52 protein-coding genes and 2 pseudogenes (1 of these 54 cut by a window edge) are annotated in these 54178 nt (G+C 70.5%); 20 read left to right on the top strand and 34 right to left on the bottom strand.

Features of this window, described 5'->3' with window-relative positions; all coding sequences use genetic code 11:
- Positions 1-227: 227 nt before the first annotated feature.
- Positions 228-767, bottom strand: coding sequence for a DUF892 family protein (locus ACFLIM_RS24240; RefSeq protein WP_393169046.1), 540 nt, complete (start codon positions 765-767; stop codon positions 228-230).
- Positions 768-909: 142 nt separating this feature from the next.
- Here ACFLIM_RS24240 and ACFLIM_RS24235 point away from each other — a divergent pair, with 142 nt between their 5' ends.
- Entirely contained in the window at positions 910-1437 is a 528-nt protein-coding gene (locus ACFLIM_RS24235; protein ID WP_449291482.1) for an RNA 2'-phosphotransferase, read from the top strand.
- Here ACFLIM_RS24235 and ACFLIM_RS24230 read toward each other — a convergent pair.
- Positions 1416-1577: pseudogene (locus tag ACFLIM_RS24230) on the bottom strand (NADAR domain-containing protein); the annotation flags it as partial. The gene ACFLIM_RS24235 and the pseudogene ACFLIM_RS24230 sit on opposite strands and share 22 nt — an antisense overlap.
- A gap of 148 nt (positions 1578-1725) precedes the next feature.
- Between ACFLIM_RS24230 and ACFLIM_RS24225 the strand changes: the two are divergent.
- A complete protein-coding gene (locus ACFLIM_RS24225) occupies positions 1726-2169 on the top strand; it encodes a CBS domain-containing protein (protein WP_393169042.1) in 444 nt (147 codons plus the stop codon).
- Between the two features lie 5 nt (positions 2170-2174).
- Here ACFLIM_RS24225 and ACFLIM_RS24220 read toward each other — a convergent pair whose 3' ends face one another.
- On the bottom strand, positions 2175-2918 hold the full coding sequence (locus ACFLIM_RS24220; protein WP_393169040.1) for a MerR family transcriptional regulator: 744 nt from the start codon (positions 2916-2918) through the stop codon (positions 2175-2177).
- A 72-nt stretch (positions 2919-2990) separates the two neighbouring features.
- Between ACFLIM_RS24220 and ACFLIM_RS24215 the strand changes: the two genes are divergently transcribed.
- Entirely contained in the window at positions 2991-3587 is a 597-nt protein-coding gene (locus ACFLIM_RS24215; RefSeq protein ID WP_393169038.1) for a TetR/AcrR family transcriptional regulator, read from the top strand.
- A gap of 95 nt (positions 3588-3682) precedes the next feature.
- Here ACFLIM_RS24215 and ACFLIM_RS24210 read toward each other — a convergent pair whose 3' ends face one another.
- Positions 3683-4582 carry a CPBP family intramembrane glutamic endopeptidase gene (locus ACFLIM_RS24210; protein WP_393169036.1) on the bottom strand — a complete coding sequence of 300 codons (900 nt, stop codon included), beginning with the start codon at positions 4580-4582 and terminating at the stop codon, positions 3683-3685.
- 484 nt (positions 4583-5066) lie between these two features.
- Positions 5067-5690 carry a TetR/AcrR family transcriptional regulator gene (locus ACFLIM_RS24205; RefSeq protein ID WP_393169034.1) on the bottom strand — a complete coding sequence of 208 codons (624 nt, stop codon included), beginning with the start codon at positions 5688-5690 and terminating at the stop codon, positions 5067-5069.
- Positions 5691-5782: 92 nt separating this feature from the next.
- Between ACFLIM_RS24205 and ACFLIM_RS24200 the strand changes: the two genes are divergently transcribed.
- On the top strand, positions 5783-6604 hold the full coding sequence (locus tag ACFLIM_RS24200; protein WP_393169032.1) for an alpha/beta hydrolase: 822 nt from the start codon (positions 5783-5785) through the stop codon (positions 6602-6604).
- An 82-nt stretch (positions 6605-6686) separates the two neighbouring features.
- Here ACFLIM_RS24200 and ACFLIM_RS24195 read toward each other — a convergent pair whose 3' ends face one another.
- Entirely contained in the window at positions 6687-7097 is a 411-nt protein-coding gene (locus ACFLIM_RS24195) for a YkvA family protein (RefSeq protein WP_393169030.1), read from the bottom strand.
- The gene (locus ACFLIM_RS24190) at positions 7094-7678 is read right to left on the bottom strand and encodes a Chromate resistance protein ChrB (protein ID WP_393169029.1); all 585 of its coding nucleotides are present in this window, start codon (positions 7676-7678) and stop codon (positions 7094-7096) included. The genes ACFLIM_RS24195 and ACFLIM_RS24190 overlap by 4 nt, the downstream gene beginning before the upstream one ends.
- Positions 7679-7838: 160 nt before the next feature.
- Between ACFLIM_RS24190 and ACFLIM_RS24185 the strand changes: the two genes are divergently transcribed.
- Both ACFLIM_RS24185 and ACFLIM_RS24180 read left to right on the top strand, forming a co-directional pair.
- Positions 7839-9650: a glycosyltransferase gene (locus ACFLIM_RS24185; protein WP_393169027.1), complete on the top strand. Its 1812-nt coding sequence runs from the start codon at positions 7839-7841 to the stop codon at positions 9648-9650.
- 99 nt (positions 9651-9749) lie between these two features.
- The gene (locus tag ACFLIM_RS24180; protein WP_393169025.1) at positions 9750-11051 is read left to right on the top strand and encodes a sensor histidine kinase; all 1302 of its coding nucleotides are present in this window, start codon (positions 9750-9752) and stop codon (positions 11049-11051) included.
- On the opposite strand, the gene ACFLIM_RS24175 is transcribed toward ACFLIM_RS24180, so the two are convergent.
- A complete protein-coding gene (locus tag ACFLIM_RS24175; protein WP_393169023.1) occupies positions 11039-11716 on the bottom strand; it encodes a response regulator transcription factor in 678 nt (225 codons plus the stop codon). The genes ACFLIM_RS24180 and ACFLIM_RS24175 overlap by 13 nt on opposite strands.
- Before the next feature lie 328 nt (positions 11717-12044).
- On the opposite strand from ACFLIM_RS24175, the gene ACFLIM_RS24170 reads away from it, so the two are divergent.
- From ACFLIM_RS24170 to ACFLIM_RS24160, 3 genes are all read left to right on the top strand, one after another.
- On the top strand, positions 12045-12662 hold the full coding sequence (locus ACFLIM_RS24170) for a helix-turn-helix domain-containing protein (RefSeq protein ID WP_393169021.1): 618 nt from the start codon (positions 12045-12047) through the stop codon (positions 12660-12662).
- Positions 12663-12801: 139 nt separating this feature from the next.
- Positions 12802-13614, top strand: coding sequence for an alpha/beta fold hydrolase (locus tag ACFLIM_RS24165; RefSeq protein WP_393169019.1), 813 nt, complete (start codon positions 12802-12804; stop codon positions 13612-13614).
- 153 nt (positions 13615-13767) lie between these two features.
- On the top strand, positions 13768-14592 hold the full coding sequence (locus ACFLIM_RS24160; RefSeq protein WP_393169018.1) for a glycerophosphodiester phosphodiesterase: 825 nt from the start codon (positions 13768-13770) through the stop codon (positions 14590-14592).
- A gap of 15 nt (positions 14593-14607) precedes the next feature.
- Here ACFLIM_RS24160 and ACFLIM_RS24155 read toward each other — a convergent pair whose 3' ends face one another.
- The 8 genes and pseudogenes from ACFLIM_RS24155 to ACFLIM_RS24120 form a co-directional block, all read right to left on the bottom strand.
- Positions 14608-15810, bottom strand: a complete 1203-nt coding sequence (locus ACFLIM_RS24155; protein WP_393169016.1) for an acyltransferase family protein — start codon at positions 15808-15810, stop codon at positions 14608-14610.
- Between the two features lie 216 nt (positions 15811-16026).
- Complete coding sequence (locus ACFLIM_RS24150; protein ID WP_393169014.1) at positions 16027-18102, bottom strand: SpoIIE family protein phosphatase; 2076 nt, start codon at positions 18100-18102, stop codon at positions 16027-16029.
- 293 nt (positions 18103-18395) lie between these two features.
- On the bottom strand, positions 18396-18698 hold the full coding sequence (locus ACFLIM_RS24145; RefSeq protein ID WP_393169012.1) for a hypothetical protein: 303 nt from the start codon (positions 18696-18698) through the stop codon (positions 18396-18398).
- A 148-nt stretch (positions 18699-18846) separates the two neighbouring features.
- Positions 18847-19053, bottom strand: a pseudogene (locus tag ACFLIM_RS24140) (hypothetical protein); the annotation flags it as partial.
- 83 nt (positions 19054-19136) lie between these two features.
- Complete coding sequence (locus ACFLIM_RS24135; protein WP_393169010.1) at positions 19137-20507, bottom strand: glycoside hydrolase family 5 protein; 1371 nt, start codon at positions 20505-20507, stop codon at positions 19137-19139.
- Positions 20508-20526: 19 nt separating this feature from the next.
- Positions 20527-21315: a carbohydrate ABC transporter permease gene (locus ACFLIM_RS24130; RefSeq protein WP_393169008.1), complete on the bottom strand. Its 789-nt coding sequence runs from the start codon at positions 21313-21315 to the stop codon at positions 20527-20529.
- Positions 21308-22258, bottom strand: a complete 951-nt coding sequence (locus ACFLIM_RS24125; protein ID WP_393169006.1) for a carbohydrate ABC transporter permease — start codon at positions 22256-22258, stop codon at positions 21308-21310. Before ACFLIM_RS24125 ends, ACFLIM_RS24130 begins: the two co-directional genes overlap by 8 nt.
- Positions 22259-22274: 16 nt before the next feature.
- Positions 22275-23651 carry an ABC transporter substrate-binding protein gene (locus ACFLIM_RS24120; protein ID WP_393169004.1) on the bottom strand — a complete coding sequence of 459 codons (1377 nt, stop codon included), beginning with the start codon at positions 23649-23651 and terminating at the stop codon, positions 22275-22277.
- 415 nt (positions 23652-24066) lie between these two features.
- Here ACFLIM_RS24120 and ACFLIM_RS24115 point away from each other — a divergent pair, with 415 nt between their 5' ends.
- Complete coding sequence (locus ACFLIM_RS24115; protein ID WP_393169002.1) at positions 24067-25155, top strand: LacI family DNA-binding transcriptional regulator; 1089 nt, start codon at positions 24067-24069, stop codon at positions 25153-25155.
- Between the two features lie 21 nt (positions 25156-25176).
- Here ACFLIM_RS24115 and ACFLIM_RS24110 read toward each other — a convergent pair whose 3' ends face one another.
- A complete protein-coding gene (locus ACFLIM_RS24110; protein WP_393169000.1) occupies positions 25177-26061 on the bottom strand; it encodes an NAD-dependent epimerase/dehydratase family protein in 885 nt (294 codons plus the stop codon).
- A 269-nt stretch (positions 26062-26330) separates the two neighbouring features.
- On the opposite strand from ACFLIM_RS24110, the gene ACFLIM_RS24105 reads away from it, so the two are divergent.
- Positions 26331-27350 carry an NAD-dependent epimerase/dehydratase family protein gene (locus ACFLIM_RS24105; protein ID WP_393168998.1) on the top strand — a complete coding sequence of 340 codons (1020 nt, stop codon included), beginning with the start codon at positions 26331-26333 and terminating at the stop codon, positions 27348-27350.
- Positions 27238-27573: a fibronectin type III-like domain-contianing protein gene (locus ACFLIM_RS24100; RefSeq protein ID WP_393168996.1), complete on the top strand. Its 336-nt coding sequence runs from the start codon at positions 27238-27240 to the stop codon at positions 27571-27573. The genes ACFLIM_RS24105 and ACFLIM_RS24100 overlap by 113 nt, the downstream gene beginning before the upstream one ends.
- 10 nt (positions 27574-27583) lie before the next feature.
- Here the strand turns inward: ACFLIM_RS24100 and ACFLIM_RS24095 are convergent, their stop codons facing one another.
- Genes ACFLIM_RS24095 through ACFLIM_RS24080 form a run of 4 tightly spaced genes read right to left on the bottom strand, consistent with a single transcriptional unit; the run spans position 27584 to position 31501 of the window.
- Positions 27584-28585 (bottom strand): Gfo/Idh/MocA family protein, encoded by a 1002-nt coding sequence (locus ACFLIM_RS24095; protein WP_393168994.1) that lies wholly within the window; start codon positions 28583-28585, stop codon positions 27584-27586.
- Complete coding sequence (locus ACFLIM_RS24090; RefSeq protein ID WP_393168992.1) at positions 28582-29520, bottom strand: aldo/keto reductase; 939 nt, start codon at positions 29518-29520, stop codon at positions 28582-28584. Before ACFLIM_RS24090 ends, ACFLIM_RS24095 begins: the two co-directional genes overlap by 4 nt.
- A 45-nt stretch (positions 29521-29565) precedes the next feature.
- Positions 29566-30723: a mandelate racemase/muconate lactonizing enzyme family protein gene (locus ACFLIM_RS24085; protein ID WP_393168990.1), complete on the bottom strand. Its 1158-nt coding sequence runs from the start codon at positions 30721-30723 to the stop codon at positions 29566-29568.
- A 28-nt stretch (positions 30724-30751) separates the two neighbouring features.
- A complete protein-coding gene (locus ACFLIM_RS24080; RefSeq protein WP_393168988.1) occupies positions 30752-31501 on the bottom strand; it encodes a ribonuclease activity regulator RraA in 750 nt (249 codons plus the stop codon).
- 332 nt (positions 31502-31833) lie between these two features.
- Between ACFLIM_RS24080 and ACFLIM_RS24075 the strand changes: the two genes are divergently transcribed.
- Genes ACFLIM_RS24075 through ACFLIM_RS24060 form a run of 4 tightly spaced genes read left to right on the top strand, consistent with a single transcriptional unit; the run spans position 31834 to position 37268 of the window.
- Entirely contained in the window at positions 31834-33429 is a 1596-nt protein-coding gene (locus ACFLIM_RS24075; RefSeq protein ID WP_393168986.1) for an ABC transporter substrate-binding protein, read from the top strand.
- Positions 33430-33434: 5 nt separating this feature from the next.
- Positions 33435-34433, top strand: a complete 999-nt coding sequence (locus tag ACFLIM_RS24070) for an ABC transporter permease (RefSeq protein WP_393168984.1) — start codon at positions 33435-33437, stop codon at positions 34431-34433.
- A gap of 1 nt (position 34434) precedes the next feature.
- Positions 34435-36324 carry a dipeptide/oligopeptide/nickel ABC transporter permease/ATP-binding protein gene (locus ACFLIM_RS24065; protein WP_393168983.1) on the top strand — a complete coding sequence of 630 codons (1890 nt, stop codon included), beginning with the start codon at positions 34435-34437 and terminating at the stop codon, positions 36322-36324.
- The gene (locus ACFLIM_RS24060; protein WP_393168982.1) at positions 36324-37268 is read left to right on the top strand and encodes an ABC transporter ATP-binding protein; all 945 of its coding nucleotides are present in this window, start codon (positions 36324-36326) and stop codon (positions 37266-37268) included. The genes ACFLIM_RS24065 and ACFLIM_RS24060 overlap by 1 nt, the downstream gene beginning before the upstream one ends.
- Before the next feature lies 1 nt (position 37269).
- Here the strand turns inward: ACFLIM_RS24060 and ACFLIM_RS24055 are convergent, their stop codons facing one another.
- The 11 genes from ACFLIM_RS24055 to ACFLIM_RS24005 all read right to left on the bottom strand — a co-directional run bounded on the left by ACFLIM_RS24055 (position 37270) and on the right by ACFLIM_RS24005 (position 49242).
- On the bottom strand, positions 37270-38307 hold the full coding sequence (locus tag ACFLIM_RS24055) for a LacI family DNA-binding transcriptional regulator (RefSeq protein ID WP_393168980.1): 1038 nt from the start codon (positions 38305-38307) through the stop codon (positions 37270-37272).
- A gap of 125 nt (positions 38308-38432) precedes the next feature.
- Positions 38433-39221, bottom strand: a complete 789-nt coding sequence (locus tag ACFLIM_RS24050; protein ID WP_393168978.1) for an SDR family NAD(P)-dependent oxidoreductase — start codon at positions 39219-39221, stop codon at positions 38433-38435.
- Positions 39218-40324, bottom strand: a complete 1107-nt coding sequence (locus tag ACFLIM_RS24045) for an alcohol dehydrogenase catalytic domain-containing protein (protein WP_393168977.1) — start codon at positions 40322-40324, stop codon at positions 39218-39220. Before ACFLIM_RS24045 ends, ACFLIM_RS24050 begins: the two co-directional genes overlap by 4 nt.
- 361 nt (positions 40325-40685) lie before the next feature.
- The gene (locus ACFLIM_RS24040) at positions 40686-43238 is read right to left on the bottom strand and encodes a CHAT domain-containing protein (RefSeq protein WP_393168975.1); all 2553 of its coding nucleotides are present in this window, start codon (positions 43236-43238) and stop codon (positions 40686-40688) included.
- 16 nt (positions 43239-43254) lie between these two features.
- The gene (locus tag ACFLIM_RS24035) at positions 43255-43737 is read right to left on the bottom strand and encodes a hypothetical protein (RefSeq protein ID WP_393168973.1); all 483 of its coding nucleotides are present in this window, start codon (positions 43735-43737) and stop codon (positions 43255-43257) included.
- Positions 43737-44336, bottom strand: coding sequence for an RNA polymerase sigma factor (locus tag ACFLIM_RS24030; protein WP_393168971.1), 600 nt, complete (start codon positions 44334-44336; stop codon positions 43737-43739). Before ACFLIM_RS24030 ends, ACFLIM_RS24035 begins: the two co-directional genes overlap by 1 nt.
- Complete coding sequence (locus ACFLIM_RS24025; RefSeq protein WP_393168969.1) at positions 44336-45928, bottom strand: S8 family peptidase; 1593 nt, start codon at positions 45926-45928, stop codon at positions 44336-44338. Before ACFLIM_RS24025 ends, ACFLIM_RS24030 begins: the two co-directional genes overlap by 1 nt.
- A 79-nt stretch (positions 45929-46007) precedes the next feature.
- Positions 46008-46748: a phytanoyl-CoA dioxygenase family protein gene (locus ACFLIM_RS24020; RefSeq protein ID WP_393168968.1), complete on the bottom strand. Its 741-nt coding sequence runs from the start codon at positions 46746-46748 to the stop codon at positions 46008-46010.
- A gap of 37 nt (positions 46749-46785) precedes the next feature.
- Positions 46786-47952: an MFS transporter gene (locus ACFLIM_RS24015; RefSeq protein WP_393168966.1), complete on the bottom strand. Its 1167-nt coding sequence runs from the start codon at positions 47950-47952 to the stop codon at positions 46786-46788.
- A 70-nt stretch (positions 47953-48022) separates the two neighbouring features.
- The gene (locus ACFLIM_RS24010) at positions 48023-48601 is read right to left on the bottom strand and encodes a TetR/AcrR family transcriptional regulator (RefSeq protein WP_393168964.1); all 579 of its coding nucleotides are present in this window, start codon (positions 48599-48601) and stop codon (positions 48023-48025) included.
- 41 nt (positions 48602-48642) lie between these two features.
- Positions 48643-49242: a TetR/AcrR family transcriptional regulator gene (locus tag ACFLIM_RS24005; RefSeq protein WP_393168963.1), complete on the bottom strand. Its 600-nt coding sequence runs from the start codon at positions 49240-49242 to the stop codon at positions 48643-48645.
- A gap of 40 nt (positions 49243-49282) precedes the next feature.
- Between ACFLIM_RS24005 and ACFLIM_RS24000 the strand changes: the two genes are divergently transcribed.
- From ACFLIM_RS24000 to ACFLIM_RS23990, 3 genes are all read left to right on the top strand, one after another.
- Positions 49283-50458 (top strand): macrolide family glycosyltransferase, encoded by a 1176-nt coding sequence (locus ACFLIM_RS24000; RefSeq protein ID WP_393168961.1) that lies wholly within the window; start codon positions 49283-49285, stop codon positions 50456-50458.
- 29 nt (positions 50459-50487) lie between these two features.
- Positions 50488-51462 carry an aldo/keto reductase gene (locus ACFLIM_RS23995; RefSeq protein ID WP_393168959.1) on the top strand — a complete coding sequence of 325 codons (975 nt, stop codon included), beginning with the start codon at positions 50488-50490 and terminating at the stop codon, positions 51460-51462.
- A 123-nt stretch (positions 51463-51585) separates the two neighbouring features.
- Entirely contained in the window at positions 51586-52602 is a 1017-nt protein-coding gene (locus tag ACFLIM_RS23990; RefSeq protein ID WP_393168957.1) for an ABC transporter permease, read from the top strand.
- Positions 52603-52681: 79 nt separating this feature from the next.
- Here ACFLIM_RS23990 and ACFLIM_RS23985 read toward each other — a convergent pair whose 3' ends face one another.
- Both ACFLIM_RS23985 and ACFLIM_RS23980 read right to left on the bottom strand, forming a co-directional pair.
- A complete protein-coding gene (locus tag ACFLIM_RS23985; RefSeq protein WP_393168955.1) occupies positions 52682-52900 on the bottom strand; it encodes a hypothetical protein in 219 nt (72 codons plus the stop codon).
- A gap of 55 nt (positions 52901-52955) precedes the next feature.
- Positions 52956-53927, bottom strand: a complete 972-nt coding sequence (locus ACFLIM_RS23980) for a CapA family protein (RefSeq protein WP_393168953.1) — start codon at positions 53925-53927, stop codon at positions 52956-52958.
- A 69-nt stretch (positions 53928-53996) separates the two neighbouring features.
- On the opposite strand from ACFLIM_RS23980, the gene ACFLIM_RS23975 reads away from it, so the two are divergent.
- Positions 53997-54178 carry the 5' end (the start) of an aconitate hydratase gene (locus tag ACFLIM_RS23975; protein ID WP_449291481.1) on the top strand. It continues 1717 nt past the right edge of the window, so 182 of the gene's 1899 nt are visible here — the first part of the coding sequence; the start codon lies at positions 53997-53999; the stop codon falls past the right edge of the window.

Below are 54178 nucleotides of genomic sequence, written 5' to 3'. Positions count from 1 at the left end.
GCGCCTACCACCACGCCATCGACGACCTCAGCCGCCGCGCTGGAACCGCTGCCTGACCAGCGATCCCAGCTCAACATCCACAAACTTGACTCGATCTTCCCGGCTTCGCCGAATCAAGCCGGGCTAGGCGGGGCGCGCGACACCGTCACCGGCGTGCTCGATCACGACGGCCGCGTTGCCGCACTGCCCGGCCAGGCTGGTGCCGCCGCCCCGCGCCAAGCTCCGCCCTACACTCCGAGCAGGTCGGTGAGGTCGTCCGCGTGTTCCTCCTCCTCTTCCAGGATCGACTCCATGAGCCGCCGCGTCGTCGGGTCGCCCTCGCCGAGCCAGCGGATGATCTCCTGGTAGGTGGAGATGACGATGCGCTCGGCCCAGAGGTTGGCCTCCAGCAGGGCGCGCAGGTCCGTGTCCGCGGGGGCCTGGTAGTCGGTGTGCGAGCGCTGTACGAGCTTGGCGGGGTCGAAGTCCGGATCCCCGCCGAGCTGGCTGACCCGCTCGGCCGCCCGCAGCGCGTGGTTGAGCTCCTCCTTGGCGTGCTCGGTGAACTCCTCGGACACCTGCGCCCGGTCGATCCCCTTGGCCGAGATGGCGTGCCTGGTGTACCTGAGCCAGCACACCACCTCGGTCGCGATCACGTCGTTGAGCACCTTGATGACCTTCTGCGGGTCGTGCCCGAACGTCTCCGTGACCGGTCCTTCGTCCATCTTCTGCCGGACCTGGTCACGGATTCTGGTGACGTCCAGCACGAAGTCGTCGGTCTGAGTCATGTGTGTCCCCATCCTTCCCCCGGTGAGGAGTTCCCCTGGTCAAAGGTAACTTTGAGCGGCCTTCCGCGCGGGTTGCGACACCCCGGGCGGGCTCGGGGCGTACCGGGGCGCGGGAGAATGGCGGGTGATGGACGAGCGGCGCATGATACGGATCTCGAAATACCTGGCCCGGCATCTGCGGCACGATCCGCAGCGCATCGGCCTCACCCTCGACGCCGGCGGCTGGGTGCCGGTGGACGAGCTGTTGCGGGCCGCGGCCGAGCACGGGTTCGCGTTCACGGCCGCGGAGTTGTGGCAGGTCGTCGAGTCCAACGACAAGCGGCGGTACGCGATCGAGGACGGCCGGATCCGGGCCAGCCAGGGGCATTCGGTGCCGGTGGACCTCGACCTGCCCGTCGCCGAGCCGCCCGGAATGCTCTATCACGGCACCGTCGGGCGGTTCCTGGCGGCGATCAAGGAGGAGGGGCTGCGGCCGATGAACCGGCAGCACGTGCACCTGTCGCCCGACCGGGAGACGGCGACGCGGGTGGGGGCCCGGCGGGGCGTTCCCGTGGTGCTGGTGGTGGCGGCGGGGGCGATGCACGCCGACGGGCACGCGTTCCGGCTCAGCGCCAACGGGGTCTGGCTGGTCGATCACGTGCCGCCGGGCTACCTGCGCTTTCCCTCCTGAGCACCCAGCGCGTCGCGGGCGGCCATCAGGGCGAAGCCGAGCAGGTTCAGTCCCTGCCACGTCGCGGGCGAGGCGGCCCGCTCGTCGCCGGCCGCCAGCCCGATGCCCCACACCCGGTCCACCGGGCTCGCCTCCACCAGGTCGGAGTTCGACCACGGGGGGGCACTTCGCCGCGCTGGAGACGCCCGAGGTGATGATCACGGAGCTGCGCGAGTTCTTCCGCTCCCTCTCCTGAGGGTCCCCGGCGGGCTTCGTCTCATTGGCTAGGCTTTCTTCCGGAGGCCACTGATGCGCGCACGCGATCTCGCCGTCGAGTTCCCGACGGTCACCCTGGACACCCCGGCCCTGGAGGCGGCCAGGCTGCTGGCCGAGCGGGATCTGCCCGGGCTCATCCTGGTCGACGCGGCGGGGCGGCCGCTCAGCATCCTGCCCGGCACCCAGGTGCTGCGGCTGGCGGTGCCCGCGTACTGCCAGGACGATCCCGCGCTGGCCCGGGTGGTGGACGAGGCGCACGCGGACCTGTTCCTGCGCCGATTGGGGGGCCGGACCGTGCGCGAGTGCCTGCCCGAGCAGCCCCGTGAGCTGCCGGTGGCCGACACGAAGGCGACCGTGCTGGAGCTGGCGGCGCTGATGGCCCGGACGCGTAGCCCACTGGTGGCCGTGGTCGACGAGGAGCGGCTGGTGGGGGCGGTCACGTTGCAGTCTCTGCTGGACCACGCGCTCGAGATCTGACCTGATCACTGGTCGCTCGCGTAGCCGACGGCGAAGGCGCGCTTGAGGTAGTCCCACGCGGGCGCGGTGAGGAGGCCCTTCGTCGCGGACTCCGCGCCCTCGGCGTCGATCTTGCCGTAGAGGGCCGACACGACGGTCCTGTCGCCGCCCGCCAGCCCGGACACGGCCTCGGTCCAGCGGCGCGCGAGCTCCTGAACGGCCGGATCCGCCGGGTCCGTGCCATGCCCGGCATGAGCATCCGCCTCGGCGGCCAGGCCGGTGAGCTGCCGCAGCCGGCCGCCGAATCCCTCCTGTCCGAGCTCCTGGTGCCGTTCCTCGAACCGGGCGAGTTGTTCGGGTGTGAAGTGCTTGGCCTGCATCATCGCCTCCATCGTCGCTATGAGCTGGTCGATCGACGGCTCCCTGGCGGAGCCCAGCGCCTCGGCGATGCCGAGCAGCCGGCGGTGCAAGGCGCGTTGCCCGGCCAGCTGCCGTTCGACCTGTTCGAGCTGCCGCCGGATGGTCGCGTGGAGATCGGCGCCGTCCAGCGAGTCCGCGATCTCGCCGAGCGGCAGCCGCAGCTCCCGCAGCGCCAGGATCCGGTACAGGCGTCGTACGTCGTCGCCGGTGTACAGGCGATGGCCGGCCGCCGAACGCTCGGCCGGGCACAGCAGTCCGATCTGGTGGAAGTGGCGCAGGGTCCGCACGGTCACGCCCGTGGCGGCCGCGAGTTCGCCGATCTTCCAGCGCCGTTCGTTCACATCGATCACCTGCCGACGACGGTAGGACCTGACGCCGCGTCATGCGCAAGCTCGGGCGTACCCGCGTCGTAGGGTGGTCGTATGGTGAGGACCGCGGCACGACAGCCCGTACCCACTCGGCGCGCGGACGCCGAGCGCAACATCGCCGCGATCCTAGAAGCCGGGACCCGGCTGCTCAGCGCCGATCCCACCGCCAGCGTGGCCGACATCGCCAAGGCCGCCGGGGTGGGCCGGGTCACGCTCTACGGCCACTTCCCGTCGCGGGAGGCGCTGGTGGACGCGGTGCTCGACCACACGGTCGACATGGCCGACGCGGCGCTGGGGGACGGGGAGATCGACACGGCGCCCGCGCCGGAGGCCATGGCCGGGCTGCTGCGGTCGTCCTGGGAGATCCTCGACCGGCATCGCCGGCTGTTCGTGGCCGCCGACCGGGTCCTGGCCACGGAGCGGATCAGAGAGCACCATGACCGGCCGCTGCGGCGGGTCGAGCGGCTCATCGCGCGGGGGCAGGATGACGGCGACTTCCGTACCGACCTGCCGTTGCCGTGGCTGGTGACGACGTTCTTCTCGATCATCCACAGCGCCGCGCAGGAGCGGGAGGCGGGACGGCTCTCGCCGGAGGAGGTCGAGCAGGTGCTGACCAAGACGATGTTGTCGCTCCTCGCCCCGAAACCCTGAGCGCGCGTAGTGATGCGGGCCGAGCCGCCGGCGTACGGGAAGCAGAACAGGCGCGGTGCCGCGCCGGAGGGCGGGTGAGCGATCATGTGGCGAAACTACCGAGCCGATGAGACTCCAGCCCTCCGTCCCAGCCACACGGCGGCCGCGATGCCCGCCACGAGCACGGCCACCGCCGGCACCAGCTCCCACCCCGACCCGGCCAGCGCGGGGAAGTGGGACTCCACCATTCCGGCGGAATTCTGCGCCGCGTGGAAGATCAGCACGGGGATCAGCGAGCCCGCCGTGCTGTTGAACAACCAGGTGAAGACGCAGGCCAGGGCAAGCACCGAGATCAGGAACAACCCGATCTCGACCGCGCTCCGGCCCAGCAGCGCGGGCAGATGCCAGGGACCCCACAACACCCCGATGACCAGGCTGGCCCGCAACGGCGTCGTGTGCTCCAGCAGCCTCGGCAACGCGAACCCGCGCAGCCCCGGCTCCTCCCCCATCGCTCCGCGAAGCAGCAGGAAGACGATGAAACCATGGTCGAGCCCGATCAGAGAGGCCGCCACGAGGTCCGTACTCACCTGGAACGACGGCAACCCGCCCGCGGCGGCCACACCCAGGGCGTACCAGCCCAGCGGCAGGAACGCGACCAGATACCAGTACCACCGGACCCGCCACCGCACGAGCCTGCGCCCCAGCTCGGCCAGCCCGGCCCGCCCCCGCACCGCCACGATGACCGCCACCCCGGCGAGGCTGAAGGCGAAGTCCTGCACCCGCGTGATCCCGTAAACCACCCATTCGGGAACGGCCAGCCGCGTCCCGTCGAAGTCGAAGACCTCGCCCATCGCATGCAGCCGCCGCCAGTCCGGCAACCCCGACCGCCGCGCGATCACGTCCAGCACCGGGATGAGCCCCCAGGTGATCGTGTACGCCAGCACGAAGAACACGACCAGCGGCCAGTCGATCCGCCGGACGTAACTTCGGATCCTGCGGTGCGTACTTTTGATCATGCTGTTCACCTGACGGCCCGACTCCAGAGGAACGGGAAAGCGGATCGAGGAGACCACCGCGTCCCGGACGCCTCCCCCATTGCTACCGCACGAGGCACCAGCGCGCTTCCCGGGCCGGCTCGGCCGGGGGATCGCCCGCGGGCTCGCTGCCCCGCCCTCCGCCACCGGCCGCCGGTCCGGCTTCGTCCTCAGATGCCTCTCCTACCGCCCAGGCACGTCCACCGGACCTGGCCGAGGCGCCGACGGGGCCGCACTCGGACTCGGTCCGCCCGCCCGGCCGATTCCCCTGGATGAGCTGGGCGCCATCCTGTTGCACGCTCGCCAGGTGTGTATGGGGCCGCTGCGCCCACATCGACCTTGCCTGATGAGCAGGGTGAGCAACGGTTAATGGGCAATCTCGCTCAGAAGGACCCCTTCACGACGGTGGACCGGCGCGTGAGCGTGGCGCCGTCACCGTCGATCCACCTTGAGCAGCGCCGGGCTGTCAGGGGCGCCAGGTTTCTCGCGAGTCTGGACTCGGGGCCGGCTCGGGCGGGGCTTGGAGTATCGCGGGGATGATGATGGAGTCGACGATCTCGGTGATCACTTCCTCGCCGGGTGGCTGGCCGTACAGCACGACCTCGTTGCGGATCAGGTCGAGCGGGAGCCTTGCCACTCGTCCGGGTAGGCGGACGGCGGGGATTTCGCCTCGCTCGACCGCCCGCTGGACGATGGTCGCCACGGTCTGTCCCTGAGTCGTGGCAGCCAATCGGGCGCGCAGTGCGTGAGCGGCGTCCGGGTCACGAGCGGTCTCGGCAGCCATTCCGGCCAGGATCTCGCCATGGACGGTGCCGACTCGGCGCACGACCTGCCTCATCAGGGCGCGTAGATCGGTTCGCAGGGTGCCGGTCTCCAGCGGCTCGGTCTCGGTGGGCGCCGCGTGGTCCAGGGCGGCAAGGGCCAATTGGGCTCGGGTGGGCCAGCGACGGTGGATCACTGGCCGGCTGGTTCCCGCCTTGGCGGCTACGGCCTCCATGGTCAGCTTGGCGTAGCCCACCTCGCGCAGCAGGTCCCAGGCCGCGTCGAGGATGGCCTGCTCCAACCGTTCTCCGCGCCGCCGGTTCATCATCCATCCTCTTAGATGCATTGCGCATCTTATTTGGTACGCCTAGATTAGATGCAGTCAGCATCTTATCTGGCGTACTTGAAGGAGAGAACACTATGACTGCTCGACAAAGCCACATGCTGGACGTGACCGGCGCGCGCCTCTACTACGAGGTGCGCGGTTCGGGACCCACGCTCTTGCTGATCCCTGGAAGCAATGGCGACGCCGGGCTCTACGACGCCATGGCAGACCTGCTCGCCGACCACCACACGGTCATCAGCTACGACCGCCGAGGTTTCTCCCGCAGCCCCATCCAGCAGGAACGGCAGGCGGGATGGATCGAGACGCACACCGAAGACGCGCGTCGCCTGCTCCACGCCGTCGCCGGGGGACCATCCCACGTGTTCGGCAGCAGCGCGGGAGCCGTCATCGGGCTGGCCCTCATCAGCCGGCACCCGCAGCAGATCACCAGGCTCGTCGCCCACGAACCGCCACTGGCCGAGCTGCTGCCGGACGCCATGCAGTGGCGTGCCTTCTTCCAGGACGTCAGCACCACCTATCAGAGCCAGGGCGCGGACGCGGCGATGCGGAAGTTCATGACCGGCATCGGGATGGACACGGCCCAACGGCCCCTCGATCCCGACCCCGAGCTGATCAGCCGCATATCAGGAAACGTGCACACCATCCTGACCCAGGAAGTGCCAAACGCTCCCAGCCACCGGCCGGACCTCACTGCGCTCGACGCACACCACACCCGCATCACCCTCGCGGGAGGCCGCGACTCACGTGACCACTTCCCCTATCGCCCAGCCGCCACGCTGGCAGCCCGCTGGAACCAGAAGATCACCGATTTCCCCGGAGACCACACCGGCTACTGGTCCCACCCCGCCGAGTTCGCCTCCACGCTGGTCGACGCCATGGGCTCTCTGGCTCTGTGACATGTGCTGTCTGGCCGCGGGCATGGTCCCCGATCCTCACCGCTGCCGGCTGGTCACAGGCGGGCGGTCCAGTAAAGGGAGGTCATTTCAGACCGGACAGGCGGCACAGCACCGTGAAGCCGTCGTCGGTGCCGGGCCAGTGGCGGCGCACCGCGTCCAGTCCTGCGCGACGCACGACCGAGCGCAACACCGCGGTCACGATGATGGCGTCGTCGGCATAGCCCAGGACGGGGATGAAGTCGGGCACCAGATCCAGCGGAAAGGCCAGGTAGGCCAGCAGCAAGACCAGCCGGATACGCACATCGCGCGGCAGACCGGGGTCGCCGGCCAGGCGACGCACCAGGCGCAGCACGTCGGGCAGCAGTCGCAGCGCCTCGCGCAACAAGCCGCCCCGTGGCCGGACGATCGCCAGCGTCACGATCAGTGCCAGCCAGGTGATCAGCAGCGCGACGGCAACCCCGATCAGCACATCCGCCCACCAGAGCCCCGTCATGATTGCTCTGCCTGATGCGGTCTCGATGACGACGAGGCCGTCTCGGCCGACAGCGCGGCCTGCTCGAAGTCGGCCAGGTCCGCGGCGGCGTCCGCGACGGCGGCCCGCGAGGCCGCTCCCGCAGGGGCGGCGAAGTAGTCCCGGGCGGAGATCTTGGCCATCCAGGAGCGGAAGCGGTCCAGGTCGGCCTCGGACTCCTCGACCTCGGCGTAGGTGGCCCGTCCGCGGGTCCGCTCCCGTGCCAGCTCCTCGCGAAAAGCGGGCAGCCGCTCCAGCACCTCGGCGTACTCGGCGGCACGGGCGGCGTTGAACTCACCCACGATCTGCCGTCGCTCGGCCGCGTCTGTGAGAGCCAGGTGCAGCATCCGGCCGGTGCCGCCCTGCTGGCGCACCCGGTCCAGCAGCCGGCGTACCTGCCGCACGGTCTGCTCTCGCTCCGGCAGCAGGCACACCGACTGCTGCAGATACAGCGCGCCCAGTGAGCGCAACTTGCGCCACACCTGCACCCGCAGAGTCGGCGCGGCCCCGGCGGTGGACACGCTGATCAGCAACCAGCCATCCTCATCCGTATTGTCCGTCACGCGCATATGTTACACCCGTAACATTTACTCGCACTGAGACCTGCAAACACTCGTGCAGCGCGGCGTCCGCCAAGGAGCCCGGCATCGGCACCGCGAAGGTAAGCGCCGTGCTAACCGGGTGCTGAGCGGGCGCTGTTGCGTCCCTTCCTACCGTGCGTTCATGCGGTCCAGCAGCAGAACGAACGTCCCGATGCCGATCTCCGTCGCGTTCCTGGGCCTCGGGGCGGTCGTTGGCTTCGCCGCCCGCACGCCCGCGTGGACCGCGGCGGACACGAGCGTGAGCCAGGCGGTGCAGTCGGCCCGCAGCCCGTGGCTGACCACGGTGGCGCAGGTCCTGAACGTGGGGTTCGGCACCGTCGTGGGCGCGGCCCTCGCAGCCGTTCTCATCGTGGGGGTCGCCGTCTCGGGACGGCTGCGCGCCGCGGGACGCGTGCTGGTGGTGATCGGCGCAGGGTGGGGCGTCAGCCCGCTGGTCAAGACCCTCGTCGCCCGTCCACGGCCACCGGCGGCCCACGCCCTGGTCCACGAGCTCGGCCCCGGCTTCCCCAGCGGTCACGTGTGCCTGACGCTGTCGATCGTGGTCGCCGTCGCGCTGCTGGTCGGCAGGACCCGCCTTTTCCGGCCCGTCGTGGCGGCGGGCTGCGTGCTCGTGGCCGGCCAGATGCTGGCGAGGGTCTACCTCGGGGCGCACTATCCCACCGACACCCTGGGCTCGATCATCCTGACCCCGGCCGCCATCCACCTGACGGCGAACACGCGCCGGCTGGCCCTGTTCCTGCTCCAGGTGGACAACCGCCGCAGGGCACGCCGGGCCGGCCCGCCCAGCACCCGGCAGGTGAAGATCCTCCTGATGCACGCGCACGGCATGGGCGGCACCATCAGGACCGCCTTCAACCTCGCGGGCACGCTGTCGGCCGATCATGACGTGGAGATCGTCAGCGTCATCAAGACCAAGGAGAAGCCCTTCTTCCCGGTTCCTGCCGGCGTTCGCGTCACCTTCCTGGACGACCGCCTCGGCCGCCGCGCCCGCGGCGCCCGGCTCGCGCGCCTGCTGCGCAGCAGGCTCATCCCGCGAGAGGAGGCCGCCTATGGCATGTTCGACCTGCGCACCGACCTGGCGCTCGTGCGCTTCCTGCGCGGGCTGCGCACCGGCGTCCTGATCACCACGCGTCCCGGGCTCAACCTGGCCGGCGCCCTGCTGGCCCCGCCCGGCGTGATCACGATCGGGCAGGAGCACGTCGGCTTCGGCGCGCACAAGCCCGCCGTCCGGGAAATGACCGCCCGCAGGTACGGCCGGCTCGACGCGCTCGTCACCCTGACCGAGGCCGACCTGGGCGCCTACCGCGCGGCCCTGGGCGCCCGCGCGCCCCGCCACCTGCTGCGCATCCCCAATGCCGCGCCGCCCCTCACCGGCGGGGCCTCCCCCTTGACCGCCAAGACCGTCATCGCGATCGGCCGCCTGGCCAAGGTCAAGGGCTTCGACCTGCTCCTGCGCGCCTGGGAACAGGTCAGCGCCGCACACCCCGGCTGGACGCTCCGGATCGTCGGATCCGGGTCCGAGCGCGGTCGCCTCCTCGCGCTGGCCGGCGAGCTCGGGCTGGGCTCGGTAGAGCTGCCCGGCCCCTCGCGCGACGTCGGCGCCCAGCTCGACGACGCCTCGCTCTTCGTGCTCAGCTCCCGCCGCGAGGGATTCCCGATGACCATCCTGGAGGCGTTGAGCAAGGGCGTGCCCGTGGTCGCCTTCGACTGCCCGCACGGCCCGGGCGAGATCATCACCCATGGCCACGACGGGCTCCTCGTCCCTCGCCGGGACGTCGGCGCCCTGGCCGCGGCGATCGGCCTCCTCATCGAGGACGAGACCGAGCGCCGCATGATGGGGACGGCCGCGCTGGCCACCTCCAAGCAGTACGACCTGGACGTCATCGGCGACGAATGGACCGAGCTGCTGGCCGAGCTGGAAGCGGGCCGCTGACCGGTCACAGGTCACGCAGCACCGTCAAGGGCGGACGGCGAGCGGCCCCGGCGGCCGGGGTTAGCGGGGCGCTTACCTTGCCTCTGCCACCCTGGAAGGGTGACGGCGCAAGGTGTCCCGCTGCGGCGGCGGGTGCTGGTGATGATCGTGAGCGTGACCGCCTTGGCCGTCGCGCTCTTCTTGGTGCCGCTGGCGGTCGCGGTGAGCCTGCTCTACCACGACCAGACGGTGGCCTCCCTGCAACGCGACGCCGCCTGGGTCGCCACCGCCGTCCCCGACGAGGCCGACCGTGATGTGCGGGTGCCGTTGAGACTACCGACGGGCCTGCCGGGCGACCTGGCCATCGGCGGCTACACCCTGGCCGGCGCCCGGCTGTTCGGTGACGGTCCCGCCCACTCCAGCCTGGCCGCCTCCAGCAAGGACGGCCGCGTCCACGACAACGTGGAGGGCGGCTTCCTGGCCGTGTCCGCACCCGTCCCCTCCGACGAGGGCCCAGCGCTGGTCATCCGGGTGGCGACGCCGAACTCACAGGTCGAGGACCGCATTCATCAGGCGTGGCTGCTGGTGGGCGGGCTCGCGCTCATCGTGATCGCGCTGGCCGCGGGCGTGGCCGTGCGCCAGTCCGCCTGGCTCGCCGCCCCGCTGGAGCGGCTGACCGCCGCGGCGCAGGCACTCGGCGGCGGCGACTTCAGCGTCCGCGCCTCCCCCTCCGGGCTGCGCGAGGCCGACCAGGCGGGACAGGCCCTGGAATCGACCGCGCACCGCCTCGGTGACGTGCTCGCCCGCGAGCGGGCCTTCAGCGCGGACGTCTCGCACCAGCTCCGCACCGGCCTGACCGGCCTGCTGCTGGGCCTGGAATCGTCCTTGTCCCGCCCCGGCGCGGACCTGGCGCTGGCGGTCCGGGCCGCGCTGGCCAGGGGCGAGCGGCTGCAGGAGGTCATCGACGATCTGGTACGGCTCAGCCGCGACAGCCGCGTGCCGACCGAACAGCTCGACGTCAGCGGGCTGATGGAGGAGATCCAGCAAGAGTGGCACGGCCCGCTGGCCGAGCAGGGCCGCCGCCTGACCATCACCGTGGAGCCTGGACTGCCGCCCGTGACGGCCCAGCCCGCGGCCGTGCGGCAGATCCTGCGCGTCCTGCTCGACAACGCGCTGCGCCACGGCCACGGCGAGGTCGCGGTCACCGTTTCCGACGTGGGCCCCGGGCTGGCCATAGAGGTGAGCGATAACGGGCCCGGCTTGGCCGAAGGGGCGGACCCCTTCCTCAGATCCAGCGGCCACAGCCACGGCATCGGCCTCGCTCTGGCCCGCTCGCTGGCCGAGGCCGAGGGCGGCAGGCTGGTGCTCAGCCGAGCCAGGCCACCGCTGTTCAGCCTGCTGCTGCCCGGTCAGGGCTCATAGCGGTAACCGCGCCCCCGCACCGTGACGATCCGCTCCATCCCCTCGCCGTGCTCGGCCAGCTTGCGACGCAGCGCGAACACGTGCACGTCCAGCGTCTTGGTGGGGCCGAACCAGTTCTCGTCCCACACCTCGTCCATGAGCTGCTCACGCGTCACCACCTCGCCCGCCCGGCTCACCAGCGCCGCCAGCAGATCGAACTCCTTCGGCCGCAACGCCACCTCCGCCTCCCCGACGTACGCGCGCCGGGCGGGCAGGTCGAGCCGCAACCGCCCGGCGGTCACCATGCGCTCCCCCTGTGCGGGGCCACGCCGCCGCAGGTGGGCACGGATCCTGGCCATCAACTCGGTCAACCGGAACGGCTTGGTCAGGTAGTCGTCAGCACCCGCGTCCAGCGCCACCACCACCTCGAACTCCTGCGTACGAGCCGTGAGAACGACGATCACCGTGTCCGGCACCCTCGACCGCAACCGCCGGCACAACGCCACCCCGTCCAGATCGGGCAGCCCAAGATCCAGCAGGACGAGATCCGGCTGGTGCCGATCGGCCGTCTCCAGCCCCTCGGCTCCCGACGCGGCCGGCTCCGCGTCGTACCCCTGCGCCGCCAGCGCCTCGACCAGCTCAGACCTGATGATCAGATCGTCCTCCACGACCAGCACACATGTCATGCTGCCGATCGTACGTACTGCGGGTATGCGCCTGACATCGCCTGACTCGACTCCCCTGGACCTGTGGCCCACGTGACTTCGACCATCAGAGGGGGTGCAGATAACCCGCGCGGACATCCTGATCAACGAGACGGTAGGGCCTCCCCAGGTCAGCCCGAGCTGTGCCATCGACGTAGGGTCTGAGACGCGAACTGATTCCCACACTGCCTGCCCGGCGCCAGTAGAGCGAGAGGGGATGACTCGGATGGGCTTGGAAGTCGAGAGTCGACCGTCCGATTCGCCGTACATCGCGCGGGTGTGGCGGAGCCGCAGCGATGACGTCGACCGGATGACGTCGATTGCGGCAGCGCATTGGGATCTGGTCTTCTGGGAGCACCGCGGTCGGGTCAACGTGGCCGTTCAAGGGCCGGAGACGAAGGCGAGTCCGGCCCCCGTTCCCGAAGACGCCACGTTCTTCGGGATCAGCTTCTCGCTCGGCACGTCGATGCCGCATCTTCCGATCAACCGGCTCGTCGACGGTTCTGCGGAGATCCCCGATGCGACGCGCAGATCGTTCTGGCTGAAGGGTTCCGCCTGGCACCGTCCCGACTACGACAACGCCGAGGCGTTCGTACGGCGGCTGGTGCGTGAGGGTGTTCTGGACTGCGACCCGATCGTTGCCGCGGTGCTTCGTGGCGCGTCGCCGGACGTGTCCGAGCGCACCCTCCAGCGGCGCTTCGTGGCGGCGACCGGACTCACCCGCGGTGCCGTCCGGCAGATCGATCGTGCCAGGCAAGCGGCGGTCCTGATCCGGGACGGTGTGCCGGCCCACGACGTGATCCACCGGCTCGGATACTTCGACCAACCCCACCTGGCGCGGTCGCTGACCCGTTATGTCGGGCGGACCGCCACGCAGTTGAGCGACCGGGATCCGTCGGAGCCGCTGTCGCTTCTGTACAAGACCTGAGCACTCGTTCCCACCTAGCCTCTCCCAGGCGCGGCCATCGGGCCGACCGCCGCCCTGGAACAGGAAGGTCGTCCGGCGTGGTCGCGCTGACCTGCGCCCGCAAGTAGACCCCATCACCGAGAGACTCTGGAGATCAGCCATGAACACCGTCACCTCCAAGGACGGCACCCCCATCGCGTTCGAACGCCACGGCGAGGGCACGCCGCTGATCCTCGTGGACGGCGCCTCCTCGTACCGGGCGTTCAACCCGCTCGGACCCCAGCTCGGCGATCTGCTCGGCGCGTCCCACACGGTCTACGCGTACGACCGCAGGGGTCGCGGAGACAGCGGCGACACCTCCCCCTACAGCGTGGACCGCGAGATCGAGGACCTGGGGGCGCTCATCGCCGAGGCAGGCGGAACGGCCCACGTCCTCGGCTTCTCCTCGGGCGCGGTGCTCGCCCTGGACGCGGCCGCCGCCGGGCTGCCCATCATCCGGCTGACCCTGTACGAGCCCCCGTTCGTGGTCGACGACAGCCGCCCGGCCGTACCCGGCGACTACCTGGAACGCCTCGACGCCCTCCTGGCCGAGGGACGTCGCGGCGAGGCACTGGAACTGTTCTTCAGCACGGCGGCCGGCTTCCCGGCGGAGTTCGTCGCCGGAATGAAGGCCGATCCGATCTGGGCCGCGTTGGAGGCCATCGCCCCGACCACCGCCTATGACGGCCGCATCATGGCGGACACGATGACCGGTCGCCCCCTCCCGCGCGACCGCTGGTCCTCCGCCTCCGTCCCCACACTCGTGCTGTACGGCGGGGCGAGCGAGTCCTGGCTCGTGAACGCCGCCCGCGCGGTCTCCGGCCTCCTCCCCCAGGCCGGCCTGCGCGCCCTGCCCGACCAGACGCACAATGTCACCGCCGAAGCCCTGGCCCCCGCACTGGCCGCCTTCTTGGCCGGCGGAGAGCGCGCCTGAGCCCGCGGCCGCTTCCCCAGGGCGCCCAGCATGCAGGTCACGCCCGATCGATTGCTCATCCGCCCGGCACCGCAGGGCTACTCCGATCTCAACTAACAGTCATGTAGCGCGGTCACCGTCGAGTCGCAGGCCTCTCTCCACCCGAGGAGACCCATGCTCAGACGACTCGCCCTCACCCTCGCGACCGCACTCACGTTCGTGATCGCGCCGTCCACCGCGGCCGCCGCCGCGACGGTCACCAACGTCGCCCACCGGGGCGCCTCGGCGTACGCGCCCGAGAACACGGTCGCGGCCTTCCAGCTGGCCGGCAGGCAACGGGCCGACCTGTTCGAGCTCGACGTACAAGAGACCAAGGATCACGAACTGGTCCTGATGCACGACACGACGCTGTCGCGCACCACCGACGTGGAGCGCGTCTTCCCCGGCCTGTCCCCGTGGAACGTCGGCGACCTCACGCTCAAACAGATCCGCAAGCTGGACGCCGGCTCGTGGTTCGGCGGCAAGTTCGCCGACGAGCGCGTGCCCACGCTGGGCGAGGCGCTGCGCGCGATGGGCGGGTCGGGAATGGGCCTGCTGCTGGAGATCAAGGCCCCGGAACTCTACCCGGGCATCGAGGACCGCGTCGCGGACGAGCTGCGCCGCCATCCCGGCTGGCTCGCGCCGGGACGGCTGGCGGTGCAGTCGTTCGAATGGGACTCGATGCGGACCTTCCACAAGCTCCTGCCCGACGTACCGATCGGGCTCCTGGGCACGCCGTCCACGGCCCAGCTGCCCGAGCTGGCGAAGTTCGCCGACCAGATCAACCCGCCGCACACCACGCTGACCGCCGCCTACGTACGCCGCGTGCACCACCTCGGCATGCAGGTCCTCACCTGGACAGTCGACGACCCGGGGGTCATGCGCCGCCTGCTGACCTACCGCGTGGACGGCATCATCACCAACAAACCCGACGTCCTACGCGATCTGCTCCGCTCCTAGGCCAGGCGCGCGTCGTCATGCCATCGCGCGTGCGGTGCTGGAGTACCGGTCGGACAGGCGTCGGCCGACGCGTTGCAGGGGCCGCTCCAGAAACCGGTGACTCAGCCAGCTTGCCGGCAGGAGCAGGCCGACGAAGATCACGCTGATGCCGATCTGCGCGGGCAGGGGTGACCAGCGCATCTCCCCCGCCAGCCGCATGACGACGAGGAGGAGCGGCAGATGGACCAGGTAGAGGGAATAGCTGATCGTGCCGAGCCAGGCGAGGAAGGCAGGAATGCGACGGGCTCTCCAGGCCATGGCGGTCGCGAAGGTGGCGCCCGCCAGGACGATGGTCAGGCTCCACACGTCCGGCTGCACCCACCACCAGCCGGCGTTGATCGCCCAGAGGGGAATCGAGGTCACCAGCAAGACGGCGATGGCCACCGGCCACAGCGGGCCTTCGCCGCGTTCCCACCGGCGGATCGCGGTGCCGGTGAACATGATCGCGAGGATCGCCACGCCGAACCACGGGACGTGGCTGCCCAACAGGACCAGCGCCAGCGCCATGACGCCCAGGACGCAGGCTCCGGCCGTACGCGCGTGTCCTGAGATCACACACGTCAGGCCGATGACGAACACCCCGAACGACAGCCAGGCCAGCCACCCGCCCGACAGCGGCGCCCCGGACAGCGCGATGCCCGCCACGAGGGCGATCACCCCGAGCAAGACCGGGAGCAGGCCGCGACGGTCGCGTACACCGGCCACGAACAGCGCGACGACCAGCAGATAGAAGACCATCTCGTACGACAGCGTCCACATGGTGTTCAGCACCCCGGCCGCGCCCACCGCGTCCATCAGCATCGTGGCGTGCGCGGCCACCGAGGAGGCGTCCCTGGGCACCTCCTGGCGGATGGGGATCCACCATGACAGGGCCAGGACCAGGCCGATGACCGCGAGGTAGAGCGGGTAGAGGCGGAAGACGCGGCCGATCCAGAAGGCCCGCACGTCGCCGTGCCGTTCCAGCGAGGTCGGGATGATGTATCCGCTGACCAGGAAGAACACCAGCACGCCGTACACGCCCAGGTTGAGCGAGGTGGGCCGTAACCAGGGCATGGCCCAGGTCGTCAGGTGCTCGCCGACGACCGCGAGGGCGCCGATGCCGCGCAGCGCATCCAGCCAGGCCAGCCTGGGAGGCGCCGTCTGCACCACTTGTGGGGCTTCAGGAGGGGCGATCGCCATATGCCCCAACGTATCGGAGTGGTGATCCGCTGACGGACTCATCGACCGCGTTCGCATCCGCTCTCGGGGTTGCCGACACCGCGGGCATCGACTGGATCGAGCTCGGCATCCAGGTCGCCCTGGCCGCATTGGGCGTCTCGCTGTCGGTCGGCCTGTACGGCAGGCGGCGCGAGTAGCGGCAGGTGCGGGCACGGCCCTACGGCGGGGAGCGGGAGTCTAGGCGCGCAAGGCCGGCCGAAGCAGGTCGAAACGTCCCGCCTCGGGGAGCCGCACGGCGATCATGGCGATGTCGTCCTTGTTCGCTACGGGCATCCGGGCGAGCAGCTCGTCCGAGAAGACGTCGAGGGGTGCGCGGGACAGCGAGGCGGCGTGCCCGCGCAGGCGTTCCAGTCCCACGTCGATGTCCTCACTGGGCACCTCCACGAGGCCGTCGGTGTAGAGCAGCAGGGTGCCGCCCGCGGGCAGCGCCGCGACGGCGCTGGTGCGCGGCTCGCCGCCGTTCAGGCCGAGAAGCGGGTTGCCGGCGTCCTCGAGGTAGGCGGCCGCACCGTCGTGGGTGACCAGCAGCGGTGGCGGGTGCCCGGCGACGGAGTAGTTGAGCCGCCACTCTCCGTCGTCACCGCCTTCCAGGCGGGCGAGGACGCAGGTCGCCGTGCCTTCGCGATGGAAGACCTCAGTGGCGACGTTGAGGCGGCTCAGGATGTCGCCAGGGGGTTCACGCCGGTCCATGGCAAGGCCGCGGAGCATGTTGCGCAGCTGGCTCATGGTGACCGCGGCGGCAAGGTCGTGTCCGGCGACGTCGCCGATGGTCAGGATGGCGGCGCCGTCGGGGAGCAGGAAGGAGTCGTACCAGTCTCCGCCGATCTCGGCGGTGGTGACGCTCGGCCGGTAGCGGGCGGTGATCTCGAGCCCGGGCAGCTCAGGCGGGTCGGGAAGCAGATAGTGCTGCAGCGCCAGGGCCACCCGCTGGGTGTGCTGGAACCGCAGTGCGTTGCTGAGGTGAGCGTGGGCGTGGGCGAACATCCGGCCCAGGAGGTCGACATCGGCGGCGCTTAGCGGTTCGCGGTCGCCACTGACTGTGACGTCGACGATCGCGGCCACCGCACCGTCGACGAACACCGGCACGAGGGCCATGCTGTTGATTCCGGCTCTGACGAAGAAGTCCTCGGCCCCCGTCGGCACCACGCCGGGTGGGGGAGCTCCGCTGGGGAAGACATGGCGGACCGGGCGGCGGGTCCTGATCACATCGGCGAAGCCGCTGTCAGGTTCGAAGCGCTCGGTACGCCGCATCCGGGGCGGGGGCATCCCTTCCCGATTGGTGGTGATCGCCCGTTCGGCGATGAACGGCCGGGAGATCGACTGGTCGTCGTCCGCGAACTGGGGAAGGAGGTAGATGCCGCATCCGTCCGCCAGGGTCGGGACGATCACCTTGGAGAGCATGTCCAGCACCTCCTCCAGATCGGCCACGTCCTGGGTCGCCGCCGCGGTCTGGTCGAGCAGCGTCCTGCGCCGGGCGTCCTGCCACTCCTGCTCGATGTCGGCGCAGGCGCCGACCCACTCGACGACCTCGCCGTCCTCGATGACGGGCACGGCACGCGATCGGATATGCCGGTACGTGCCGTCCGGCATCACCAGCCGGTAGACCTGCTCCAGGTGGCTCTGCCGCAACATCGCCTGGTAAGCCGCCTCCTCGGACGGCGCGCGGTCGTCGGGATGGATGACCTGCAGCCACCCGTCGCCTCGGTATTCCTCCCAGGTCTGTCCGCTGAGCCGCTGCCACCCGGGACTCGGCTCGGTTATCCGGCCCAGACGATCGCCCACCCACACCGCCTGGGTATCGATCTGCAGGAGGCTCTGGTAGCGCTGGATGGCTCTGGTCTGGACGGCCCCGAACTCCAGCTCCGGGACGACATGGTCGGTGACCTCCGTGATGACGATCAGCACGCCGCCTTCGCCGGACGCCAGCGAGATCTTCGACATGCTCGCCGAGGCATAGCGCTCGCGCCAGGGTTGACCCTTGTCGCGGAACTCGAACGGGACCTCGCTCAGAGTGATCGTCTGCCCGGTTTCCAGCACCTGGTCGAGTTGCGAGACGTAGCCCAGCGGGCGTAGGTCGCTGAACACCTCGCGGCCGGGCAGGCTGCGCGTGCGTTCGCCGACGATCTTCTGGTAGGCGTGGTTGGTGTAGACGAGCCGATGGTCGGTTCCGCTGGTCGCGGCGATCCCCACGGGAACGGAGTCGAACATGTCCAGCGGCAGGCCTCCGGACAGCCGTGTATCCGCGCTGCTCACCCTTGGCTTCCCCCGCCCCCAGCGCCCCTTGGACGCGGTCCGCGCTCCCCCGAGCGCAGACTGTTATGTCGCCGGCCATCCCCTCAATCAGGAAATTATCGGTGTATCCGGGTAAACGGGGGCCAAAGCGCAAGACATCAGCTCATAAGTAGCCGCCTCTCGCCACCTCGGCGACGTCCGCCCACCTGGCACTCTTCAGCATGCCGAACGTCCCGGATGTACGTGCGCACCTGCCGGCGCAGGACGTGATCTTCGTCTCCGGTGGGAGTGGCCACCGGTACGGGGCGGAAGCGTCAGTGATCGTCCCAATGCCCGTCGTGCCAAGCGTGCCGGTGCCCGTCATGCACGTAGTCCATGTGATCCTGGTGCGGGATCGCCACATGGCCACAGCCCGGCTCGTGCTGGTGCGCATGCCCGTCGTGCTGGGCATGGCCGGTGGCGTCGCACTCGTCGAAGTGCCCGTCGTGCGGGCGGTGCACATGCCCGTCATGCACGTAGTCGGTGTGGTCTTGATGCGGGACGGCGACGTGACCGCAGCCGTCGCCATGCTTGTGACCGTGTTCGCCGTGTGGGCGGTGCTCAGCGGTAACAGCCATTGTTCCTCCATTCTCAGGTGGCCAATCGCTGCGAAATTACCGTCCGCATTCGCACGGCACAATCACCCGGAGGGAAAAACAGGTCTCCTTATCCTTTGCCAAGCTTTGGCGGAAATAGCATTTCCCTGTTACCAGGAAATAAATCTGTTTAGGACGACAACGGAGTAATGCGCCGTTGCCCCTCTCGTACCGGGGAGAAGAGAAAAGCGAGAGTGAAAACGAGACCGGCGAGCAGGGCGATGGACGCGCCGGCGATGTTCCAGACGGCTGAGATCTGCACTCCGGCCAGGCCGCAGGCCGTGCCGATCAGCGTCGCGAGCGGGAACAACAGGGTGATCCTGTCGGTGAGCAGGCGGGCGGTCGCCGCGGTCGGCGAGCTGCATCACCGCCCGGAGACGCCGGCTCCCCCTGTGGGAGTGACGGTGGGAAAACCCCGGGTCAGCCGGTGCGGAGCTGGTCGAGGAGGGAGGTTCGGACGTCGCAGTCGCCGAGCGCGAACGAGTCGGCCAGAGCGATCAGGTCGTCGTCGCCGAGTCCGCGGAACAGCTCGGCGTACTCGTACGCCAGGGGCTGGGCGACCGTGAGGTTCAGGATGAGGGTACGGACCCAGTCGAAGCGGCCCCACGGGTAAGGCTCGAACGAGGGGAACTCGCGTGCGATCATGGCTTGGAACGGCTCGGTCACCTCGACGACACCCTGGCCGTCGCTGCCCCACTGGTCGGCGCCCAGGCGGTTCTTCTTCGCCACGAAGTCGCCGAATCGGGTCAGGTACGCGGAGTCCGGCCGGACCATGACCACGCCCTGCCGTCCGAGATCCTTGTACATCCAGATCGACCAGCCGGCTCCGTCGCGGCGGTAGATGTCGAGCTGGTCGTCGAGGAGTTGCCGGCGCATGGCGTCGACCCGCTCGTCACCGGTGTAGATGGGGCCGAACTCCCCCACCCAGACCGGGGTCCCGGTACGGCGGCTGTATTCGGTGCGCTCGGCGTACTTGGCTTCGAGCGCCGCTTTGTCGAAGTATTTGCCATCGGTGCGGCCGGGGTAGTCTCCGCCCCGGCCCAGGCCGGGGGCGGCGTAATCGTGGCAGACGTAGACGGTGTTCTCCCACGGTTCGGCGAAGATGTCGAACTCCGTCGAGTACGTGTTTCCGTCGAGGAACAGGATGTGACGGTTGTCGACCTTGCGAATGGCCTCGACCAGGCGGCGGTAGAAAGGCCCGACCACGGCCCGCGATTCGTCCGCGGGTTCGTTGATCGGGTTGTACCCGGCCACCCACGGATTGTCCTTGTAGTGGTCCGCGATATGCTCCCACATCGCCACCACCCGATCCTGGAAATGGGGGTGGTCCCAGAATGCGGGCCGGTGCGTGGGGTTGTCCGAGTGCCAGTGGTGATTCTGCGAGCCCGGCAGCGCGTGCAGGTCGACGACCGAGTAGATCCCGTGCCGCGCGCACGCCTCGATGGCCCGGTCCAGGTGCCGGAACCCGTCCTCCTTGAACGCGAACGGCTTGCTGTCGTCCTCGAAATGACGATAGTTGACCGGGAACCGCACGCAGTTCAGGCCGGCGTCGGCCAGCAGTTTCGCGTCCTCGTCAGCGAAGAACGCGGTCAGCAGCCGCTCGAAGAAGAGCTCATAACGGTCGTCGCCGAGCACCGCGCGGACCGTGCTCCGCATCAGCGATTCGTTACCGGAATAGCCGGTGATGAAGTTCTCCATGTTCAGCCAGCCGCCCACGGCGACTCCCCGCAGGCGTACGGCGGTGTCCGTCTCGTCGACGAACCGACGGCCGGCGGTACGCAGAAACGTCATGTCCTCTGTTCCCCATCTGCTATTTGAGGGCGCCGGCCGCCAGGCCGCGCTCGAAGAGACCCTGCAGGCACAGGTAGGCCGCGATCTCGGGGATCGCGGTGATCACCGCGCTGGCCAGGACCTTGGTCTGGTCGTTACTGAACTGGCTGACGAAGAACTGCGGCAGCAGCGTGATCGTCTGCTTGGCCGGGTCCTGGATGAGGACCAGCGGCAGCAGGTAGGAGTTCCAGGCGCCGATCAGCGTCAGCACGACGATGGCCGCGCCGATGGGCCGCGTCAACGGCAGGACGATGTAGCGGAAGGCCGTGAAGATGCCGGCGCCGTCGACCCGCGCGGCGTCGAACAGCGAATCGGGCACGCCATCGATGAACTTGCGGGCGAGCAGCACGGCGAAGGGAATCTGCAGCGCCGCCAGCGGCAGCACGACCGCCCAGTAGGTGTCGTACACGCCCAGGGCCAGGGTGGTGGCGAACAGTGGCGTGAGCAGGACGACCTCGGGCAGCGTGAGCGCGGCCAGGATCATCCAGAAGTAGACCTCCTTGCCGCGGATGTGCAGCTTGGAGAACCCGAACGCGGCGAACATGGTCAGGACGTACACGATCAGGATCGTCGAGACGGCGATGACGGCGCTGTTCCTGAAGAACGTCCCGACCGCGCCGACCGCGAACACCGCCCGGTAGTTGCCCAGTCCCTCGCCCGCCAGCGACCCCTGGACCATGGCGACCAGCGGGAACACGTACGGGATGATCAGCAGGGTGGCGAGGAGCTGGAGCAGCAGCCTGGTCGAGCGGCGACGGGCTTCAAACACCGGGCTCACGGTCCTTTCTGTTGGCACGGGTGGCGACGGCGATCGCGCCGAGCAACGCCAGGACGAGCAGCATGATCGACAGGGCCGCCCCGTAACCGACATGGGCCTGCGGGATGCTGACCCGGTAGATGTAGGTGCCGAGGAACTCCGTGCTGTAGTTGGGCCCGCCGATGGTCACCAGGTACGGCACGTCGAACGTCTTCAGCGCCCCGATCACGCCGAGCATCCCCAGCGCCACCGTCGTCCCCCTGACTCCCGGCCAGACGATGCTCACCAGGATCCGGAGGTTGCCGGCCCCGTCGGTGCGCGCGGCTTCCAGGGTCTCCGGGTCGATCTGACCCATCGCCGCGTAGTAGAGGACGAACGTCAGGCCGGTGAACTCCCAGACGGTGATGAACATGATGACCGGCATCGCTGTACTCGACTGGGCCAGCCACGGCTGGGCCAGGAAGCCGAGGCCGATGTGCTCCAGGGCCCAGTTGAGCTGGCCGTCGGCGGCGAACATCTGCCGGAACACCGGCGCCATCGTGGCCGGCGCGATGACCACCGGCGTGAACACGAGCACCTTGTAGACGGCGGTGAGCCTGATCTTCGAGTGCAGCACCGCCGCGAAGACGAACCCGACGAGGGTCTGCACGGCGAAGGTGACGACGAAGAAGACGACCGTGTGCCAGAGGGCGAGCCAGAAGACGGGGTCGCTCAGGATCTCGGTGTAGTTGCGCGCTCCCACCGCGGTGGGGGTCGGGCTCGTGCCGTCCCAGTCCAGCGTGGAGAGGTAACCGGTCTCGATGATGCAGTAGTAGATGAGGCCGACGACGAGCACGAAAGCAGGCGTGATCCACGGCAGGCCCGAGGGGCGCAGGCTCCTGGCTCGGCGCGGCGGGGAGATCGCGGTGGACGGCGGACGGCGCGTCCCGTCCTTCTGCGAGGTGATGGAGGTCATGGGTCTTCCCGCGCGGCTACTTGATCTTCTCGGCCGTGGTCTGCAGGGTCGCCGCGGCCTGCTCCGGCGTCGCCTGCCCGGCGGCCACGGTGGTGGACGCGACGCCGATCGCGGTCTGCAGGTCGGCGCTCACCGTCGCCAGGCGGGGCTCGCTCGACTGGCCCGAGTCCTTGATCAGCTTCTCCAGCGCCGGCTGCTGCACGGAGGGGTTGACCAGCTTGACGGCGTCCCAGTTCGGCTGGGCGCTGGTCAGCGCCGGGATGTCGTTGAGGATGTCGGCCACGGCCTGCTGGCCGTCCTGCGAGGTCCCGAGCCAGGTGACGAAGGTCGTTGCGGCGGCGATGGACTTGGACTTCTTGTTCACGGCCAGCCCGAAGTCCGCGTCACCGTAGAGGGCCCCGACGTGGCCGGTGCCCGCCACGTCCGGGAACGGGATGGGGATCTGGGTGAACGGCTTCGGGCTCGCGACGCCGGCCCCGGAGATGGCGGCCGTGTTGCCTTCCACCGTGGAGTACTGCATGTACCAGGTGCCCATCATGACCATCGCGTACTTGCCGGACATGAAGCCGTTGTTGGCGTCCGGGTACTGTTGCACGCCGAGCGCGCCCTCCTGCATGATCCCGTCGTCGAACAGCCGCTTCCAGATGGTCAGCGCCTTGACGACGGCCGGGTCGGTCCACTTGGCCTCGCCCTTCAGCGCCTTCTCCCACACGCCCGGCTGGACGTTGTCGGTGATCGCCTGCAGCGTGTCCTCGTTGAACGCCGGCTGCCCGGCGCCCTGCACGAAGCAGCCGACATCGTGCGACTTGAAGGCCGCGCAGACCTTCTTCCACTCGTCGTACGTCTTGGGTGGGGTCAGCCCGTACTTGTCGAACAGGTCCTTGTTGACCCAGACCGTTCCGGAGAAGACCGACCCGACCGACATGGCGGCGAGCTTGCCGTCCGTGGTCAGGCTCGACACCCCGATCGGGGCCAGCTTGGACTTCCAGTCCGTCCCCAGGGTCTTCTGCACGGCGGGCGTGAGGTCGACGGCGTTGACACCGTAGATGCCGACCGCGCCGTTGGCCGCCCCGGGCGCGACGGCGAAGACGTCCGGGCCGACCGACGAGGCCAGCGCCGGCCGGATCGCCGCGTCGTAGCCGTCGATGGTCAGCTTCTTGAAGGTGACCTTGATGTTCGGATGCACCTTGTTGAACGCCTTGATGTACGCCTCGGCGGGCGCGGCGTCGGGTGTCCACCCCCACCAGGTGATGTCGCCCGAGTCTGCCGAGCCCTTGTCCGCGGTCTCGGTCGAAGCTCCACCCGCACACCCGGCAAGCGTCAGCCCGGTGGCCATGAACAAGGCCACGGCTCCGGTGAGACGGCGCTTCCTGGCTCGAGGGGATCCCAGCATGTGATCTCTCCTTGCACGTGATGGCACGTACTGGTCGTTTCGACGCCGAGCCGCCCTCCGGAACGGAAGCGACGGGGGTGCCTTGGGCTCATGCGGACAGAACGACCGAACGACGAAAGCCGGACGGCTCTGTCGGTATCCGAAAGTTTCGGAAAGTGTCCTTGCTCGTGAGCAGCGAAACACCGTGCGAAGGACAGTGTCAAGAACTTCGCCCGAATTCGTTTCCGAGAAGTTTCGAAGGATGCACTGCCGACCGTCCTCTCGCCCTTGGGGCGGACCCGGGTGGCCCACCGGATCGCGTCACGGCCATCTGCCGCTCACGCTGCGGGAATCCCATCGCCCGCGTGGTCTACGTGCCCGTTGTCAGCGATGCTACGGTGATAGAAAGTTTCCGAACATCATGGTGAGAGGTGTCGTGGCGACCGAACACGAGAGCACGACGGTGCGCAGGCGGGTGCGGGGCGCGCCGCGGCGCGCCATCGGCGACCGCGTGACCATCGCGATGGTCGCCCGGGAGGCGGGCGTGTCCGCGCCGACCGTGAGCAAGGTGCTCAACGGCCGTGACGCGGTCGGCCCGGAGACCCGCCGCAGGGTCGAGGACGCCCTGGCCTCGACGGGCTACGAGCGCCGCGGCCGGTCCGAGCCGGGCAGGGCCGGCCTCGTGGATTTCGTGATCACCGAGCTCGACACCGCGTGGGCCTGCGAGCTGCTGCGCGGCGCCGAGCAGGAGGCGTACCGGCTGGGCACCCGCCTGGTCCTGACCGTCACCCACGACCGGCAGGCCCACCCGCGCGAGTGGTTCAAGACCCTCGCCTCGCGGCAGACCGACGGCGTGGTGCTCGTGCTGTCGAGCAGCACCCGCCAGATAGCCCCCGAGCGGCTGCGCTCGATCGACGCCCCCTTCGTCGTCATCGACCAGATGGGCGGGTACGACCAGAACGTCCCGACCATCGGCGCCACCAACTACGCGGGCGGCTTCGCGGCCACCGAGCACCTGACCGAGCTGGGCCACCGCCGCATCGGCATGATCACCGGGCCCGACGACGTCCGGTGCGGCCTGGAACGCCTCGACGGCTATCGGGCCGCGCTCGGCCGGGCCGGGCTGTCCCCCGACGCGGACCTGGTCCGGCAGGGCGACTTCTACGCCGGGGGCGGCCGCCGCGGCGCGGCCGAACTGCTCGACCTGCCCGAACCTCCCACCGCCATCTTCGCCGGGTCCGACCAGCAGGCGACGGGGGTATACGACGAAGCCCACGCCAGGGGCCTGCGCATCCCCGACGATCTCAGCGTGGTCGGCTTCGACGACGTGGACATGTGCGAGTGGATGACGCCGCGGCTGACCACCGTCAGGCAGCCGCTCGCCCAGATGGCCGTGCTGGCCGTACGGAATGTGCTGGAGACCACGCACTTGCCGGGCGAGCACCCGCTGCGCCTCGAACTGTCCACCCGCCTGGTGGTGCGGGAGAGCACGGCGCCGTGGAAACCGCCGCGCCGCCGCAGGTGAGACGGCGGGCGGCGGTGCGGGTCACGGCAGCGGCACGCCGAGCACGTCGCGCCAGGAGTACTGCGGCTCGTAGCCCAGCTCGTCACGCGCCCTGGCGCTGCTCAGCAGGCTCTCGTACGCCTCCAGCGGACGGTGTGCCGGCACGTCCGGGAACATCGACGCGGCCAGCTCGGCCGAGGGCCGGTCCATCAGCGTGTCCCGCGCGGCGATGATGTACGCCGGGGCGCCCGTGACCTCGGCGAGCAGCGCCCGGCGGCAGGCCTGGGCGACGTCGCGGACGTCGACGTAGCTCCACAGGTTGAACGCCCGTTCCAGCGGATCGGCCCAGCAGGACGGGAGCTTCCGGTAGTCGGCGGCATCGTGCACGTTCGACAGCCGCAAGCCGACGATCGGGATGCCGGACCACGAGGAGATGTGCTCGGCCAGCGTCTCCCCGATCACCTTCGACAACGCGTACGCCGAGTTGGGGTGCGGGTAGTGGTCCTCGTCCACGGGCAGGTAGCGCGGCGGGGCCTGCGGCCCGAACGGGAATCCCAGCGTGGTCTCGCTCGACGTCCACACGATCCGGCGGGTGCCGAGCTTGGCCGCGGCGAGGAAGACGTTGCTGTTCATGGCGGTGTTGCCGGTGAACGTGCGGGCGTCGGTGTAGAAGCCCGGCGCGGGGATGGCCGCGAGGTGGACCACGGCGTCCATCCCGGTCAGCGCGTCGACGGTGTCGCCGAAGTCCGTCAGGTCGGCGCGCAGCAGCGGGGTGCCCAGCTCCTGGTAGAAACCGCCGCGGTCGCCCGGCGCTCCGGTCACGTCGACGGCGCGGACGTCGTGTCCGTGGGCGAGCAGATCCTGGACCACGGCGCGCCCGGCCTTGCCGTTCGCCCCTGTCACCGCGATGTTCACGGCCGGCCTCACTTTCACGATGTTGTCGATGGGTACGGGTGAGAGTATCGATAGTAATCATCGAAACACCGCGGGTGGTTCGGTCGTGGCCAGCAGCCATCTGACAGGCGAAGATACGGGTACGTCAAAGAATTCCCGACCGTTGACACCCTTGACGTCCTTCGACATGCGGTTCTACGTTGGCTCTGAGCTGTAGAAGTTTCGGAGACTTTTCCGAAACATTTCTCCATGGCATCCAGGGCTGATCGCATCAGGACCACTCACAGATCCGGAGACTCGTAGTGAAGGTTCTCTACATCGGCGGCACCGGCACGATCAGCTCGTCCTGCGTGGCCGAGTCGGTGCGCCAGGACATGGACGTCCACGTCCTGAACCGCGGCCGCACCGCCGGCGTCCGGCCCCTCCCCGACGGCGTCACCACGATCACCGGCGACGTCCAGGACCCGGAGTCGATGCGCCAGGCCCTCGACGGCGCCTCCTACGACTGTGTGGTCAACTTCCTCAGCTATGACGCAAAGGACGCCTCGGCCGCCGTGGACCTGCTGGCAGGCCGTACGGGTCAGTACATCCACATCAGCACCGCCTCGATGTACCACAAGCCGGTCCGGCGGGTGCCGTTCGTGGAGTCGACCACGCGGCACAACCCCTACCTGACCTACGCCCAGGAGAAGATCGCCGCCGAGGACGTCCTGCGGCGCGCGTACGAGGAGCGCGACTTCCCGGTCACCATCGTGCGGCCCTCGCACACCTACGACGACGCCCGCCCGCCGCTGCCCGGCGACTGGACCGCCTGGGACCGGATCGTGCGCGGCGACGAGCTGGTCGTTCCCGGCGACGGCACCAGCCTGTGGACCCTGACGCACGCGGAGGACTTCGCCGTGGGCCTCGCCGGGCTGATCGGGAACTGGCAGGCGATCGGCGAGGACTTCCACATCACCTCCGACGAGGCGCTCACCTGGAACGAGATCTACGACATCATCGGGCGGACGGCGGGGACGCGGGCCCGGCTGCTGCACCTGCCCTCGGAGTTCCTGCCGGTCGTGGCCCCCGACTGGTTCTGGTCCAACCTGATCATCGGTGACCTGTCGCACAGCGCGGTGTTCGACAACACCAAGATCAAGCGATTCGTCCCGTCGTTCCGGCCGGCGATCACCTGGCCGGCCGGCGCCAGGCGGCTGCTGGAGTGGCGTGCCGGCCACGCCGAGCACGCTCGGCCGAACCCCGAGACCGACGCGCTGCTGGGGCGTCTGGTCGAAGGCCACCAGGCCGCGGTGGCCGCGGTGGCGAAGCTGGCACCGTGACGCGGCTCCAGGGGAGACGCGCGAGGTCACCCTCTCGCTGCACGCCGACCAGACCTCCTACACCGGGGCGGCGGGGCGGCGGCAGGTGGATCCCGGTGAGGTCGAGCTGCGTGTCGGGGCCTCCAGCGCCGACATCCGCGCGGCCATTCCCGTCTCGATGACCGGGCCGCGCAGGCACGTCGGCTTCGACCGGGTGATGGTAGCGAGCGTCATTCAGGGCTGACCCGTACGGGTCATTCGCCCGGATAGCGCAGGCCGACCTGGGCCCGTACCTCGTCCATCGTGCCCATGATCTGGCAGACCTCGTCCAGCGGCAGCACCGGGCTCTCCAGCAGTCCCGCCCGCACGCACCGCGCCACCTCCTCGGTCTGGAAGCGCAGCCCGCTGCCCGGCACGGGGAACTCAAAACGCTCCGTCGCGCCGGTGCGCGCGGTCAGCGTGAACGTCGTCGCCCGGTACCACATGGTGTCGATGTCGATGCGCGCGTCCGTCCCCGCGATCGTGGCCCGGTTGGGCAGCCAGGCCTGCATCGAGGTCGTCGCCACCGCCTGGCGGCCCTGCTCGTAGCCGAGCACCACCGCCGTCTGCCCGTCCACCCCCGTGTCGCCGAAGTGCGTGGCCGCCTGCACGGAGGCGGGCGGGCCGAGCACCATGGACATGAACGACAGCGGATAGACCCCCAGGTCGAGCAGCGCGCCGCCGCCCAGGTGCGGGTCGAACATCCGGTGCGCCGGGTTCCTGCGGAACCACACGCCGTGCTCGGCGGTCACCAGCCGGACGTCGCCGAGCCGGCCCTGCGCGAGCAGCTCGCGGATCCGGACCATGTGCGGCAGGAAGCGCGTCCACATGGCCTCCATCAGGAACACCCCGTGCGAGCGCGCCAGCTTCACCAGCTCCTCCGCCTGGGCGCGGTTGACCGTGAACGGCTTCTCCACCAGGACGGCCTTGCCGGACTCGATGGCCGCCACGGCCACGTCCCGGTGCACGGTGTGCGGCACCGCGATGTACACGGCGTCGATGTCGTCCGACGCGAGCAGCTCCGCGTGGCCGGCGTGGAACCGGGGCGCGGAGGTCCGTGCGGCGAAGGCCGCGGCCCGCTCGGCGGAGCGGGAGGCGACCGCCACCAGCTCGCCGGCGCCGGAGAGGCGCAGGTCATCGGCGAACATGCCGGCGATGCCGCCGGTGCCGAGGATCCCCCAGCGGAGCGGCTCGGACGTCTGAGTTTGCGTTGTCACTGCAACCACGTCTCCCTCGGCGGAGTCAGCTTGTCCAGTTCTGTCCACAGCTCGTCGGGGATGTCGAGCGCGGCGAGCTCCAGCGTGTGGTCGAGGCGTTCCGGCCGGGTGATGCCCACGACGGTCGTGGTGATCCGCGGATCGCGCGTGGAGAACTGCAGCGCCGCGGCGGCCAGCGGCACGCCGGCCCGCTCGCAGGCGCGCCACATCCCGGCGGCGCTGTCCCGGACGTCCTCCGGCGCCATCCGGTACGCGTACCGCGGCGCCGCGTCGGGGCCTTTGACGAGCATGCCGCCCCCGAACGGCGCGGCGTTGAGCACCGCGACACCGGCCCCGGCGCACTGGTCCAGCAGCGGCTCGGCCGACCGGTCGAGCAGCGTGAACCGGTTGTGCGTGATGACCGACTGGAACACCCCGAGGCTCACGAAACGCTGCAGCATGGCCACCGGCCCGCCGGCCACCCCGATGTGGTCGATCAGCCCTTCGGCCTGGGCCTGTACGAGCGCCTCGACCGGGCCTCCGGCGGCGGTGGCCTGGTCGAAGGTGATGCGTTCCGGGTCGTGCAGGTAGACCAGCGGCAGGTGGTCCATGCCGAGGCGTTCCATGCTCTCGGCGAGCGACGCCCGGACCCGACGGCCGGAGAAGTCGCCGCTCGCGTCGGGGTCGACCTTGGTGCTCAGCAGGAAGTCGCCGGGCACGCCGCCGATCTCGCGCAGCACCGCGCCGATGCGTTTCTCGCTCTCTCCCCCGCCGTAGCCGTTCGAGGTGTCCAGGAACCGTACTGGCCCGTCGAACACCGCGCGCAGGGTGCGCAGGGCCTGGTCGCGGTCCACCTCGTAGCCGTAGATGCCCGGGATGCTGCCGATCGCGCTGGTGCCGATGCACAGCGGCGGGACCAGCAGCCCGGTGGAGCCCAGGGGGCGCTTGGTGAGCATGCTCCTCGTCCTTTCCTCACGTCTGGCCCCCGTATGACAGGGGGTTCAGCCGCCGAAGCCGTCCTGGGCGTGTGCGCGCAGGTAGTCCATGTCGAAGTCCAGCCCCAGCCCGGGGCCCGCCGGCAGCTTGAGCCGGCCGCCGCTGTTGTCAAGCGGCGTACGCAGGAACCGGTTGTACGACCGCAGGTCGTAGCTGCTGGACTCGATGCGGTAGAAGTTCGGCACGGTGATCATCACGTGACCGCCGGCCACCAGGTTGACCGGCCCGCTCGCGTCGTGCGGGGAGACCGGCACGTAGTACGCCTCGGCCAGCGTGGCGATCTTCTTGAGCTCGGAGATCCCGCCGGTCCAGGTCACGTCGGGCATGGCGAAGTCCGCCAGCTCGTTCTCGAAGACGGGGACGAAGTCCCACCGGGTGTGCAGGCGCTCCCCCACCGAGATCGGCACCCGCACCCGATCGCGTACCTGCTTGAGCGCGTGGTGGCTCTCCGGCGGCACCGGCTCCTCGTACCAGTGGATGCCGCCCACGTCGTCCAGGGCCTGGCCCAGCCGGATGGCCGTGGGCACGTCGAACCGGCCGTGCGCGTCGATCAGCAGCTCCACCTCGGGTCCGGCGATCTCGCGGATGAGCGCGGTCAGCTCCATCGCCTCGTGCTCCATCGCGCGGCTCAGCCGGCCGTCGAGGTAGCGGTCGTTGCTCTCCGGAGCGCCGGGTTCGTGCGGGAACGGGTCGAACTTGATGGCGGTGTGCCCGGAGTCGACGATCTTCCTGATCTCGTCCTCGACTCCGTCACGGGTGCCGAAGCGGTGCTGGTCGGGGTGGGTGTAGAGGAGCAGGTCGTCGCGGACCGTGCCGCCGAGCAGGTCGCAGACCGGCAGGCCGAGCACCTTGCCGCGAATGTCCCACAGGGCGATGTCGATCGCGCTGGTCACGTTCGTCCCGGCGCCGCGGCTGCCCATGTAGGTGAACGCCCGGAACACCTTGTGCCAGATGTCCTCGATCTTGGCGGGGTCGTCGCCGGCGAGCAGCTCGGTGGCCTGCCGTACCATGCCGGCGACCGCGCGGTTGGCGGTGCGCGTCGTCGTGGTGATCTCGCCCCAGCCGTCGACGCCCTCGTCTGTCCGCACCTGGACGAACAGGAACTCCCCCCAGTAGGAACCGCCCGACCGGATCAGCCAGGGAACGAGCTCCACGATCTTCATCCGCGCATCCTCTCACTTGACCGCCGCGTCAGGCGGAGGCGTCCCCGTTGCGCGCCTCCCGCCAGAGTTCGTACTCGGGCCGGGCCTCCTCGGACAGCGGGTAGTAGGTGCGCAGGTCGCCGCCCTGCGACAGCCGCAGGCGAGAGAACTCCTCCCACTCCGCGTGGCTGCCCGCCTCCGCCAGCAGCGCCGGCGCGAGCTTGATCGGTACGACCACCGCGCCGTCGTCGTCGGCGACGATGATGTCGCCCGGCACCACGACCGTGTTGCCGCACGCGACGGGCACGTTGACGGCCGTGGGGAAGATGTCGGTCTGCGAGTGGAAGTTCGGCGTGGTCCCGCGCAGCCACAGCCCCAGGCCGAGGTTCCGCACCTTGCCGAGGTCGCGGATGCAGCCGTCGACGACCACGCCGAGGCCGCCCCGGCTCTTGAAGTAGATCATCATCATCTCGCCGAAGACGCCGCTTGCCATGTCGCCGCGCGCGTCCACCACCACGATGTCTCCCGGCTGGGTGTGGTACAGGACGTGCCGGTGCAACTGCTTCTCCGGCTCGGCGTACTCGTCGACCTGGTACAGGTCCTCGCGCTTGGGCATGAACTGGAGGGTCAGCGCGGGACCGGCGAGGCTGGCGCCCGGCGTGAACGAGACCGGGCCGCGGATGTGCGCGCTGCGGACCCCGAGCCGGTTGAGCTCGCTGCTCGCGGTCGCGCTTCCGATGGCCGCCAGACCGGCGACGAGCTCCTCGGGAGGGCGGACGATGTCGTGAGTCTCAATCACGTCGGTTCTCTTTCGGTCGCGAGCCGTTGCCCAGGATTAGTTTCGGAAAAGTTTCGATACTGTGGCTGCACGTCATCGTAACCCCATCGAACCCCGAGCGCGATACCCGCGGACCATTCGACCAGGTCGCCGTGCTTCTTCTCCCGTTCCGGCGCAGGTCAATGCCGGTACGGGAAGGCCGCCGGGATCGTCATTCGGGCGGCCGCAGCGGAGCCGGGGTCTTGACGTCGTATTTTCGCCGCCGTAACTTGGCTCGAACACAGTCGAAACTATATCCGACTGCATCGAAACTTCAGTCGAGGTCCTCGATCCCCTCCAGAAGATGGGTCGATATGAAGCGCAAATATCCGGTCGCTCTGGCGGTCGCGGCGGTTTCGGTCCTGCTCGGCGGATGCGGGGGCGGCGGCTCGGGCGCGGGCTCGGCCGCCGGCGCTCCCCTGTCCGGGGGGACGTTCACCATGAACCTCGGCACCGACCCGGGGACGATCAACCCGTACAAGACCACGGGCGGCACCAACCGGCAGATCTTCGCCTTCAGTTACGACACGCTCGTCGGGCGGATGCCCGACGGCAGCATCGCCCCGCAGCTCGCCACGAGCTGGAAGGTGTCGCCCGACGAGGTCACCTACACCCTGCGCAAGGGCGTCACCTGCGCGGACGGCACCACGCTGACCCCCAGCGACGTCGCCGCGGACTTCGACTACATCAAGGACCCCAAGACACCCTCGCCCTGGGTCAGCCTCACCATCCCCCTGGGGTACACGGCGAGCGCGGACGACGCCGCCGGCACCGTGACCATCAAGACGAAGACGCCGTTCGGGCTCCTGCTGGAGGGCGCCGGCTCGCTGCCCATCGTCTGCCCCGCGGGGCTGAAGGATCCCGGCTCCATCGAGCACGCCTCCAACGGCACGGGCCCCTACAAGGTCACGAGCTACGTTCCCGGCGACCACTACACGCTCGAGGCGCGACCCGGCTACGCGTGGGGACCGAAGGGGGCCACGAACTCGGCCGCGGGCAGCCCGAAGAAGGTGAAGATCGCCTTCGTCCAGAACGAGTCCACGTCCGCCAACCAGCTGCTGTCCGGCCAGGTCAACGCCGCCCAGATCACCGGCCCCGACCGCGCCCGGCTCGACGCCACCACCACGCTCAAGCGGTTCGACGTCCCGGTGATGGTCGGCGAGATGAACCTGAACGAGGCCGAGGGCCGCGTGTTCGCCGACCCCCAGGTACGGCTGGCGATGGCGGCGGCGCTCGACCGCTCGCAGATCACCAAGGTCGGCACCAGCGGCCTGGGCAAGGTCGCCGACAACATGATGGTGGAGAACCCCGTCTCCTGCCCGGGCGACGAGACGACCGGCGCGCTTCCCGCGTACGACCCGGCCTCGGCGAACCGGATCCTCGACACGGCCGGATACGCCAAGGGCGGCGACGGCCTCCGCGTGAAGGACGGCAAGAAGCTGACCGCCAACCTGATCTACCAGGTCGGCGCCCCGCAGACGGTGTCCGCGGTCGAGCTGATCGGCCAGCAGCTCAAGGCCGTCGGCATCGGGACGAACCTCAAGGGCCTCACGCAGGCGGCGTTCCTCGAAGCGCTCTACACCACGCAGGACTTCGACGCCTACTACAGCGGGATCAACCTCGAGTTCCCGTTCATGATGACCGCGTACTGGGGTGGCGTGACCCCGGACAAGGGCGGCCGCAACACCGGCAGCATCGTCAACGAGGACTTCGACACCCTGTCGGCCAAGGCGCTGGCCGCCTCCGGGGCGGCGGGATGCGACCTGTGGAAGCAGGCGCACCAGGCGCTGCTGAAGCGGGCCGACGTGTTGCCGATCTCCGTCGGCGACCGGCCGTTCTACACGTCGAAGGCCTCGCTGCAGACCGTCGGCCTGTTCGCGGTGCCGACGAGCCTGCGGCTGTACCAGTGACCGGCATGGGCCGCCGGGTACCGCCACCGGACGGCGGAGCGCCGCGGCGGATCCGGGCGGGCCGCTGGGCGGTGTTCGCCGGCCGGCGGCTGGTCAGGCTCGTGTTGTCGCTGCTGGTCCTGGTGGCGGCGACCTTCATCATGGTCCATCTCATCCCGGGCGATCCGGTGCAGACCGCGCTGGGCGACCAGGCCACGCCGCAGATGGTCGCCCTGCGCCGCCACGACCTGGGCCTCGACCTCCCGTTGCCCGAGCAGTTCTGGCGCTACGTCCTGGGCGTCGTCACCGGCGACTTCGGGCGGTCCATCGTGACCGAGGCTCCGGTGTCGGACCTGCTGACCACCCGGTTCCCGAACACGCTGCGGCTGGCCGTACCGGCGTTCCTGCTGGTCGTCCTGATCGCCATGCCGGTCGGGCTGCTCACGGCGGTGCGCACCAGGGGCGGGCGCGGCCGGCACACCCGCGTCTGGTTCGTGAACGTGACCGGCCTGCTCAACTCGATCCCCGACTACGTGCTGGCCACCGTGCTCAGCCTCGCGTTCGTGGTGACGATCAAGGCGTTTCCGGCGGCGGGCAACGACCAGCTCAGCTCGTACGTGCTCCCCGTCGTGGCACTCGTCCTGGGCCCCGCGGCCTCGTTGTCCCGGATCGTCAGGGTGGAGGCGCTCAAGGTGCTCGACGCGGAGTACGTCAGAGCCGCCAGAGCGCGCCGGCTGCCGACGGCCCTGCGCTACTGGCGATACGTGCTGCCCAACATGATGACCGCCTCCCTGACCTACGGCACCATGATCCTGGCCGGCCTGATCGCCGGAACCGTGCTGGTGGAGAACGTCTTCGGCTGGCCCGGGGTCGGCACGGTGATCTCGCAGGCGGTCATCCAGAAGGACTATCCGCTGATCCAGGGCATCCTGCTGGTCCTCGGCACCGCCGTACTGATCCTCAACATGGTCGTCGACGGCGTGCTCGGCGTGCTCGATCCGCGATCTCGTCTGGGGGAGCTCTGACATGACCGCTCCGATGCGCAGTCGCCTCCGCCTCGCGGTGTCCGGCGGCGTTCCCCTGGTCCTGGTGCTGCTCTTCGTCTTTCTGTCGGTCGCGGCCCCCTCGATCTGGGGGGACGACGCGTCCGCGAGCAACGTGGCCGAGGCCAACCAGGCGATCAGCGGCGCGCACTGGATGGGCACCGACGACCTCGGGCGCGACATCCTGGCCAGGACGCTCGTGGCGACGCGCAACTCGCTGGTGCTCGCCGTGCTCGCCACGATCGTGGGCGGCTGCGCCGGCATCGGGCTCGGACTGCTGTCCGCGATGTCCCGCCGGATGAGCCGCGCGCTCGGCGCGGTGATCAACGTGCTCATCGCGTTCCCTGCGCTGCTGCTGGCGATCTTCTTCGCCGTGCTGTTCGGGATCGGCTCGGTCGGCAGCGTGCTCGCGGTGGGCGCCTCGTTCGCGCCGGGGTTCGCGCGCATCACGCAGACGCTCACGGCGTCCGTGGTGTCCAAGGAGTACGTCGAGGCGTCCCGCGTGCTGGGCAAGGGCCCGCTCTACCGGACGTTCCGCCACATCCTGCCCAACATCGCCGAACCCATCGTCCTGTACTCGACCATCCACATCGGGACGGCGGTCCTGGCGCTGTCCGGCCTCAGCTTCCTCGGGCTGGGCGTGCAGCCGCCCGTCTACGACTGGGGGCGGCTGCTCAACGACGGGCTCACCCGCATCTACGTGACCCCGGGCGTGGCCATCGCGCCGTCCATCGCGATCGTGCTGGCCGGCCTCACGTTCAACCTGGCCGGCGAGCGGCTGTCGGACCTCATCGGCGGCCGCCGTTCCGCGCCCGCCGCCCGCCGCGTCGAGCGGCGCCCGGCGGAGCCGTCGCCGGACACGACGGGCGACTCCCTCGTGGACGTGCGCCACCTCCGCGTCGTCTACACCTCGGCCGACGGCCGCGTCACCACGCCCGTCCGCGACGTCTCCTTCGCGCTCGCCGCTAACGAAAGGGTGGGGATCGTCGGCGAATCCGGGTCGGGCAAGAGCATGACCGCGGCGGCCATCGCCCAGCTCGTCGAGGAACCCGGCCACGTGCAGGCGGAGGCACTGCGCTTCATGGACGCCGACCTGCTCGCCCCGGACAGATCCACGCAGCACGTCCTCGGCCGCAACATGGCCATGGTCTTCCAGGACCCCGGCGAGGCGCTGAACCCCGCCATCAAGATAGGCACGCACCTCATCGAGCCGGCCGTCATCCACCTGCGCGAGACGAAGAAGGACGCCAGGCGCAAGGCGCTGGACGCCCTGGGGGCGGTGGCCCTCACGGACCCGGCCCGCCGCTACGAGCAGCACCAGCACGAGCTGTCCGGCGGCATGAAGCAGCGGGTCGGCATCGCCATCGGCCTGATGGGCGAGGCCCGGCTGCTCATCGCGGACGAGCCGACCACCGCGCTGGACGTGACCGTGCAACGGCAGATCCTCCGCCTGATCAACCGGGTCGGCGAGCAGACGCAGGCCGGCCTGCTGTTCATCTCGCACGACATCGCCGTCGTGTCCGAGCTCTGCGACCGGATCATCGTGATGTACGCGGGCTTCATCGTGGAAGAGGCGAAGACCGGCGACCTGCTCGCCTCGCCCGCTCATCCGTACACCTCGGTCCTGCTCGCGGCCGGCCCGCGCATGGGGATGGACAAGAGCGTGCCGCTGGTGGCCATCGACGGCCGTATGCCGGGCCCGGACGCCGACCTGCCCGGCTGCTACTTCGCGGCGCGCTGCCCGCGCGCCGACTCCACCTGCCTGTCGAGCCGCCCGCCCCTGCGGGTGCTGGCCGACGGACATCGCGCCGCCTGCTGGCATCCCCTGACCGAACCCGGGGACGCGCTGCCCCCCGAAGGAGTGACGATCTGATGGCCGCCCTGTCGGTCGAGGACCTCACGGTCCGCTATGGCGCGGTCACGGCCGTGCGCGGCGTCTCCTTCGAGGTCGCCGACGGGTCCGTGCTCGGCCTCGTCGGCGAGTCGGGCTCCGGCAAGAGCACGGTGGCCCGCGCCCTCGTGGGACTGACGCCGTCGGCGGGAACCATGCTGATCGACGGCGCCGACCTGTCGTCCCGCCGGGCCCGCCGCAGAGTGCAGCTGGTCTTCCAGGACTCCCGCAGCTCGCTGGACCCCCGCTTCACCGTGGAGCAGTGCGTGATGGAGGGCCTTGCGGGACTCCGCCGTCGGGACGCCTCCGCACGTGTGGCCGAGCTGCTCGAACTGGTCTCCCTGGACCCCGCCATCGCCGGATCCCGTCCGGGGAGCCTGTCCGGCGGTCAGCGGCAGCGGGTGGCGATCGCCCGGGCGCTCGCGGCCCGCCCGGACGTGCTGATCGCCGACGAGGTGACCGCCTCCCTCGACGTGTCGGTGCAGGCGGTCGTGCTCAACCTGCTGCGCCGGCTCCGGGCCGAGCTGGGGCTGACCATGGTCTTCATCAGTCACAACCTCGCCGTCGTGCAGTACATGTGCGACGACCTCGCGGTGATGTTCAACGGCCGCATCGTCGAGTACGGGGGCGCAGACGAGGTGATCGGGCATCCGGAGCATCCGTACACGCGGTCGCTGCTGGCCGCCGTGCCCGAGACAGGGGAGCGCAGGCTGCTGTCGGACTCCGCCGTGGAGGCCTCCACGGTCGGCGATCCGGCCTCCTCGGGAGGGTGCGCCTACCGCCTGCGCTGCCCGGTCGGGCCGGCCGCGAACCCGGAGCGGGAGATCTGCCGGACGCTGAACCCGGCCGCCGCGGCCGGACACGTGCACCGGGCCGCCTGTCACTTCGCCCGCGAGCGGGACGAGCCGGTCGGCCCGCGCGCCTGAGTCAGCGGGCCGGCGGGGCGGTGCTGCCGCGGACCACCAGCTTCGTGGACAGCTCGACGCGGCCCTGCGGCAACTCGGTGCCCTCCTCGTGGGCGAGCAGCGTCCGGATGGCCAGCGCGCCCAGCTCCGCGATCGGCTGCCGCACCGTCGTCAGGGGCGGCGAGATCCACTGTGCCACCGGCACGTCGTCGAAGCCCACGACGCTCATGTCACGTGGTACGGACAGGCCCCGCTGCTGGATCGCGGCGTAGACGCCGGTCGCCTGCTCGTCGTTGGCCGCGAAGATCGCCGTGGGCGGGTCGGGTTGGTCGAGCAGGGTCAGCGTGGACGTGAGGCCGGAGGAGTAGTGGAAGTCGCCGTGTTCGACGAGCTGGGCGTCGGCGGGGATGCCCGCCCGTTCGAGCGCGGCCCGGTAGCCGGCCAGCCGGGCCTGGCTGCACAGGAAGCGCATCGGGCCGGTGATCGCCGCGATGCGCCGGTGGCCGAGATCGATCAGGTGCTGGGTGGCGGCCATCCCGCCGCCCCAGTTGCCCGCGCCGATCGACGGGTGGTCGTCGGAATGGAAGTCGCCGACGGGATCGACGAGGATCACCGGCACGCCGAGCTTCGCGATCCGCTTGTGGTCGGCCGGCGACAACTCCGACAGCGCGAGGACGATGCCGCGCGAGCCGCGATCCGCGACGTCCTCCAGCCATTGCTGGGCCCGTCTGGGCCCGCTCTCCAGCACCGAGACGACGATGCCGACGCGCGCGGCCCGGGCCGCCGCCTCCCCACCGCGGATCATTTCGGCGGCCCAGGGCGTGCTCGCGTCGTTGAAGAGCAGCTCGATCAGGCCGCCACGGCGCTGGGCGGTCACCGCCCTCTTCGTGCGTTTGGTGGGGACGTAACCGCGCTCGACCAGCATGGTTTCGATCTGGGCCCGAGTGGCCGGTGCCACGTCGGCACGACCGTTGAGCACCTTCGACACGGTCGCGCGCGAAACGCCGGCCTCGGCGGCGATATCGGCGACGGTGACCCGCCGTTCGACTGAGTCAGACACCAAGACATGCTCCATTGCGGAAACCGGGCTTCACTGTCGGAGCCACCATCGTAGGGGCCGCGAGGCAGCCGAATTGAACGTTGTACGCGCCACGCTTCGTCTCCCTCCTGGTCTCAGGCCTGCCTTCACATCCAGCCGCCGTCGACGATCCAGTTCTGGCCGGTGCACATCGCGCTGTCGTCGGCCGCCAGCCACAGGACCATGCGCGCGACGTCGGCCGGCATGACGTGGTCGTGCAGCGATTGGGACTGCCTGACCTTCGCCAGCGTCTCGGGCGTGGCCCACGTCGAGAGCTGCTTCTCGGTGAGGACCCAGCCGGGGATGATGCAGTTGACCCGGATCCGGTCCGGGCCCAGCTCCCGCGCCAGAGTACGGGTCATGCCCTCGATGGCGGCCTTGGCCGCGATGTACACCGGCAGGCCGACGAAGTCCGCGTGCGCGCTGATCGATCCGAGGTTGATGATCGATCCGCCGCCGAGCTCTCGCATGCCCGCCGTGACCGCCCGGATCGCGAAGAAGTGGTGCCGCAGGTTGACCGCGATCCCGTTGTCCCAGAACGCCTCGTCGACCGCCGCGGTGTCGTGGCGTTCGTCGTTGGCGGCGTTGTTGACGAGGATCGAGATCGGCCCGAGTTCGGCCGCCACCGCCGCGACCGCCGCCTCCAGCTGCTGGACGTCGCGGACGTCGGCGGGGACGAACAGCGGTTTCGGGCAGCCCGCGGCGCCGGTCCGTTCGAGCAGCCGCTCCGCCCCGGCGGCGTCGATGTCGGCGAAGCCGACCCGGACGCCCTGCGCCGCGAGCGAGGCGACGAACTCCGCTCCCAGCCCGGTCGAGCCACCGCTGACGAAGGCGACGCGGTCGCGCAGGCTGGGATAGACGGCGTAGCGGGCCTCGGCTTGTGGTGCGATGGTCATGGCGACTCCCAGGGCAGCACCACGCCACGGCCGACCGAGCCGCCGGTCAGGTCGGCGAAGGCCGCGTTGATGCGGTCCAGCGGATACCTCTGGCCGATGAGCGCGTCCAGCGGCAGGCGGCCGGCCAGGTACAGCTCGAACAGCCGGGGCAGGTCGATGAGCGGATTGGCGGAGCCGTACAGGCTGCCCACCACCCGCTTCTCCCGCTGTACCAGCAGGTTCAGCGGCACGGAGAACGTCGTGCCGACCGCGCCGAGGCCGATCGCCACCAGCGTGCCGCCAGGGCGGAGCACGTCGATCGCCGTCTCCAGCGTGGCCGGACGGCCGATCGCCTCGATCGCCCACTCGACGCCGCGCGGGCGGATGCCCCGGACGGCGGCGGCGACATCCTCGCTGGAGGCGTCCACGGTGTGCGTGGCGCCAAGCCGCGCCGCCATGGCCAGGCGCTCGGCGACGACGTCGACCACGATGATCGGATTCGCGCCGGCGAGCGCGGCGCCGAGCACACTCGACAACCCGACACCGCCCGCCCCGAAGATCACGACACCGTCGCCGGCGCACTCCCCCACGACGTTGAGCACGGCCCCGACGCCGGTGATGACGGCGCAACCGGCGATCGCGGCGATCTCGGGCGGCACCCCCGGCGGCACCGGCACCACGGCGCGCTCGGACACGATGCAGTATTCGGCGAAACAGGACACGCCCAGCAGATGATGGACCCGCGCGCCGCCGGCGCGCAGGCGCGTGGTCCCGTCGAGCAGCCCACCCGAGGCCGCCTGGATGCCCGCCGCCTCACACAGCGCCGGCCGACCGGCCAGGCAGTACGGGCACTGACCACACCGGGGCCGCCACATCAGGCACACCCGGTCCCCGACGGCGAACCCGGTGACGCCCGGGCCCACCTCCTCGATCACGCCGGCGCCCTCGTGCCCCGGCACGACCGGCAGCGGGCAGCGCAGGTCGCCGGTCAGGTAGTGCTGGTCGCTGTGGCACACCCCCGCCGCCTCGACCCTGACCAGGACCTCTCCCGCGTGCGGTGCGTCGAGCAGCAGGTCGCGAACGACGAGGGGTGTTCCGAAGCTTTCCAGCAGCGCGGCTCTCATCTGCCCCCTCCGATCGCCATTCGATCGTTGTAACGGTAGATGTTACGAACACATGTCGTCAATAGTTTCGGAACGTTCGGGATACCCGGTCGGCGTGCATCGGGCTGTGGGTTCGGGCATCCATCGGTGGGCCGCGCCGAAAAAAGCTCATGACATGCGTATATATCGACCCAGAGCGCTGCGTCATTACCGGTGCGGACGTGTCGAAACTCGCGTCGAGAGAATCGCAACTATCAACTCGACGGACACCGCATCGAGGTCGACTCAGGTCCTTTTAACGGGCCCCGCTCGGTCGATTCCGCCCGACCCTATCGACGCACACCGACAGGAAAGCTGAGCGCCTGCAGGCCCGCTTCCACGGTCAGCCGGCGCCGAAGCAGACGAACGTGGCGGCGGGCTCGTCCGCCGACGCCGACGCCAGCGCGTCGGCCGGACTCGCGCCGCGGGCGACGTCCCTGTGGTACGCCATCATGATCTGCTCGGCGACCTGGTCGGGCACCCTGGTGAGGCTGGAGATGACGGTGGACGTACCGAGATAGAGCAGCGCCGCAGTGAACCCCAGCAGCTCGTCGCCGGCCCTGACCACCGCCTGCCCCACGTCGCACGCGGACAGGACGACGTGGCCCGGCGCCTGGCCGAGCCGCTCCAGGTCGTAGGCCATGAGCGGGCCGTCGGCCAGGTCCAGGCGGGAGAAGAGCACGTTCTCGCGCTCGTGGTGCCCGTGCGCGGCGAAGTGGGCGAAGGACGCGCCGTCGAGCGCTTCGAGCGTGGCCGACACGGTGGCCAGCCCGCCCCTGAGCCGCTTCGCCTTGGGGTGCACGGCCCCGAGCCGCTCGATCTCCGTCTCCGCGTGGTCCAGATCGGGCCCGGCGACCAGTACCGACGATCCCCCATCGGGTTCGTACGGCGACCGCGCGCGCCGCGCCGACAACCAGACCAGCGCGGACGGCACCACCACCAGCGGCCTGCCGCGCAGCTCGGGCAGCAGGCCCCAGGGCACCGCGGACAGGGCCATGGTCGGGACGAGCACGATCCCCCGCACCCCGGACAGCGCCTGTGTCAGGGGTGCGATCACCGCGTCGGCGATGATCCCGAGCTGCCGCCGGACGGACGCCTCGATCACCGCCTTCATCGCCGGCCGCAGGATGCGCCCGGCCTGCGCGTTGAGGTCTCCTGCCAGCCGCCGCGCGGCCTCGGCGACCGGTTCGTACGCGCTGAGCTCGTACAGGCGGCACCGCCCGCGCCCGAGCGTCAGGGCGAGCAGCGTGCCGTCGACGTTGAGCAGGCTGACCATGGCGTAGTCGTCGGCCGCGAGCGCCGCCTCGACAGCGCTGGTGGAGGCGAGGGCGAGGCCGGCGCCGACGCCGGGGAGCTGCCAGCCGCGTTCCCTGATCAGCTGCTCGAGTTCGAGGCACCGTCTGCGCAGCTCCGGCCGGCGCTGCCCGGCCGCCTCGTCGGCGTGCATCCGCTGGGCGAGCTGGCGTAGCTCGGCCAGCGCCTCGGCGGTCCGCTCGTCCTCGGGGGCGTGCGGCGGCCGGTAGCGGAAGGCCTGCGCGCGGCACCGTTCCGACCAGGCGAACACGTGCCGCGCCGAGCCGCCCGCCAGAGCGGTGGCCAGGCCGCAGGCGGCCAGGTCGGCGCCGAGGGCCGTGACGCCGGTCAGCATGTCGAGGCTGCCCAGCGTGCCGCGGTGGGAGTGGATGAGCGCCAGTCCCGACCGCACCCTGCGCAGGGCGGGGCCGCGTTGCCCGTGGGCGCCCGCCAGCTCGGCCGCCGCGAGGTGGCGCATCAGCCGCACGTCGAGCGGCGCGCCGCGGGAGGCGGGGTTCGCGGCGGCGGCGACCGCCTCGGGCAGGCGGCCGGCGGCGACGAGGGCCCTGATCGAGACCAGCCTGGCCATCTCGGCCTCGCCCGGCATGTGCAGCTCGGCGAACCGGCCGGACAGCTCGGCCGCCCGCCTGGCCACGGAGCCCGGCCTGGCCGCCCGCGCGGACTCGCCGCGCAGGCGCATGAGCGCGGCCCGCAGCGCCCAGGCCGTGCTGTCCCTGCGCCAGAAGTGGGTCTCCGCGCGCCTGGCCCAGGCACGCGCCTCGGCGACCCGGCCCGCGTCGAGAGCGCACTGCGCGCGGGCCAGCTCGGCCTCCGCGTAGTCCTGCATCAGCCGTTGCCTGCGGAAGCCGTCGATGGCCTGGTCCAGGGTGCGCCCGGCCTCGTCGGTCAGCCCCACGGCCAGCAGCGCCCTGGCCCGGTCGAGCGCGAGCACCGGCAGGAAGCCCGGGCTGACGTCCCGGTAGAGCGGCTCGACCCGCGCGAACCCGGCCAGCGCCGCCGGCACGTCCCCGAGCAGCAGGTCGCAGTAGCCGTCGTTGTGCAGGGCCTTGGCCGCGATCACCTCGTGCCCGTGGGCGTGCGCGATCTGCGCGCTCCTGCGGGCGTCGTCCCTGGCCAGGCGGACCCGCCCGGTCATGAGGTGGATGACCGACCGGTTGAGCAGCACCCTGGCCAGTTCGACGCGGTCGTGGTCGACGAGCATGGGAGCGGCCAGGTCGAGCTCCTGGAGCGCCAGAGCGTTCGATCCGGTGCGCAGGTGCATCAGGCCGCGCTGGGCGTGCACGATGGCCAGCTCGGCCGGTGGCGCGCAGCGCTGGGCCGCGTCGAGCAACTCCATGCCGAGCCCGGTGCGGCCCTGCTCGGCCTCGGCGTGCGCGAGGCTGGTCAGCAACCGGGCCAGCAGCCCGTCGTGCCGAGGGAGGGGAACCCCGGGAGCCGTGCCGCCCCAGCCGAGCAGCGCCAGCCCCTGCCGGAGCCGGCGGGCGGCGCGTGCCGGGCGGCCGTTGTCGGTCGCCTCGACGCTGAGCTTGTGCAGGCGCTCCACCCGCTCCCGGAGCGGCGCGACCTGCCCGGTGTCCGGCAATCCCGCCTCGCGGTGGCTAGAGGATGAGTGAGGGCGTCACCGCCAGTATCGCCGCCCGCGCCGGATCATCAAGTCCCTGCCGCACCACGAGCTGCGACAGGCCCCGCGGGACCGTGTCGAGGACGAATCTGCCCTGGTCGTCGGCCCTGACCGTGGTCGCGCCCCGGCTGGTCCGCAGCTCCACCAGGTGGTCGCCGGGCGGCGCCAGCCAGCCGTCCACGCGTACGGCGTGCTCGTCGCGCGCGCTCACGCTGATCATGATGGTGAGGATCTCGCTGTCGAAGGTGATCGTACGGGTGTCCTCGCCGCCGCGGACCGGCAGCAGCGTGTCCTCGTGCGGGCGCAGGATCTCGAACTCCGGCGATTCGAGGGCCAGGGCGAACTGGAGGCGTTCGACCAGGGTGGCGGGGACGGGATCGACGGTGCGGTAGACGTCGGCGATCTCCTCGATGAGGAGCTGGTCCTCGGGGGTGAAGTGCGGCCCATCTGACGTGTTCATCAGGAGCTCCAATCCGGGTCCTTCGCGAGCAGGCGGCGTAGCTTCGCGAAGCAGCGTCCCCGCGTTGGGCCGATGCTGCCCATCGGCATGCCCAGTGCGGCCGCGACGTCGTCGTAGTGCGGGCGGGGCACGAAGGCGACGATCCTGAGCAGTTCGCCGCACCGTTTGGGCAGGCTCTCGACCGCGTTCCAGAGGGCGCGGCGGCGCTCGTCGTCCACGAGGAGCTCGTCGGGGGTGAGCACGCCGGCGGGCAGCTCCTCGAACGTGTCGTCGCCGGGCAGGTCGTCCTTGCGGGAGGCGGCGCTGACCCGCCACGCCTCGCGGCGGGCCGTGGTGACGAGCCATTCGATCAGCGCGCCGGGCGCGGCGATGGTGTGCAGGTGGCGCAGCAGGATCAGCCAGGTCGTCTGGATCACGTCCTCGGCCGCCTGCGGGCTCAGGCCCTGGTTCCTGGCGGTGTGCCAGAGCACGGGCGTGAGCTCGGCGACGATCGCGTCCAGCGCGCCGCGCGTGCCCTGCCTCGCCTCGACGAGCAGGGCGGCCAGCCGGTCGCGGCGCTGGCCGCTGGGCGCGTGTTCCACCGCGGGATCGCCGGCCATCAGATGGGGACGATTTCCGGCCGGACGACCTTGTCGTTGATCATCGTGTCGATGACCGTCCTGGCCCTTTCGACGGGGTCGACGCCCACCTGGCCGATGGTCTTGGTCAGCTCGGCGGCGATGGCGCCGGCCACGATCGGCGCGGCGAACGAGGTGCCGCTCCAGCCGCAGAACGGCCCCACGGCGTCGGCGTCCAGCGCGGCGCGTTCGCCGGTACTGAGCGGCGCGTTCTGGGCGCCCTGGAACTGCGGCGGGAAGGTGCTGACCACCATCGCGCCGGGAGCGCGCCAGCGCACGGCCGGGTGCTGGTTGCTGAAGATCGCAATCGTGCCGTCAGGGTTCTTGGCGGCGACGCCGATCATGGGGGCCAGCGGCGGGCCGGGCACGGCCGTCTCGGACAGCGCGGCCAGGTAGAACGGCCGGGCCGTGGCGTAGTTGCCGGCCGCGTTGACCACGATGACGCCGCGCGCCCGCAACTGGTTGACCTTGTTGAACAGCGCCTGCATGGCCGGGTCGCCCGCCTCGGAGAAACCGCCGAAGGAGCAGCACAGGACGTCCACGGCCGCGCCGGCGTCCATCCGCGACAGCAGGCGGTCGAGCGCCGCGTGCACGGCCTCGCCGGGGACCACGCCGTCGCTGTGCATGACCTTGTACATGAGCACCCGGGCGTCGGGCGCGATCTGGGCGACGAGGCCGGCCAGCATGAGGCCGTGCCCGGCGTGCGAGTTGAGCGTGCCGACGAGCGGGTTGGACGGCTGGCCGAGGTCCTCGTAGCCGACGAGCCTGGCGATGTCCCTGTCCGCGTACGCCGGGTGGGTGTCCTCGATCTGCTGCTGCCCGGCGGGATCGACGGACAGGAACGCGTCGGGCTCCGTCACCGGCCTGAACCAGGGATGGTACCGGGCGACGCCGGTGTCCAGCGTGACCACGGTGATCCTGGGCCCGCCGAGATCGTCGAGCGACCTGCGGCGCGGCGGCCCCGCCACCACGGTCAGGGGGATCCGGCCGTATCCGGGACGGGCGCCCATGCCCGGCTCGTCCACCACGGCGTGCCCGCTCGTGGCCGGCTCGCCGCCCAGGTCGAGCGAGCCGATGCCGCTGGTGGCCGACCCCACGAACAGGTGGTCCAGCGAGATCGTGCCGAGCGGGGCCTTGAACGGCCAGCCGTCGGACTCGTCGCGCAACGCCCTGCGCAGGACCCGCAGCGCCCGCCAGGCGTCCACCTCGACATCCTGGCCCGCGATCTCCAGGACCCCCGGCACCCAGACGGTCTCGTCCCCGAAGTCCCTGCCGCGGGCGCGCTCGACGCTCTCGCGGGACAGCCGCAGCCCGAGCCTGGACAGCGCACTGTCGATCCAGCTCACCGCCTCGTCGGAGACCAGCGCCTGCCCGGGGAACAGCAGCACGTGCGAGCGGTAGACCGTGGAGTCGGGGCGGCGCTCGCCCGGGTCCAGGGCCACGGCCCAGGGATCGAGGATCCTGGCTCCGTGCCGGTCGAGGAGCTCGCGGGGAAGCGTGATGCCCTGCCAGGGCAGCCCGAACTCCTCGATGCCGCCCTGCCGCTGTGATTCGGGGATGTACTCGATGGTCATGGCACCGTCTCCGTTCTTCCCTCTGTGGCCTATGAGGGCGGAGCACCGGCCGCGATACGCGGGGTTGATAACGGAAGCATCACGATCTCATGGTCGGATCCACGCCGCGCAACATCATCCCCTGCCCCCTGGACTGGTGCACGTCGTCGGCCGGTCGGTCTTCGGGGTCGCGGAACTGGATGAGCAGGGTCGTACGCGCCTCGGCCGCCCGGTTGACGCCGGACCCGTGGACGGTGAGATACGTGAGGAACAGCACGTCCCCCGCCTCCGCCGCCACGGGAACGGCGGCCTCCAGCGGCCACTGCGACAGCGGCAGATGCCAGCCGCCCTCCTCGATGTGCGGCAGCAGCCCGCGCTTGTGGCTGCCCGGCACGACCCGCACGCACCCCTTCTCCTCGGGCGCGTCGTCGAAGTGGAAGATGGCCGCGCCGAGGGTGTGCCTGGTGTGCGGGAAGTGCGCGGCGTCCTGGTGCATGGGGAACGGCGAGCCCTTCTCCGCCGGCTTCACGAAGATCTTGGTGTGGTGCAGCTGCACGTTCTCGGTCCCCATCAGGGCCGCCGCCACGTCGGTGAAGCGCGGATCGACCATGAGCCGCGTGAACGCGGCCGAGTAGAACTGCGCGTCGTGGCAGTGCCGCAACTCGGTCGCGCCGCCGCCGAGCTCGCGGGCACTCCCCCAGGTCGGGTCGGACTGACGCAACCGCGCCAGCACCGCATGACATTCCTCCCGGTACGCCGACGCCTCGGCCCCGCTCAGCAGCCCCTTGACGAGCACGTAACCGTTGTCCCGGTAGAACCGCACCAGCGATGGATCGCACATCCCTGTGTGATGCCCGCGAACGACCAGGCCTGACCCATCAGGCCACTTCCAGCCGCGAGGTCCTGCGGTCGCGGAGCCAGGCGTACCCGCTCACGCCGATGCCCGCGACGGTGACCGCGGCGCCGACGAGGTAGAGGGAGGGCAGCCCGAGCCCGCCGTCGATGACCCGGCCGCCGAGCCAGGCGGCGAAGGCGGCGGCGAGCTGGTAGGCGGAGGCGTTCACGGCCATGGCCAGGGTCGGCGCGGCGGCGGCGGTGGACAGGACGCGGGCCTGCATGCCGGGGATGACCGAGAAGCCCAGCGCCCCGATCACGAACACCATGATCGCGGTGACCGTCATGCTGCCGCTGGCGCTCCACATGAGCACGAGCGCCGCCGCCAGCACGGCCAGCAGGCCGAGCTGCGAGCGCATCGGCGCGCGGTCGGACAACCAGCCGCCGGCGAAGTTGCCGGCGGCCGCACCGACGCCGTACACGAGCAGCAGTACGGCGACCGCGCCGGTGGCGAACCCGGTGACGTCGGTGACCAGGGACGCGAAGAAGGTGAACACCATGAGCAGCCCCGCGTTCGCCACCGCCGTGACCGCAATGGCGAGTTGCACGTCGCGGTTGCGGAACACGCGCAGCTCGGCCACCGCGGACGTGGCGGGGGTGGCGTCGCGCACGTCCGGCACCAGCCGCGCCACCAGCAGGAACCCGGCCGCGCAACACGCGGCGAGGGCCAGGAACGTGGACCGCCAGCCGTGGTCGTTGCCGATGAAGGTGCCGATCGGCGCGCCGAGGATCATCGCCAGGTTCATCCCGAAGACGAGCTTGGAGACGGTGGACGCCTGCTTGCCCGGCGCGGCGGTGGACACCGCGATGACGATCGCGTTGGCGAAGAACGTGGAGGTCACCAGCGCGGTGACGATCCGCGCCGCGAAAAGCACCGAATAGACCGGCGCGAGGGCGGAGGCGAGGTTCCCGAGGATCGTGATCCCGAGCAGCACCAGGATGAGCGGCTTGCGCGGGAAGCGGGCGGTGAGCGCCGTGAGCACCGGCCCGCCGACGATCATCCCGATCGCGTACGCGGTCACGAGTAGTCCCGCCGCCGGAATGGAGACGGCCAGATCACCGGCGATGTCCGGCAGGATCCCGGCGATGACGAACTCGCCGGTGGTGATGCCGAACACACACACCATCAGCGAGGGAACGCTGGATTTCATCGAAACCCTTTCTTTACAGATCAGTACAAAACCGGGACGTGAAAAAGGGCCGACCGCCGCCCAGTCGGATTCACAGAGCGGCGACGGCCCCTTCGACGACGTCCAGGAGGGCGTTGCGGTCGTCGGTGACCTTGGCGAGCACGCGCAACCCGTAGTACGCGCTCTGGAACGCCCGCGCCACCTGCAGCGGCGGCCGGTCAGCGGAGAGTTCCCCGGTGCTCTGGCCGACCGCCACCAGCCGGCAGAGCGCCTGCTCCAGGTCGGCGAACTGGCGCCGGACCAGCCCCGCGACGGCCTCCGTGCGCCCGCCGGCCTCGGTGGCGGCGTTCAGTGCCAGGCAGCCGCGCCGCCCGGGGTCGGCCATGTCGGCGTCGATGACGCCCAGCATGAGGTCCCTGAGCCGCTCGCGCACGGAGCCGGGCTCGGCCAGCATCGCCACCTGGGCCTCGGCCAGGGTCTCCGCGTACCGGCGGAGCGCCTCCTCGTACAGGCGGTGCTTGCTGCCGAAGGCGTTATAGAGGCTGCCGCGCCCGAGCCCGGTGCGGGCGCACAGGTCCTGGGTGGTGGTGGCTTCGTAGCCCTTCTCCCAGAACACCTCCATCGCGGCGTCGATCACCCGCTGGTCGCTGAACTCACGTGGCCTGCCCATGGAGAGGAGGCTACCGGATTCTGTACAGAACAGTAAAGAACTCAGCGCACCGTCAGCCGGTCCAGGTGGTAGCGCACGGTCGCGAGCGCCTGCTCTGGCTCGCGTACGCGGAGCAGGAGGTCGGAGCCCAGCCCGTCGATCATGGCGAGCAGCGCGTCCGACTCGCGCTCGGCGTCCAGCCCGGCCGCCATCTCGCCGTCGCGCTGGGCCTGGACGATCAGCTCGGCCACCCGGGCGCGCAACCACCGGTCGCCCTCCCGCAACTCCCCGACCAGTTCTGGAACGTCGACGGCCCGCGCCGCGAACGCCTGCCCGGCCCGGCGCTCGGCCTTGCGGCGCGCGTCCAGCGGCAACATCTCGGCCGCCATCGACAACAGGAACGACCGCACCAGGAACGGCCCGGGAGGATCCGGTATCCCGGCCACGATCCGCGCGGTGACCTGCTCGCCGAGGTAGCCGACGACGTAGCGGAGCATCTCGTCCTTGTTGCCGAAGTAGTGCTGCACGGAGCCGAGCGAGATGCCGGCCTCGACCGCGACGTCACGCAGCGTGGCCCGGTCCAGCCCCTCGCGCCCGGCGATGCGCAACACGGCCTCGGCGATGTGCCTGCGCCGCTCGTCGTGGTCGACCTTCTTCGGCATGGCCCTCCTTTTTCATACCGACGTATTATAATACAGCGGTATGGCAACGATAGCGTTCTTCGCCCCCTCCGCCGCCGGGCATGTCAACCCGACGCTCGGCCTCGCCGCCGAGCTCGTCCGCCGGGGCCACCGCGTCACGTACGCCACCACCGAGGCGTACGCGGCCCGCGTGGCCGAGACCGGCGCCGAGGTCGTGCCCTTCACCTCCGCCTGGGACTCGCTCGACCTCCCCGACGTGCCGCAGATGCACGGCAAGGAGCTCATCAGGGCCATGGGCCTGCTCCTGGACGAGACCAGGGCGGCACTCCCCCAGCTCGCCGACGCGCCGCGGCCCGACCTGGTCGTGCACGACGGCACGCTGTGCTGGTGGGGACGGATCCTGGCCAAGCGCTGGCAGGTCCCCTCGGTGGAGACCTGGCCGAACTTCGTCGGCAACGAGCACTGGTCGATGCACCGGAAGTACACGACGATCAACCCGCTGAGCCTCGGCTTCCTGCGCATGATGTTGCGGCTCGGCCGCTTCCTGCGCAAGGAAGGGTTCGCCGACGTGCAGGCGTTCGTGCGGGGCGACGGGGCGGGGGTCAGGCTGGTGATGCTGCCGCGCGCGTTCCAGTTCGTCGGCGAGACGTTCGGCGACGGCTACGAGTTCGTCGGGCCGGCCCTGACCCAGCGGGCCTACCAGGGCGGATGGGAGCCGTCCGGCGATCTGCCGGTGGTCCTGGTCTCGCTGGGCACCGGCTACAACGACCGGCCGGACTTCTACCGTACGGTGCTGCGCGCGGCGGAGGGGCGGCCGTGGCAGGTCGTGCTGGCCGTGGGCGGCGTGGACCCGGCGGCGCTCGGGCCCGTTCCGCCCAACGTGGAGGTGCACGCGCAGGTGCCGCAACTGGCCGTGCTGAGCCACGCTCGCGTGTTCGTCACCCACGCGGGGATGGGCAGCACGATGGAGAGCCTGCACTTCGGGGTGCCCATGGTGACGGTGCCGCAGATGGCCGAGCAGCGGGCCAACGCCGACCGCATCGCCGAACTGGGCCTGGGCCGGGCGTTGCCGATCGGCGACGTCACCGGCTCGGCGGTGTGGGAGGCAGTGGCGGAGGTGGCCGCCGACCAGCGGGTGCGCGAGCGGCTGAGCTGGATGAAGGGCGAGCTGGCGGCGGCGGGCGGGGCCACGGGGGCGGCGGACGCGGTGGAGAAACTGCTTAACTTGGGTCCGTAAAACGTTTCATACCGCGGGAAAGGTTCTCCTTGAACTACGAACGCCAGCCGTACAGAAGATGTGGCCGCAGCGGCCTGCTCCTCCCCGCCGTGTCGCTCGGCCTGTGGCACAACTTCGGTGGCGGCAAGCCGCTCGACAGCCAGCGCGCGATCTTCCACAAGGCGCTCGATCTCGGCATCACCCACTTCGACATCGCCGACCGGTACGGCCCGCCGCTGGGCGCCGCCGAGTCCGCCTTCGGCCGGCTGCTCCCCCGGTCGTTGCGCGACGAGGTGGTGGTCACCACCAAGGGCAGCAACCCCATGTGGGACGGCCCGTACGGCATGGGCAACTCCCGCAAGCACCTGCTGGCCACCCTCGACCGCTCGCTGGACCGGCTCGGCCTCGACTTCGTGGACATCTACTACCTGCACCGCGACGACGACGCCACGCCGCTGGAGGAGCAGGTCGCGACCCTGGACCACATGGTCCGCAGCGGCAAGGTGCTCTACGTCGGCGTCTCCAACTTCTCCCCTGAACGCACGGCGCAGGCCGCCCGCCTGCTGCGCGACCTGGGCACCCCGCTCCTGGTCCACCAGCCGTCCTACTCCCTGCTCAACCGCGGCATCGAGGACGCCCTGCTGGGAGTGCTGGAGGAGGAGGGCGCCGGCTGCGTCGTCTACTCTCCGCTGGCGCAGGGCCTGCTCACCGACCGCTACCTGGACGGCATCCCCGCCGACTCGCGCGCCGCCGAAGGACGTTTCCTCACGGCGGACCGGGTGACCCCGCAGGTGCTGGCCTTCGTGCGGGCGCTCGCCGGAGTGGCCGAGTCCCGCGGCCAGTCGGTGGCCCAGCTCGCGCTGGCCTGGGCGCTGCGGGACTCCCGGATCACCTCGGTGCTCGTCGGCGCCTCCAGCCCCGAGCAGCTGGAGGCGAACGTGGCCGCCGTGGACCGCCTGGACTTCACCGACGACGAGCTGGCGGCCATCGACCGGGCCGCCAAGGAGGCCGGCGTCGCGGCGTGACCGCTCGCGGGGCCCGGACGATGCCGGGCCCCGCTTCACGGGCGCACCTCGAATGGCTTGGCAAGCCGTCACGGGTGGAATGTCACGCGGATCGAACGGCGGGCGCCTGCCTAGCGTGGGCGCATGGGTGACCTGTGGACGGCCTTCAAGCAATCGCCGTACTACCCGGCGACCGGCCTGGTGCTGCTCCTCTCGGCGGCGGCGGGGCTGTTCGCCGGGTCGTACACCTACGCCATGGCCTCCCCGACGCCGCACCACATGCCCGTCGCGGTCGTCGGCGTCACCCACGAGACCGTGCGCGGGAGGGTCTTCGCCGCCGGGCTGGAGAAGGCCCTGGCGGCCTCGCTCGACCTGCACTTCGACAAGTCCTACGCGCAGGCCATGGAGTCCATCGAGGAGCAGCGGGTCTTCGCCGTGTTCGTCGTGCGCGAGACCCACGTCGATATGAACGTGTCGAGCGCCTCGGGCGCGTCGGTGGCGCTGCTGCTCAGCCAGGAGGCCCCGAAGGTGGCCGCGCGGACGGGATTCACGCTCACGGTACGGGACGTCAAGCCGCTCCAGCGGGCGGACCCGCGCGGCCTGGCGATCTTCTACATCACGCTCGCCGCCGTGATCATCGGATTCACGGGGGCGATCCAGCTCAGCAACAACGCCCCCGACCTCAATCCGGGCGAGCGCATCGCCTTCACCGCGGCGTACGCGGTGCTCGGCGCGTTCGCCATCGTCTCGCTCGTGGACTGGGTGCTCGGCGCGCTCGAACTGCCGGTCCCGGAGTCGTGGTTCATCCTGGCGCTGACCATGTTCACCACGGGGATGGTGTTCACGATGTTCAACACCTTCCTGGGGCGCTGGGCGATGGTCCCCACCTGGGGGCTGATGGTGCTGCTCGGCAACCCGTCCTCGGGCGGGGCCGTGTCCTGGCCGCTGCTGCCCTCGCCGCTGGGCGTCATCGGGCGCTGGTTGCCGCCGGGGGCGTCGGTCAACGCCCAGCACACCGCCGTCTACTTCCACGGCCACCAGAGCGTGACGCCGTTCATCGTCCTGATGGCCTGGGCGCTGGTGTCCTGCGCCGTCTTCCTGATCTGGCGCGAACGGCACCCCGGTGGCCGGCCGGCTCGGCCCACCCCGACTACTTCATGATCGGCGACCTCACACCAACGTCTGCGAGGGCAGCGCGAGCCTGACCGACATCCGCCTCTACGTACCGAAGCAAACCGCTCTAATGTGAATTGTCGACCCCGAGATCGCCTTCCAGGTCGAAGGCCTCCCCTTCGTGGTGGAGCATCGGGTGGCCGAGGTCGGTCTCGAGGTCGAAACCCGCCTGCCCGGCCGCGGCCTCCAGGGCCTCCTCCTCATGACGGTGCACCACCTGCTCGTGGTGCTCACGCAGCCGCTCGACGAGACCGTGGTGGTGCGGGTGCTGTTCGGCGTCGCTCATGACGACATGGTCGACAACATCCGCGCTCCGGGACAACCAAACGCGAGGTGAACAATCAGCAGCGCAGGTCCACGGTGAGCACGTCGTCGTCCCAGACGGCGCTGGTGCCGAACTGCGCGCACGCGTCGGTGAAGCGCCGGCGGAGCCAGGCCCGTTCCTGCCCGCGGGCGATGACGGTACGGCCGTACTCGAGGTGCAGCGGCACCGCGCGCAGCCGTACCGGACCGGTCTCGTCGAGGGTCACCAGGAACAGCAGCGACAGGTCGTTGCGCAGTTCGCGGTCGATCGCGTAGTCGTCGAGGAAGTCGCCGAGGTCGTACAGGACAGGCGGCGCGACGCCGTGGACCACGTGGGCGGAATGACCGGCGACCAGGCTCGCTCCGGCGGCGACCATGGACTCGGCGGCCGTCCGGATGTAGGGCGCGGGACCGGACGTCATGTTGGGGCCCCAATGGGGCGTGACCAGTACGGCGTCGGCTTCCGCGCGCGCCCGGGCGACCGCGTCGGTCACCCAGGACGGGACGCCGCCGGGCAGGTCGGCGTAGGCCACGCCGGGCCGGTCGGGCAGGGCGGCGTAGTCGGCCGGATGGTCGGTCAGGGCGATGACGGCGATCCGCAGCCCGCCCACGACCAGCATGATCGGCTCCCGGGCCTGGGCCCGGTCCGCGCCCGCGCCCACGGTGAGGATCCCCAGGTGTTCGAGGTGGGCGCGGGTGTCCAGGAGCGCGTCGTAGCCGTAGTCCAGGGCGTGGTTGTTGGCCAGCGTGACGCAGCTCACACCGAGCTCGGCGAGGAGGTCCGCGGCCTGCGGCGGTGCCCGGAAATGGAACAGCTTGCCGGGCGTGGGCCATGGGCTGCCACGGTCGGAGAGGCAACATTCGAGGTTCACCAGCACCACGTCGGCGTCGGCGAGGTGGGCGCGAACGCCGTCCGACAGGTACGCGGCCGGATCGCTGGACACGGTCAGCAGGTCGGCCACACCCCGGCCGAGCATCGTGTCACCCGCCAGCGCGAGCGTGGCAGTCATGCACTTTCACTGCCTTGGGGTGACTCACCCAAACCCGTCCGGGTAGCACAGATCCTCGTGAGCTCGAACATGACGGAAAAACTGATCGCCGCCCACCTGACCAGCGGCGACATGCGGCCGGGCGAGGAGATCGGGCTGCGCATCGACCAGGCGCTGATCCAGGACGCCACCGGCACGATGGTGATGCTCGAACTGGAGGCCCTCGGCCTGGACCGGGTACACACCGAGCTGGCCGCCCAGTACGTCGACCA

This window comes from Nonomuraea marmarensis (genome assembly GCF_043197025.1).
Classification (GTDB): domain Bacteria; phylum Actinomycetota; class Actinomycetes; order Streptosporangiales; family Streptosporangiaceae; genus Nonomuraea; species Nonomuraea marmarensis.
This window is presented reverse-complemented; position numbering and strand designations above follow the sequence as displayed.

Coding starts and splice junctions, on each gene's coding strand:
- ACFLIM_RS24240 (WP_393169046.1), bottom strand. CDS start 767: ATGACTCAGACCGACGACTTCGTGCTGGACGTCACCAGAATCCGTGAC.
- ACFLIM_RS24235 (WP_449291482.1), top strand. CDS start 910: ATGATACGGATCTCGAAATACCTGGCCCGGCATCTGCGGCACGATCCG.
- ACFLIM_RS24225 (WP_393169042.1), top strand. CDS start 1,726: ATGCGCGCACGCGATCTCGCCGTCGAGTTCCCGACGGTCACCCTGGAC.
- ACFLIM_RS24215 (WP_393169038.1), top strand. CDS start 2,991: ATGGTGAGGACCGCGGCACGACAGCCCGTACCCACTCGGCGCGCGGAC.
- ACFLIM_RS24210 (WP_393169036.1), bottom strand. CDS start 4,582: ATGATCAAAAGTACGCACCGCAGGATCCGAAGTTACGTCCGGCGGATC.
- ACFLIM_RS24205 (WP_393169034.1), bottom strand. CDS start 5,690: ATGATGAACCGGCGGCGCGGAGAACGGTTGGAGCAGGCCATCCTCGAC.
- ACFLIM_RS24200 (WP_393169032.1), top strand. CDS start 5,783: ATGACTGCTCGACAAAGCCACATGCTGGACGTGACCGGCGCGCGCCTC.
- ACFLIM_RS24195 (WP_393169030.1), bottom strand. CDS start 7,097: ATGACGGGGCTCTGGTGGGCGGATGTGCTGATCGGGGTTGCCGTCGCG.
- ACFLIM_RS24185 (WP_393169027.1), top strand. CDS start 7,839: ATGCGGTCCAGCAGCAGAACGAACGTCCCGATGCCGATCTCCGTCGCG.
- ACFLIM_RS24175 (WP_393169023.1), bottom strand. CDS start 11,716: ATGACATGTGTGCTGGTCGTGGAGGACGATCTGATCATCAGGTCTGAG.
- ACFLIM_RS24170 (WP_393169021.1), top strand. CDS start 12,045: ATGACGTCGATTGCGGCAGCGCATTGGGATCTGGTCTTCTGGGAGCAC.
- ACFLIM_RS24165 (WP_393169019.1), top strand. CDS start 12,802: ATGAACACCGTCACCTCCAAGGACGGCACCCCCATCGCGTTCGAACGC.
- ACFLIM_RS24160 (WP_393169018.1), top strand. CDS start 13,768: ATGCTCAGACGACTCGCCCTCACCCTCGCGACCGCACTCACGTTCGTG.
- ACFLIM_RS24155 (WP_393169016.1), bottom strand. CDS start 15,810: ATGGCGATCGCCCCTCCTGAAGCCCCACAAGTGGTGCAGACGGCGCCT.
- ACFLIM_RS24145 (WP_393169012.1), bottom strand. CDS start 18,698: ATGGCTGTTACCGCTGAGCACCGCCCACACGGCGAACACGGTCACAAG.
- ACFLIM_RS24135 (WP_393169010.1), bottom strand. CDS start 20,507: ATGACGTTTCTGCGTACCGCCGGCCGTCGGTTCGTCGACGAGACGGAC.
- ACFLIM_RS24125 (WP_393169006.1), bottom strand. CDS start 22,258: ATGACCTCCATCACCTCGCAGAAGGACGGGACGCGCCGTCCGCCGTCC.
- ACFLIM_RS24120 (WP_393169004.1), bottom strand. CDS start 23,651: ATGCTGGGATCCCCTCGAGCCAGGAAGCGCCGTCTCACCGGAGCCGTG.
- ACFLIM_RS24090 (WP_393168992.1), bottom strand. CDS start 29,520: ATGCTCACCAAGCGCCCCCTGGGCTCCACCGGGCTGCTGGTCCCGCCG.
- ACFLIM_RS24085 (WP_393168990.1), bottom strand. CDS start 30,723: ATGAAGATCGTGGAGCTCGTTCCCTGGCTGATCCGGTCGGGCGGTTCC.
- ACFLIM_RS24075 (WP_393168986.1), top strand. CDS start 31,834: ATGAAGCGCAAATATCCGGTCGCTCTGGCGGTCGCGGCGGTTTCGGTC.
- ACFLIM_RS24070 (WP_393168984.1), top strand. CDS start 33,435: ATGGGCCGCCGGGTACCGCCACCGGACGGCGGAGCGCCGCGGCGGATC.
- ACFLIM_RS24065 (WP_393168983.1), top strand. CDS start 34,435: ATGACCGCTCCGATGCGCAGTCGCCTCCGCCTCGCGGTGTCCGGCGGC.
- ACFLIM_RS24060 (WP_393168982.1), top strand. CDS start 36,324: ATGGCCGCCCTGTCGGTCGAGGACCTCACGGTCCGCTATGGCGCGGTC.
- ACFLIM_RS24050 (WP_393168978.1), bottom strand. CDS start 39,221: ATGACCATCGCACCACAAGCCGAGGCCCGCTACGCCGTCTATCCCAGC.
- ACFLIM_RS24045 (WP_393168977.1), bottom strand. CDS start 40,324: ATGAGAGCCGCGCTGCTGGAAAGCTTCGGAACACCCCTCGTCGTTCGC.
- ACFLIM_RS24035 (WP_393168973.1), bottom strand. CDS start 43,737: ATGAACACGTCAGATGGGCCGCACTTCACCCCCGAGGACCAGCTCCTC.
- ACFLIM_RS24030 (WP_393168971.1), bottom strand. CDS start 44,336: ATGGCCGGCGATCCCGCGGTGGAACACGCGCCCAGCGGCCAGCGCCGC.
- ACFLIM_RS24025 (WP_393168969.1), bottom strand. CDS start 45,928: ATGACCATCGAGTACATCCCCGAATCACAGCGGCAGGGCGGCATCGAG.
- ACFLIM_RS24020 (WP_393168968.1), bottom strand. CDS start 46,748: ATGTGCGATCCATCGCTGGTGCGGTTCTACCGGGACAACGGTTACGTG.
- ACFLIM_RS24015 (WP_393168966.1), bottom strand. CDS start 47,952: ATGAAATCCAGCGTTCCCTCGCTGATGGTGTGTGTGTTCGGCATCACC.
- ACFLIM_RS24010 (WP_393168964.1), bottom strand. CDS start 48,601: ATGGGCAGGCCACGTGAGTTCAGCGACCAGCGGGTGATCGACGCCGCG.
- ACFLIM_RS24005 (WP_393168963.1), bottom strand. CDS start 49,242: ATGCCGAAGAAGGTCGACCACGACGAGCGGCGCAGGCACATCGCCGAG.
- ACFLIM_RS24000 (WP_393168961.1), top strand. CDS start 49,283: ATGGCAACGATAGCGTTCTTCGCCCCCTCCGCCGCCGGGCATGTCAAC.
- ACFLIM_RS23990 (WP_393168957.1), top strand. CDS start 51,586: ATGGGTGACCTGTGGACGGCCTTCAAGCAATCGCCGTACTACCCGGCG.
- ACFLIM_RS23985 (WP_393168955.1), bottom strand. CDS start 52,900: ATGAGCGACGCCGAACAGCACCCGCACCACCACGGTCTCGTCGAGCGG.
- ACFLIM_RS23980 (WP_393168953.1), bottom strand. CDS start 53,927: ATGACTGCCACGCTCGCGCTGGCGGGTGACACGATGCTCGGCCGGGGT.